This window comes from Pseudomonas sp. KH_017, assembly GCF_057840285.1.
Window position 1 is genome coordinate 5,685,881 of the sequence record NZ_CM174509.1, and the last position, 54,802, is coordinate 5,740,682.

The following is a 54,802-nucleotide window of genomic DNA, read 5'->3' on the forward strand; positions in this document are numbered from 1 at the left end:
ACCGAAACCCTCGGCAAACGCCAGGGTGCCGACATTGCCCGGGACAAACCGACCTACCCGGCCCTGCTCGGCCTCGACGCTGCCAAGGCCTATGCCCTGGAGTTGCGCGACCAGGCCCTGCACGCGCTGCGACCGTTTGACGCAGCGGCCGAGCCGTTGCGCGATCTGGCCCGGTATATCGTCGATCGCCGCAGCTGACGGCGAATCCGCCAAAAAAAACCAACGCGTGGGCAGGGACCGATGCATCAGGTAAACTGCCGCATCTTTTATACCTATAACGATTCGCCTGATGCCCACGACGTTTCATGAGATTCCCCGCAAACGCCCGACCACGCCCCTGCTCGACCGCGCGAACACGCCGGACGGCCTGCGCCGGTTAGGCGAAGCCGAGCTGGAAACCCTGGCCGATGAGTTGCGCCTGGAATTGCTCTACACGGTCGGCCAGACCGGTGGGCATTTCGGTGCCGGCCTGGGCGTGATCGAGCTGACCATTGCGCTGCATTACGTCTTCGACACCCCGGACGACCGGTTGGTGTGGGACGTGGGTCATCAGGCTTATCCACACAAGATCCTCACCGGTCGTCGCGAGCGCATGGGCACCCTGCGCCAGAAGGACGGCGTCGCTGCCTTCCCGCGCCGCTCCGAAAGCGAATACGACACCTTTGGCGTCGGCCACTCCAGCACCTCGATCAGTGCAGCGCTGGGCATGGCGATTGCCGCCCGCCTGCAAAACAGCGAGCGCAAGGCGATCGCGGTGATCGGCGACGGCGCGTTGACCGCGGGCATGGCGTTCGAGGCGCTGAACCATGCGCCGGAAGTGGACGCCAACATGCTGGTGATCCTCAACGACAACGACATGTCGATCTCGCGCAACGTCGGTGGCTTGTCGAACTATCTGGCGAAGATCCTTTCCAGCCGCACCTATGCGAGCATGCGCGAAGGCAGCAAGAAAGTGCTGTCGCGCCTGCCTGGTGCCTGGGAAATCGCCCGTCGTACCGAAGAATATGCCAAAGGCATGCTGGTTCCCGGCACGCTGTTCGAAGAGCTGGGCTGGAACTACATCGGCCCGATCGATGGCCACGACCTGCCGACCCTGATCGCCACCCTGCGCAACATGCGCGATCTGAAAGGCCCGCAGTTCCTGCACGTCGTCACCAAGAAAGGCAAAGGTTTCGCCCCGGCGGAAGTCGACCCGATCGGTTACCACGCCATTACCAAACTCGAACCGCTGGACGCCCCGGCCGCCGCGCCGAAAAAGGCCAGCGGGCCGAAATATTCCGGTGTGTTCGGTGAATGGCTGTGCGACATGGCGGCTGCCGATCCGCACCTGGTCGGGATTACCCCGGCGATGAAGGAAGGCTCGGACCTGGTCGCTTTCAGCGAACGCTTCCCGCTGCGCTACTTCGACGTGGCCATTGCCGAGCAGCACGCCGTCACCCTCGCGGCCGGCATGGCCTGCGAAGGCGCCAAACCCGTGGTGGCCATCTATTCGACCTTCCTGCAGCGCGGCTACGACCAGTTGGTGCATGACGTCGCGGTGCAGAATCTCGACGTGCTGTTCGCCATCGACCGCGCTGGCCTGGTGGGCGAAGACGGTCCGACCCACGCCGGCAGCTACGATTTGTCGTTCCTGCGCTGCATTCCCGGCATGCTGGTGATGACCCCGAGCGATGAAAACGAGCTGCGCAAAATGCTCACCACCGGTTACCTGTACGAAGGCCCGGCGGCGGTGCGTTACCCGCGCGGCAACGGCCCGAACGCGACTATCGAGAAAGACCTCGAGCCTATCGAGATCGGCAAGGGTGTGATTCGCCGCCAGGGCAGCAAAGTCGCCCTGCTGGTGTTCGGCGTGCAACTGGCCGAAGCCCTGAGAGTCGCCGAGACGCTGGACGCAACGGTGGTCGACATGCGTTTCGTCAAGCCGCTGGATGAAGCACTGGTTCGCGAAATCGCCAGCAGCCACGAGCTACTGGTCACTGTCGAAGAAAACGCGGTCATGGGCGGCGCCGGTGGCGCGGTCAGCGAATTCCTCGCCCGCGAAAACATCCTCAAGTCGGTGCTGCACCTGGGCCTGCCGGACATTTACGTCGAACACGCCAAGCCTGCGCAAATGCTGGCTGAGTGTGGCTTGGATGAAGCCGGAATCGAGGCTTCGATCCGCGAGCGCCTGCAACTGCTCAACATCTAAATCCCTGGATACATGCAACACCCCTGTGGGAGCGGGCTTGCTCGCGAAAGCGTCGGATCATTCAACTGAGAAGTTGACTGACACTCCGCCTTCGCGAGCAAGCCCGCTCCCACATTTGATTTGTGTGCGCCACGAAACACCAACGGATTACCCATGAAACTCTCTCCCTTCGCCCTGACGCTGACCCTGTTGCCGGCCGGTCAATTGCTGGCCGACACCTTCGAACGCGACCAGGCCCTGAAGCTGCCCGACGTGTTGATCAGCGCCAACCGCCAGGTCGAAGCGCGCAACGACAGCAGCGCCGCCAACACCGTATTCACCCGCGAAGACATCGATCGCCTGCAACCCGAAAGCGTCACTGATCTGTTGCGTCGGGTGCCGGGCGTGCAAGTCTCGCAGACCGGCGGGCGCGGCAGCCTTCCGGGTGTCTACATCCGCGGCACCCAGTCGGCCCAGAGCCTGGTGCTGGTGGATGGACAACGCATCGGCAGTTCGACCTCCGGCGACAGTAACCTGCAACACATCAATATCGAGCAGGTCGAGCGCGTGGAAGTGCTGCGCGGCTCCCGCTCGGTGATTTATGGCAGTGATGCGATTGGCGGAGTAATCCAGATCTTCACCCGCCGTGGTGGTGAACAAGGCCTGCAGCCGCGGATGCACGTTGGCTTCGGCAGAAACCAGACCTGGGAGCGCAGCCTCGGTTTGTCCGGCGGCGATGAACAGACCCGCTTCAACCTCGGCGCCAGCCTCGACGAAACCGCCGGGATCAATCGCACCCATGAGTCATACCCCAGCGACGGCGACCATGACCAGTACCGAAACCAGTCGTTCAGCCTGAGCTTGAGCCACGCACTCAGCGATGACATCGAAATCGGCGCCAACGCGTTGGATAACCGCGGCAAAAGCGAGTTCGACAACCCGTTCGGGCGCTTCGACATGAATACGTTCGAGTCGGTCCAACAGCAGCCCTACAACGAATTCGATGTGAGCAGTGTCAGCAGTTACATCGACGCGCGCATCAATGATCTGTGGAAAACCCGCATCGAGTTCGGCCACAGCGAAAACCGCGAGAAGACCCTGGACAAGCTCAGCGATGAGCGCAGCGTGTTCAACACCTACCGCGATTCGGTGAACTGGCAGAACGACCTGACGCTCAACGAGCGCAACAGTTTGCTGCTCGGCGGTGACTGGTATGAAGACCGCATCAACAGCAGTACCGCATTCGATGAGGACAGTCGCTGGAACCGTGCGGCGTACATCCAGCACCGCTATCGGGCCGACAGTTTCTCCACAGAGCTGGGTTTGCGTCACGACGACAACCAGCAGTTCGGCAGCCAGAACACCTGGAGCGGCACCTTCAGCCTGCCGCTGAACCCGGACAACGAAGTGCTGCTGACCTACAGCGAAGGCTTCCGCGCGCCGACCTTCAACGATCTGTACTACCCCGACTTCAGCAACCCGGACCTGAAGCCTGAAACCTCGAAAAGCTATGAGCTGCAATGGCGCAGCCAATTGACCGAGAACAGTCGCCTGGAGACGTCGCTGTATCGCACCGACCTTGAAGACGCGATCGTCTTCGGCAGCAACTTGCGCCCCGAGAACGTTGCTTCCGCGCGAATCAACGGCTTCGAAGCCGCACTGAAGCAGGAACTGTTTGGCTGGCAGAGCAACCTTGGCATTGCGATCATCGACCCACGCGACCGTGATACGGGCCGCACCCTGGCCCGGCGTTCGCGGCGCACCTTGAGCTGGGATCTGGACCGACAGTTCGATCGCCTGGGCCTCGGTGCCAGTTGGCAAGCGGTCAGCAGCAGCTATGACGACTTGAACAATCAACAGCCGTTGGGCGGTTATGCCTTGTTGGGACTGCGCAGCAGTTGGGAGCTCAACCGTGAAATCCGGCTGGAGCTGAAGGTCGATAACCTGCTGGACAAGGGTTACAGCCGGGCGCTGTACAGCTACCAAGGTAGCCAGTACGGGTATCGTGAGGAAGGTCGGGCGTGGTTGTTTGGGGTGACGTGGACGCCGGAGATCTGATCCGGGCTTTGTACTGTCTGGGCCGACCTCTTCGCGAGCAAGCCCGCTCCCACAGGTTTAGCGCGATCCTGTGGGAGCGGGCTTGCTCGCGAAACAGTCGACTCGGTCTCAGCGGTCGGGTGCGATCAACTGGCAGAGTTTGGCAGTTGCCTCAATCATCTGCCCACTCGGCCGCTCCAGGCCCTTGTCCGTCACCAAGCGCAACTGTCCCTGTGCCACGGCCGCCACCTGTGGCCAGGCTTTCCACGCATCGAGCTGCGCCTGTTCGCTGGCCAGAATCACCTCGGGATTACGCTGCAGCACGGCTTCCACACTGACTTGCGGTGCCGGCAGTTTCAGGTCACCAAACACGTTTTGCGCACCGCAGACCTCCAGTGCATCGCTGATGATCTGCTCGCCGCCAACCGTATACAGCGGCCGATCCCAGACCTGATAAAACACCCGTAACGGCTTGTCCCGGCGATAGCGTTGGCGCAATTCATCCAGCCGCTGGCGTAAATCGCGGGCCAATGAAATTCCGCGCTCAGGCCGATCGAGCTGAGCGGCAATAGCCTCGATCTGCGCGGCGAGCTGGTTCAGGCTGTGGGGTTCGGCGACGTAGGTGGGAATATTCAGTCGCTTGAGCTGATCACGCTGGGCCGGGCCGACGCTACCGGGCCATAGCAGCAAGAGATCGGGTTTCAGGCTGAGCAAGCGCTCCATGTCCAACTGGCCATAGCGGCCAACGGAGGGCAGGTCCTTGAGTTCGGCAGGTCGTTCACCGGCGTCCAGCACACCGACCAGGAGGTCGGCGGAGCCCAGTTCAACGACGATTTCAGAGAGCGACGGGGCGAGGCTTACAACCCGTTCGACCGCGACTGCCGAGCCGCTGGCGGCCAGCAGCGACACCGCCAGCCAGACCGCGCGCATCAACCGAGTTGACGCGGAATACGGTAAAGGTAGAACAGCACGGCGGTCGACAGTGCCAGCAGCATCAGCGGCACGGCTTCGAGACCGACGAACACCGCCAGGGCACCGATCCAGGCCGGCAGCCCGGCGGCCAGGAATGCCGTGCGCCGCTTGGCCGCCAGACTGATCCAGGCGCCAGGTTCTTCAGGGGTATCGAGGGCTTTCTGGGTGGCAATCAGTGCGTGTTTGTAGGCGCCGAAAAACTTCAGGCTGACAAACATCGAGGCGACTCCGGCGATGAACAACGGCATCGCCAGCACCGGCAGAATGGCTTCACTCTGGCCGAACACCGCATTGATCACAAACAGCGGCAGCAAGGCCAGCGCCAGGTATTGCCACCAGTTGATGGACAGTCGCCGCCGCACCTGACCGCGGGTCACGCCCGGTCTACCTCGCCCTGATGCTCATTGCCCATCATGTGGTCGAGCTTGCTGGCCTTGGTCGCCAGATAGAGTCGGTTATGCGGGTTGTGGCCGGTGTGCAGCGGCACGCGCTCGGCGACCACGATACCCATGTCGGTCAAGGCCTTGACCTTGCGCGGGTTGTTGGTCATCAGCCGCAGGGACTTCACGCCCAGATGCTCCAGCATCGGCAGGCACATGGCGTAGTCACGCTGGTCGGCGGCAAAGCCCAGGCGTTCGTTGGCTTCGACGGTATCGGCGCCACCGTCCTGCAGTTCGTAGGCACGGATCTTGTTCAACAGGCCAATGCCCCGGCCTTCCTGACGCAGGTAGAGCAACACGCCACGACCTTCGCGGGCGATGGCCTGCAAGGCGGCCTCCAGTTGCGAACCGCAGTCGCAACGCTGGCTGAACAAGGCATCGCCCGTCAGGCATTCGGAGTGCAACCGGCCGAGTACCGGGGCACCGTCGGCAATCTCACCCAGGCTCAGCACAACGTGCTCGCGGCCGGTGGCTTCATCGAGAAAGCCATGCATGGTGAATTGCGCAAAAGGCGTTGGCAGCTTGGAAGCGGCGACAAAAACGACAGGCACCGGTGTGCTCCTGATCTAAAAGTCTGAAGATTCGCAGAGCCGGCATTGTAACAGCAGGTTCCGGAGGACGCTTAGGCTGAATTATCGGCGATAACTATCAAAATGTTTGATATACGCCGCACCACAATCAATGTGGGAGCGGGCTTGCTCGCGAAGGCGTCGTGTCAATCGACATCAATGTTGCATGACACACCGCTTTCGCGAGCAAGCCCGCTCCCACAATGGATGCCTTAAGAACCGTGTCAGTTCGAATCACAGCTCTCATGATCAACGCCTGGAAATCCCCGGTCAGGCGAAAAACCACACCAGTCCCTGCATCGCCAACCAGGCGAACACCCCGGCCAGGACATCATCGAGCATGATGCCGACGCCGCCATGTACGTGCCGGTCAATCCAGCGAATCGGCCATGGCTTGAGAATGTCGAAGAAGCGGAACATCAGGAAACCCGCCAGCAACCACTGCCAGCCTTCCGGCACCAGCCACAGGGTTATCCACATCCCGACCATTTCGTCCCAGACGATGCCTTCATGGTCGTGTACCCGCAAATCGTCGGCCACTTTGCCGCACAGCCAGAAGCCGAACAGCATGGTGATGCCCAGCATCAGCCAATAACCCCAGTCGGGTAGCATCTGCCACAACGGAATAAAGGGCAGCGCAACCAACGACCCCCAAGTGCCGGGCGCCTTTGGCAAGGTGCCCGAGCCAAAGCCGAACGCCAGGAAATGCCATGGGTTACGCCAGACCGATGGCGGTACGAACTCCGCCGGGACCTGTTTGGGATGATCTGTCACGGTGACTCCCGAAAATGTTGATAACCCCGGGATTGCGGGGTGATGTCTTTGCCATCGGCATCCAGCAGTGCCACGCCCTGCCCAGTTACCACCCGCCCAATCACATGGATCGGCCAGCCGTCGGCCAGCAATAGCGGCAACTCGACGGACGGTAAGGTGAAGGCCAGGACGTAATCGTCGCCGCCGCTCAGGGCCGCGACCTGTGCGTCCGAATGACCGAGAAAGTCGACCAGGCTCTGCGACAGCGGCAAACGATCCCGCTCGACTTCGATTCCGACCTTCGAAGCCAGCGCGATATGCCCGCAATCAGCGAGCAGGCCGTCAGAGATATCCATTGCCGAAGTGGCCTTGCCCCGTAGCGCCTGACCCAAACCGAGTTGCGGTTGCGGTGACCAGTAATGCGCCAGCAGTGGCTCGGCAATGCTCGCTTCGGCTGTGCGCTGGCCGAGCACCAAGGGTAAGGCACCAGCGGCATTACCCAGGTTGCCGCCGACACACAGCAGATCGCCCGGGTGCGCTCCGCTGCGGGTCAGCGCCAAACCGGCCGGTACGCGCCCGAACACGGTCATGGTCAGGCTCAGCGGCCCACGGCTCGTGTCGCCACCCACCAGTGCCACTCCACAGCTTTGCGCCATCTGGTTCAAACCACGGGCATAGGCTTGCAGCCAATCGGCGGTCACCGTCGGCAAGGTCAGGGCAAGGGTAAAGGCAACCGGGGTGGCGCCCATGGCGGCCAGGTCGCTGACGGCCACGGCCAGCGAGCGCTGACCGAGCAGAAACGGATCGCAGGGATCGGCGAAATGCACGCCGGCCACCAACGTATCGGTAGAGATCGCCATCTGTTCCCCGGAGGGAACAGCCAGCAAGGCACAGTCATCGCCAATCCCGAGGGCAACGCCTTCGCCGCCCTGCGCACAAGGCGCGGCGGCGAAGAAATTGCGGATCAGCTCAAACTCGCCCATAGGGTGTCCTGTCTCACCAATACTGTTCATTTTTTAGCGGCGTCTGGTGTCGCCATACTGCGTTGCCGCTCCTCGCCATAGCACGCTATGACTCGTCGCGGCGCCTTGTCTGGCAACACCAGCCACTCGCTAGAAAACGAACGTATCGGCGAGACAGGACACTAGATCCAAACGCTAATTAGCGCTTGAACGCCTTCACTTCAGCTTCACGCAGACGCGGGGCCAGCTTGTCGAGCACACCGTTGACGAACTTGTGGCCGTCGGTGGAACCGAAGACCTTGGCCAGTTCGATACCCTCGTTGATCACAACGCGGTACGGCACGTCGGCGCGCTTGAGCAGTTCCCAGGTGGACAGGCGCAGAACCGCCAGTTCAACCGGGTCCAGCTCATCGATGGTCAAGTCCAGGCATGGCGTGAGCGCGGTGTCGATTTCGCTCTTGAACTGCGGAACCCCGTGCAGGATCTCGCGGAAGTAGGCGCCATCGACATCGGTGAAATCGTTATCGACCCGAAACTGCGCTTCGATCTCGTTCAGCGATTGCTTGGCCATGTGCCATTGGTACAGCGCCTGGGTCGCGAGCTGACGGGCTTCGCGACGCTTGACGCTTTTCGATGGCTTGCCGGCATCCGCAGGCTTTGGATCGCGCGGGTTGAAACGATCGCTTTCGTCGCTAATCACTTGGCCTCCAACTGCGCCAGCAGGCTGACCATTTCCAGAGCGGACAGGGCAGCTTCAGCACCTTTGTTACCGGCCTTGGTGCCGGAACGTTCAATGGCTTGCTCGATGGAATCAACGGTCAGGACGCCGAAAGCGACCGGAACGCCGAACTCCATGGACACCTGGGCCAGGCCCTTGGTGCACTCGCCCGCCACGTATTCGAAGTGCGGAGTGCCGCCACGAATGACCGCGCCCAGGGCGATGATTGCCGCGAATTCGCCTTTCTGGGCGACTTTCTGCGCAACCAGCGGGATTTCGAAGGCGCCAGGTGCGCGGATGATGGTGATGTCGCTTTCGCTCACGCCGTGGCGAACCAGGGCATCAACTGCACCGCTGACCAGGCTTTCAACGACGAAGCTGTTGAAACGGCCCACTACCAGAGCGTAGCGGCCTTTAGGGGCGATGAAGGTACCTTCGATGGTCTTCAGGGTCATTCGATAGATCTCTTAAAGAGCCGGGACGCGTCTCGTACGCGTCCCTCGGTGATATTTGAACCGCGAATTCAAGGCCGGAAACAACCGGTCATTATTCGGAGGGCACGTATTCTACAACTTCCAGATCGAAACCGGATATCGCATTAAATTTCATGGGTGCCGACATCAGGCGCATTTTGCGTACGCCAAGGTCACGCAGGATCTGCGAACCGGCACCTACAGTGCTGTAGGTGGTCGGTTTTTTCACCACGGCGTGATCGGCGGTTTCGCGGATGTGCGCCAGCAACACGTCGCCATCGAGCGGGTGACCGAGCAACAGCACCACGCCACTACCAGCCTCGGCAACCGTGGCCATGGCGGCACGCAGGCTCCAGCGGCCCGGCTGCTTGACCATTAGCAGGTCACGCAGCGGGTCCATGTTGTGCACGCGAACCAGGGTTGGTTCTTCGGCGCAGATATTGCCCAGGGTCAGTGCCATGTGCACGTCGCCTTCCACCGAATCACGATAGGTCACCAGGTTGAATTGGCCCAGTTCGCTGTCCAGTGGCTGCTCGGCAATCCGCTGAACGGTACGTTCGTGGATCATCCGGTAGTGAATCAGGTCGGCGATGGTGCCGATCTTGATGTCGTGTTCAGCGGCAAAAGCTTCCAGCTCGGCGCGACGGGACATCGTGCCATCGTCGTTCATCACTTCGCAGATCACGCCGCTCGGCTCGAAACCGGCCATGCGCGCCAGGTCGCAGGCAGCTTCAGTGTGGCCAGCGCGGGCCAGGGTACCGCCGGCCTGGGCCATCAGCGGGAAGATGTGGCCCGGGCTGACGATGTCTTCAGCCTTGGCATCACGAGCGGCGGCAGCCTGCACGGTGCGCGCACGGTCGGCAGCGGAAATGCCGGTGGTCACGCCAGTGGCCGCTTCGATCGATACGGTGAACTTGGTGCCGAAACCGGAACCGTTGCGCGGCGCCATCAACGGCAGCTTGAGCAGTTCGCAACGCTCGCGGCTCATCGGCATGCAGATCAGGCCACGGGCGTGCTTGGCCATGAAGTTGATGTGCTCGGGCTTGCAGCACTCGGCGGCCATGATCAGGTCGCCTTCGTTCTCGCGGTCTTCGTCATCCATGAGGATGACCATCTTGCCTTGGCGGATGTCTTCAACCAGTTCTTCGATGCTATTGAGCGCCACAAGGCACCCCCTTGAGTCAGGATTTGAGGTAGCCGTTGGCGGCCAGAAAGCTTTCGGTAATGTTACCGGAGGTTGGCTCTGCGGCCTTGTCGCCCAGCAACAGACGCTCCAGGTAACGGGCCAGCAAGTCCACTTCCAGGTTCACCCGGCGACCCGGCTGATACGACGCCATGATGGTTTCGCTCAGGGTGTGGGGAATGATGGTCAGCAGGAACTCGGCGCCATCGACTGCGTTCACGGTCAGGCTGGTGCCGTCGACGGTGATCGAGCCTTTATGGGCGATGTACTTGGCCAGCTCCTTCGGCGCGCGGATGCGGAATTCCACGGCGCGCGCGTTCTCGGTACGGGCAACCACTTCGCCCACGCCGTCGACGTGACCGCTGACCAGGTGCCCGCCGAGGCGAGTGGTCGGGGTCAGGGCTTTTTCCAGATTGACCGGGCTGCCGCTTTTCAGGTCGTTCATGGCGGTGCAGTCGAGGGTTTCGCGACTGACGTCCGCCGCAAAGCCATTGCCCGGCAATTCAACGGCAGTCAGGCACACGCCGTTGACCGCGATGCTGTCGCCCAGTTTGACGTCGCTCAGATCGAGCTTGCCGGTTTCGACGTGAACCCGCACATCACCGCCCTTTGGGGTCAATGCACGAATACTGCCGATGGATTCGATGATGCCGGTAAACATGAGGTTTTCCTCGAGAACAAAGCCAGCGCTGTAGCGTTGACCGGAAATTATACGCTCGCGGTTGACGTAGGAATGGCAATGACTCGCCAGTCATCGCCCACTGCGCGAATTTCGATGATTTTAAGCTCGGGCGCATCCTTCATTTGCGCGAGCGGCCAGTCCAGCAACGGCCGCGCCGAGGAACCCAGGAACTTGCCGGCAATGAAAATCTGGAACTCGTCGACCAGACCGAGTTGGGCAAAGGCACCTGCCAGGCGCGGACCGGCCTCGACCAACACCTCGTTGACACCACGAGCGGCGAGCTCAACCAGCAACTGGCGCAGATCGACCTGGCCATCGTAGCCGGGCACGATCAGGCATTCCGGACCGTTGGCATATTGCTCTTCCACTGCCACGCAAGTGGCGACCAGCGCCGGGCCGGCCTTGAAGAACGGTGCATCCAGCGGCACCCGCAGGCGCCCGTCGACCAGCACTCGCAGCGGCGGGCGGCTCATGGCCAAGGCCGTTTGCTCAGCGTCCAGACCCAGCTCATCGGCGCGCACGGTTAATCGCGCGTTGTCCGCCAGCACGGTATCGGCGCCGGTCAGTACCACACTGGCTTGCGCGCGCAGACGCTGAACTGCCGAACGCGCCGCCGGGCCGGTGATCCACTGGCTTTCGCCGCTTTCCATGGCCGTGCGACCGTCGAGGCTCATGGCCAACTTGACCCGTACGAACGGCAAGCCGTGTTCCATGCGTTTCAGAAAGCCTTGATTAAGCTTGCGCGCCTCGCCTTCCAGCACGCCGCTTTCGGTGGCGATGCCGGCCTGGGCCAGGCGTTGCAGACCGCGACCGGCGACTTCCGGGTTCGGGTCCTGCATCGCCGCGACCACCCGCGCCACACCGGCATTCACCAGTGCATCGGCGCAAGGCGGCGTGCGGCCGTGGTGGCTGCAAGGTTCAAGCGTCACGTAAGCGGTGGCGCCACGAGCCTGCTCACCGGCCGCGCGCAAGGCGTGGACTTCCGCGTGGGGCTCGCCGGCGCGCTCGTGCCAGCCTTCGCCGACAATCTGCCCGCCCTGCACGATCACGCAACCGACCCGTGGATTGGGGTGCGTCGTGTAATGCCCCTTGCGCGCCAGTTCCAGGGCACGGGCCATGAAATGGGCGTCGAGGATGGCTTGTTCTGCGGGCGTGGTCATTCTTTCACCGGTTCACGGGCCAGGCGATCGATCTCTTCGCGGAACTCGTTGAGGTCCTGGAAGCGGCGATATACCGAAGCGAAGCGGATGTAGGCGACTTCGTCGAGCTTCTGCAGCTCGGCCATCACCAGTTCGCCGACCACGAGGGATTTGACCTCGCGTTCGCCGGTGGCGCGCAGTTTGTGTTTGATGTGCACCAGCGACGATTCGAGGCGCTCGACACTCACCGGGCGCTTCTCCAGCGCGCGCTGCATGCCGGCGCGGAGTTTTTCTTCGTCGAACGGCTGGCGACTGCCGTCGGTTTTGATCAGGCGCGGCAACACCAGTTCAGCCGTCTCGAACGTCGTGAAACGCTCGCCGCAGGCCAGGCATTCACGCCGGCGGCGCACCTGTTCGCCCTCGGCGACCAGACGCGAGTCGATGACCTTGGTGTCGTTGGCACCGCAGAAGGGACAGTGCATGGTGGCAGGCAACAAAAAAAGGGAGGGCCATGGTAGCGCATCCCGGTGGCAAGACAAGCCATAGGGTTTGCGGTATACAGACGGGATGATCACTTGATCCATGGAATTCAGCTTTATGGAGCCACCAATGTCGTTACGTCCGCTCATTTTGCTCAGTGTTTTCAGCCTGCTGGTGGCTTGCAGCAGCGATGCACCCAAGCCCCAGCCGCCAACGCCAGGCTCGGCGCCGCAGCAAGCGCAGAAGAAAGCCCGGGAGGCCGCTGAACTCGGCCCGCTGCCCGCCTATCAGCGTGAACTGAGCGGTACCTTGCAAGGCGTGCCGGCCGGTGCCGAAGTCGAACTGGCGCTGCTGGTGATCGACGATAAAGACCGCCCGCAACAATTGCTCGCCAGTTCCAGCCTGATCGGCAACAACCAGGTACTGCCGTTTCACCTGCGCTTCAATCCGCAATCCTTCCCGGCCGGGGCCCGTGTTGAACTGCGAGGCCGCGCCAGTCAGTCCGGGCAGTTGATCCTGCACTTGCCGTCGCGGCTGATTACCCAGCCGACCACCCAGGCCCTGGGCCAGCTGCAATTCGTCAAAGCCCCATGAGTGCACCGCTCGACCTGCAAAAGGCGTTGGGTGAACTGCTCGGTGATGCGCAATTGGTCGCCTGTGAGTTACCAGGGACCGACCTGAAGTTGTGGCTGATCGACGGCGACAACATGGACCGCGCCTTCAGCCCGGAAGAGACCCGGCGCATCCTGCATGAGCCGCCATACTGGAGTTTCTGCTGGGCCAGCGGCCTGGCCGTGGCCCGTTATCTGGCCGAAAACCCGCATTGGGTCGAAGGCAAGCGCGTGCTGGATTTCGGTGCCGGTTCCGGGGTGGCGGGGATTGCCGCTGCCAAGGCCGGCGCACTCGAAGTGCTGGCCTGCGACCTCGACCCGTTGGCGATTGCCGCGTGTCGGGCCAATGCCGAGCTCAATGATGTACAGCTCAATTACTCGACGGACTTTTTCGCCGAGGCTGATCGCTTCGATCTGATCCTGGTGGCGGATGTGCTGTACGACCGGGCCAACCTGCCGCTGCTCGACCAGTTCCTCAGCCGTGGCCGAGAGGCGCTGGTGGCGGATTCCCGAGTTCGGGACTTTCGCCATCCGTTGTACCGGCGCATAGAGATGCTGGAGGCGATGACCCTGCCGGATCTGGCCGAGCCCCACGAGTTTCGGCATGTGAGCCTGTACCACGCGCAGCGCTAGCTAAAAGCTTCGTCGGATCGCCGCCCGGAGCAAGCCCGCTCCCACAGGGAATTAATGAACGACATAGATCCAGTGTGGGAGCGGGCTTGCTCGCGAAGGCGCCCGGTCAGGCAATGCACCTCTCACAGCCACCCCGCTTCCGGCCGCCCCCCACCAAGCCGTATAGTTGCCCCATTCACGCTTTTACGAGATCCCCCATGAGTCAGGAAACGCCGTACATCTTCGACGCCACGACTGCCGATTTCGACCAGTCGGTGATCGAGAACTCTTTCCACAAGCCGGTGCTGGTGGATTTCTGGGCCGAATGGTGCGCGCCCTGCAAAGTGTTGATGCCGATGTTGCAGAGCATTGCCGAGAGCTATCAGGGTGAGTTGCTGCTGGCCAAGGTTAACTGTGACATCGAGCAAGACATCGTCGCCCGCTTCGGCATCCGCAGCCTGCCGACCGTGGTGCTGTTCAAGGACGGCCAGCCTGTCGACGGCTTTGCCGGTGCCCAGCCCGAATCCGCCGTGCGCGCCCTGCTCGAACCCCATGTACAGATGCCGCCACCGGCCGCTGCCGATCCGTTCGAACAGGCCCAGGCGCTGTTCGATGACAGCCGTTTTGCCGATGCCGAAGCGCTGCTCAAGGTGATCCTGGGTGAAGACAACACCAACGCCAAGGCGCTGATCCTGTACGCCCGCTGCCTGACCGAGCGCGGTGAACTGGGCGAAGCGCAAGCCGTGCTGGATGCGGTCAAGAGCGACGAGCACAAGGCCGCGCTGGCCGGCGCCAAGGCGCAGATCAAGTTTCTCGGTTTGGCCAAGGACCTGCCGGATGCCGCCGACCTGAAGGCCCGACTGGCGAAAGACCCGCTGGACGATGAGGCGGTCTATCAACTGGCGATCCAGCAACTGGCCCGTCAGCAGTACGATGCCGCGCTGGATGCATTGCTCAAGTTGTTCACCCGTAACCGCAGCTACAGCGAAGGCTTGCCGCACAAGACCTTGCTGCAGGTGTTCGAGTTGCTTGGCAACGATCATCCGCTGGTGAGCACGTACCGCCGCAAGTTGTTTGCCGCGCTGTACTAATTACGCCCTTGTAGGAGCGAGCTTGCTCGCGATGGACGCCAACGATAACGATGGCTAGCTGTATAACCGCGGCGCTCTGACATCTCTCGCGAGCAAGCTCGCTCCTACAACCAGCTGTAGATCGGCGTATCCCCGCCGCTCACCACTTTGACTTCCGGGCTGTGGCGCAAGCGAACCAACAAGCGCTTGCCCGCCGCCGCGCTACCGGTCAGCCCTTCGAGTTGATCAAGTAGCTCCGGCCCGCTCAATTGCCCGGCCTTGCGCAACAAATCCTTGGCGATCTGCCACAGCGCATCATCCTGATTCAGCGGTTTTGCCGCTGGCACGCTGACTGCGGATTTTTCCACCTGCAACTGCGCCCCTAGTCGCGCCCAGTCCGCGTCGTCCATCTCCAGGGTCAAATCCACCGGCCAGTCGCCGATGCTTCCGCGAATTCGCAACATAGGTCTGCTCCCGCACATTTCGTCCCTGCATGCTCCCATGGGACTTGTGCAACGCCAAGCAGGCAGTCAAACTCTGCGCACTTACGTTATAAGATTACATAACATTTTCTTCATTTTACTTCCGGAGACTCGCTATGCGTCGTCTGCTTCTCGCTCTGCCGTTTGCCATGTTGCCGCTGGCTGTCGCCCATGCCGCCGACGAACACGATCATGAGCATGGCAGCCTGGCCGCCCACGAACATGGCGTGGGACGCCTGAACGCTGCGCTGGACGGCAAGACCCTGGAGCTGGAGCTGGAAAGCCCGGCCATGAACCTGGTGGGTTTCGAGCACGTCGCCACCAGCGACGCAGACAAAGCCAAAGTCGCCGCCGCCCGCGCGCAACTTGAGCAACCACTGGCCCTGTTCAACCTGCCGAAAGCCGCCGGTTGCGTGGTGGAGAACCAGGAACTGGAAAGCCCATTGTTCGGCGACAATCCCGATGCCGACGATGATCACGATGAAGACGCCAAGGACGAAGACGGCCACGAACATCACCATGATCACAGCGAAATCCACGCTCGCTATCAGTTCACCTGCGCCACGCCGGCGGCCCTGAAGTCGCTGGACCTGGCGACTCTCTTCAATAGCTTCCCGGCGACCCAGAAAATTCAGGTACAACTGATCGGCCCGAGCGGGCAGCAAGGGGTTGATGTGACGGCCAAGGCTGCTGCCCTTAAATTCTGATCCGCCGCAAATCGAATGTGGGAGCGGGCTTGCTCGCGAAAGCGGCAGTCCATGCAACATCAATGTGACTGTAAAACCGCCTTCGCGAGCAAGCCCGCTCCCACAGGGTTCACCACCAACCAGACCGGTTTCACATGACCCAAGCACTCATCGAACTGTCCGACCTGGGCTTCAGCTGGCCCGGTCACCCGCCGCTGCTGGACATCCCGGCGTTTCGCCTGGAGCGCGGGGAAACCCTGTTCCTCAAAGGCCCCAGCGGCAGCGGCAAGACCACCCTGCTCGGCTTGCTCGGCGGCGTGCAAAAGCCTGATCGCGGCAGCATCCGCCTGCTCGGCCAGGAACTGACGCAACTTTCGGCCGGCGCCCGCGACCACTTCCGCGTCGATCACACCGGCTACATCTTTCAGCAGTTCAACCTGCTGCCGTTTCTGTCGGTGCGTGAAAACGTCGAACTGCCCTGCCACTTCTCCAGACTGCGCGCCGAACGGGCGAAACAACGCCACGGCAGCGTCGACAAAGCCGCCGCCACGCTCCTCGCCCACCTGGGATTGAAGGATGAAAACATCCTCGGTCGCCGTGCCGATTCGTTGTCCATCGGCCAGCAGCAACGAGTCGCCGCAGCCCGCGCGCTGATCGGTCAACCGGAACTGGTGATCGCCGACGAACCGACCTCGGCCCTCGATTACGACGCCCGCGAGAACTTCATTCGCCTGCTGTTCGCCGAGTGCCGCGAAGCCGGGTCGAGCCTGTTGTTCGTCAGCCACGACCAGAGCCTGGCGCCGCTATTCGACCACAACCTGTCGCTGGCCGAACTCAATCGCGCCGCCACCCCGTCCGAGGTCTGAGATGTATCTGTTTCGTCTAGCCATGGCCAGCCTGGCTAACCGCCGCTTCACCGCGATCCTCACCGCGTTCGCCATTGCCCTGTCGGTGTGCCTGTTGCTGGCGGTGGAGCGCGTGCGCACCGAAGCCAAGGCCAGTTTCGCCAGCACCATCAGCGGCACCGACCTGATCGTCGGCGCCCGCTCAGGCTCGGTGAACCTGTTGCTGTACTCGGTGTTCCGCATCGGCAACGCCACCAACAACATCCGCTGGGACAGCTTCGAACACTTCGCCAGCAACCCGAAAGTGAAGTGGGCGATCCCGATGTCCCTCGGCGATTCCCATCGCGGCTACCGGGTGATGGGCACCACCGAGGCCTACTTCGAGCATTATCAGTACGGTCGCCAGCAACACCTGCAACTGAGCGATGGCCGCGCCTTCGAATCCGACCCGTTCGAAGTGGTGCTCGGTGCCGAAGTGGCCGATGCGCTGCACTACAAACTCGGCGACAAACTGGTGCTGGCCCACGGCGTGGCGGCGATCAGCCTGGTCAAGCACGACGACAAACCGTTCACCGTGGTCGGCATTCTCAAGCGCACCGGCACGCCGGTGGACCGCACGCTGCACATCAGCCTCGGTGGCATGGAAGCGATTCACATCGACTGGCATAACGGTGTGCCGGCCCGGGGCGAGGGGCGCATCACGGCCGATCAGGCGCGCAACATGGACCTCACGCCGCAAGCGATCACCGCGTTCATGCTCGGCCTCAACAACAAGATTTCGACCTTTGCCCTGCAACGGGAAATCAACGAATTCCGTGGTGAGCCGATGCTGGCGATCCTGCCGGGCGTGGCGTTGCAAGAGTTGTGGAGCCTGATGGGTACTGCGGAAAAAGCCTTGTTCGTGGTCTCGCTGTTTGTGGTGCTGACCGGATTGATCGGCATGCTCACGGCGATTCTCACCAGCCTCAACGAACGCCGCCGGGAGATGGCGATCCTGCGTTCGGTGGGCGCACGCCCCTGGCACATCGCGACGCTGTTGGTGCTCGAGGCCTTTGCCCTGGCGCTATCGGGTGTGATCGCCGGCGTGGCGTTGCTGTATGTGTGCATCGCCGCGGCCCAGGGTTATGTGCAAGCCAACTACGGCCTGTTCCTGCCGCTGTCCTGGCCGAGCGAGTATGAATGGACGCTGCTCGGTGGCATCCTGATCGCCGCGCTGCTGATGGGCAGCGTGCCGGCCTGGCGCGCCTATCGCCAATCCCTGGCCGATGGCCTGTCGATCCGTTTATGAGGACGTTGAAAATGCCCCGCGCTGTACTTGCGCTGTTGATGCTGGTCGCCCTGCCCCTGTGGGCGGCCCAGCCAAAGGACCTGACCTGGTCGGAGATGATCCCGCCCGACGCGCCGAAAGAAGTGCCGAACATGACGCCGCTGCACGATCTGTCGCAGATGAGCAGCACGCTCTCGGCAGAGTCGGCACCAGCAGCCAGACAGGACATGCCCAACGCACCGGTGGTCAAGACCCTCGACGGCCAGAACATTCGCCTGCCGGGCTACATCGTGCCGCTGGAAGTGAGCGAGGAAGGACGCACCACCGAGTTTCTGCTGGTGCCGTATTTCGGCGCCTGCATCCATGTACCGCCACCGCCGTCGAACCAGATCGTGCACGTCAAAAGCGAAGTCGGCGTGAAGCTCGACGAGTTGTATCAGCCTTACTGGATCGAAGGCGCATTGCAGGTCAAGGCGTCCACCAGCGAGTTGGCGGATGCCGGGTATCAGATGGAGGCGGACAAGATTTATCTGTATGAGTTGCCGGAGTGAATCCGGCAGACTTGTGTTGTCAGATCTATCGCCTTCGCGAGCAAGCCCGCTCCCACAGGGGAAACGCATTCCAATGTGGGAGCGGGCTTGCTCGCGAAGGGGCCATCAAAAACACCACAAAAATCACTCCCGTCCCACTTTCATTGAGCTGCATCAAAAGACCGAATAGTTAGCCGGCTTACCATTGGACATCGAACATTTTTAACGTCCTTTGGAGCCCCCATGAACAAGTCCATGCTCAGCGCTTCGCTGGTTGCCCTCGCGCTCGCAGCCCCGCTCGCCCACGCCTTTGAGGCCGGCGACATCCTCATTCGCGCTGGTGCAATCACCGTCAACCCGAAAGCCGACAGCTCCAGCGTCAAGGTTGATCAAGGCCCGCTGGCCGGTGCCGACCTGGGTGGCAAGGCGACCATGAGCAGCGACACGCAACTGGGCTTGAACTTCGCCTACATGCTCACCAACCACCTGGGTATCGAGCTGCTGGCGGCCACACCGTTCGAGCATGACGTGAAACTCAAAGGCACGGCCCTGAGCGCGGCCAACGGCAAACTCGGCACCCTCAAGCACCTGCCGCCGACCTTGAGCCTGGTGTACTACCCGCTGGATCCGAAGTCGGCCTTCCAGCCGTACGTCGGCGGCGGCATCAACTACACCTATATCTACGACGAACACGTTGGCAGCCAGGCGCAGTCCGCCGGTTTCAGCAACTTCAAGGCGGAAAACTCCTGGGGCCTGGCGTGGCAGGTCGGTGCTGACTACATGCTGACCGACAACGTCTTGATCAACGCCCAGGTGCGCTACATCGACATCGATACCCGCGCCACCGTCGAGAACAACTCGATTGCCCCAGGTACCCGGGCACGTGTGGATGTAGATGTAGACCCGTTCATCTACATGGTGGGCCTGGGTTACAAGTTCTAAAGAACGTTCACGTGGTGGTGAATGAGGCTTGGTGGCGAACAGACTAAATACTGACGGCGACTGCTTCGCAGTCGAACGGGGTGGGGCGGCGATCCGACAAGCCCCCTCGCCACAGGGAATCTACCTGCATCAGGTAAATTCCGGCCGTGAAAAAGGCGCCTGTAAAAAGGCGCCTTTTTCATGTCCGCAGGGCAGCGATCTATCGCCCCAGCAACCGCGCCAGCCCCTCGCGCATCGGGGTCTGCTCAGTGGTACTGAAGCGTTCCAACAGACGCCGGTTGTTCGCCCGGGAATGACGAATGTCACCGGAACGCGCCGGGCCGTAGCTCACCGGTGGCAGCTTGCCGACCACGGCTTCGAGCGCTTCGAGCATTTGCTTGAGGGTCGTCGCCTGGTTCCAGCCAACGTTGACCGCACCGTCTTCGACCCTGGGCTTCTCGATGGCCTGCACCAGCAAGTCGACCAGGTCTTCGACGTAGACAAAATCCCGGGTCTGCTCGCCATCGCCGAACACCGTGATCGGTAAACCCTTCAGTGCGCGCTCGCTGAATATGCTGATCACCCCGGAGTATGGCGAGGACGGATCCTGGCGCGGGCCGAAGATGTTGAAGAAGCGAAAAATCACCGGCTCCAGCGCATGCTGGCGGCGGTAGAAGTCGAAGTAATGCTCGCTGGCCAGTTTGTCCACCGCATAAGGCGTCAGGGGCGCCTTGGGCGTGTCTTCGTCGATCGACTCACCTTCGCCATTGTTGCCATACACCGCCGCACTGGAGGCAAACAGCACGCGTTTGACCCCGCTCTGGCGCATGGCCTCGCAGACGTTCAGCGTGCCGATGAAGTTGCTCTGGTGCGTGCGCACCGGATCGTCCACCGAGGCCTGCACCGAAGCCACAGCGGCCAGGTGTGCCACAGCACTGCATCCGGCCATCGCCTGGGCGACCAAAGCCACATCGGCCACGTCGCCTACGATCAGTTCGACCCTGGGATTGTCCAGCGGCAGATTGCTGCGCTTGCCGGTGGACAGGTCATCTAGAATCCGCACCGCATGGCCCTTGGCAAGCAGGGCGTCAGTCAGGTGTGAACCAATGAAACCGGCACCACCGGTGATCAAAACGGGGCCGTCAGCCATGGCGATAGAACCTGTCCAGTAGACCGGGAAGCGCCGCACGCCAGGCGCGCGGCTTGATCCCGAAGGTGTGCAGAATTTTCTTGCACGCCAGTACCGCGTGTTGCGGTTCTTCGGCGGCATCCGGACGCGCGGCGTGGGCCTGGGCGGTCGGGGCTTCGATGGCCAGCGGATGCAGGCTGCGGGCTTCGGTCAGAATAGCCTGCCCCAGCGCCAGCGGCGTAGTCGCCTCATGCCCGGCGTAGTGGTAGGTACCCCACAGCGGCGCGGCGCAATCGAGTTGCTTGAGCACTGAAATGATCACGCGGGCGGCATCGTCGACCGGCGTCGGATTACCGCGCCGGTCGTCGGCCATCAGCAGTTCTTCGGGTTGTTCGGCACGGGCAAGGAAGCGGCCAAGGGTGCCATCCGGGCTATCGTCCAACAGCCAGCCGAAACGCAGCAGCACGTGTTGCGGGCAGGTGGCGCGCACGCTTTGCTCGATCCGCCACAAGGCCTGACCACGCAAGCCCAATGGCACCGGTTCGTCTTTTTCGCTGTAGGCCGTGGCGCGGGAGCCGTCGAACACGCGATAGCTGGAAGGTTGCAGCAGGACGATGTTGTGGTGCTGGCACAGTTCCGCCAGTCGCTCGATCGCGCGCTCCTGGCCGGCCAGGCGCGATTCGCTCACCGCCTCTGCCTGAAACCAGTCGAAGTAGTAGGCAAGGTTGATCAATGCATCGGGACGGGTGTCGTCGAGCAGTTGTGTCAGGCTCGCGGCATCCCAGCCGTCTTCGGGCGGGCGGGGAGCGAGGAAACCGATGTCTTCCTCCGCACCGAGGCGAATCAGCGCCTGCCCAAGGGCATTTCCGCCGCCCAGTAACATAAGGCGCATTCGCATAGAGTCAGCAGGCCCAGTCTGATTGAAACGATGGCTTTATCGACACCGCGCCCTGGCGATGTCGTTGATAATTGCCGGAATCGTTGCATTTTGCGGGTTTAGTGCGCAACCGTCACCCGTAAAGTGTAGATGTCCGGGATTTGTGGTGCTGCCTCTGGCCTCTTCGCGGGCAAGCCCGCTCCCACAATGGTTTTGTGTAAAGCGCCCCCTGTGGGAGCGAGCTTGCTCGCGATGGGGTCCTGAAAGGCGGTGAAGATCTTGAGTGGTACTTGCATCTTCGGCCCCTCACCCGCATAAATTGCTGCATGAACCTGCCCATCCCCGCAGACAGTGCCCTGAGCGGCTTCCACCCTGCCGTCAGCGCCTGGTTCGGCCACACGTTCCCGTCGGTCACCGCCGCCCAGGCCCGGGCGTGGCCGTTGATCCGCCAGCGTCGCTCGACCCTGGTCGCCGCGCCCACCGGTTCCGGCAAGACCCTCACCGCCTTTCTCGCCGTCATCGACGACCTGGTGCACCGTGGCCTGGAAAGCCCCGAAGGCTTGCCCGACGCCACCCTGGTGGTCTACGTCTCGCCGCTCAAGGCGCTGTCCAACGATATCCAGATCAACCTGCAAAACCCGCTGGCCGGCATTACCGAGCAATTGCGCGTGATGGGCCTGCCCGAATTGCAGATCAGCACCGCCGTGCGCACCGGCGATACACCGCAAAAAGACCGATCGGCAATGCGCAAAACGGCGCCGCACATTCTGGTGACCACGCCGGAATCCCTGTATGTGCTGCTCGGTTCCGACTCGGGCCGGCAGATGCTCGGTACCGCACAAACGGTGATCGTCGACGAGATCCACGCCATGGCCGCCAGCAAACGCGGCAGCCACCTGGCACTGAGTCTTGAACGCCTGCAAGCACTCTGCCCGGAGCCGCTGCTGCGCATCGGTCTGTCTGCCACGCAAAAACCCATCGAGGCAGTCTCGCGTTTTCTGGTGGGCCGCGATCGCCCGTGCGAGATCGTCGACATCGGCCACGCCCGTCCCCGCGACCTGGGCATCGAAGTGCCGTCCGTGCCGCTATCGGCCGTGATGGCCAACGATGTCTGGGAGCTGGTGTACGACCGCCTCGCCGCCCTCGCCCGCGAGCACCGGACCACGCTGATTTTCGTCAACACCCGGCGCCTGGCCGAACGCCTGAGCCGGCACCTGAGCGAGCGCCTGGGCAAGGATGCCGTGGCGGCCCACCACGGCAGCCTGGCCAAGGAATTTCGCCTGGATGCCGAACAGCGACTCAAGCGCGGCGACCTGCAAGTGCTGATCGCCACCGCGTCGCTGGAACTGGGGATCGACATCGGCGACGTCGACCTGGTGTGCCAGATCGCCTCGCCACGCTCGATTGCCGGGTTTCTGCAACGGGTCGGCCGCTCCGGGCACCAGGTCGGCGGCACGCCCAAGGGCCGTTTGTTCGCCACCACCCGCGACGACCTGATCGAATGCGCCGCGCTGCTCGACTGTGTGCGCCGGGGCGAACTCGATACCTTGCTGATCCCGCAAGCGCCGCTGGACGTGCTGGCGCAGCAGATCATCGCCGAGGTCAGTTGTCAGGAATGGCCGGAGCAAGCGCTGCTGGAGATGCTGCGCCGCGCCTCGCCCTACGCCGCACTCGACGACAAACACTATCAGGCGCTGCTGCACATGCTCGCCGAGGGTTACAACGGCCGTCAGGGCATCCGTAGCGCCTACCTGCACCGCGACGCCGTGAGCCGCACCCTGCGCGGCCGCCGGGGCGCGAAACTGACGGCGGTCACCAGTGGCGGGACCATTCCGGACAACGCCGACTACAGCGTGCTGCTGGAGCCTCAAGGGCTGAACATCGGTACCATCAACGAAGACTTCGCGGTGGAAAGCATTGCCGGGGATGTCTTCCAGTTGGGCAACACGTCCTATCGGATCCTGCGGGTGGAAACCGGCAAAGTCCGGGTCGAGGATGCCCAGGGCCAGCCGCCGACCATTCCATTCTGGCTCGGTGAAGCGCCGGGGCGCAGTGCCGAATTGTCCTCGGCGGTGGCGCGCTTGCAGGCACAACTCGACGACCTGCTGGGGGCTGCGCCAGGCAACTTGCAACCAGCGCTCGACTGGCTGACCGGAACCCTGGGCCTGAACCTCGCCAGTGCCGAACAACTGGTGGACTACCTGGCCCGCGCGCGGCAAACGCTGGGAGCCCTGCCATCGCAAGACACGCTGCTGATGGAACGCTTTTTCGACGAGTCCGGCGGCACCCAACTGGTCATTCACACGCCGTTCGGCAGCCGCATCAACCGCGCTTGGGGCCTGGCCCTGCGCAAGCGTTTCTGCCGCACCTTCAACTTTGAATTGCAGGCCGCCGCCAGCGAAGACGCCATCGTGCTGTCGCTGTCCACCAGCCACAGTTTTGAACTGGACGACGTCTGGCGCTACCTGCACAGCAACAGTGCCGAACACATCCTGATTCAAGCCGTGCTCGACGCGCCGCTGTTCGGCGTGCGCTGGCGCTGGAATGCCGGCGTGGCCCTTGCCCTACCGCGCTACAGCGGCGGGCGCAAAGTCCCGCCGCAGATCCAGCGGATGAAAAGCGAAGACCTGATCGCCAGCGTGTTTCCCGATCAGATCGCCTGCGTGGAAAACCTCGCCGGCGAACGGGAGATTCCCGACCATCCGCTGGTGGAACAGACCCTCAACGATTGCCTGCACGAAGCCATGGACACCGAAGGCTGGCTGGCCTTGTTACGGCGCATGGAGCGTGGCGACATTCGCCTGATCAGCCGCGACTTGCCGGCGCCTTCGCCGCTGGCGGCGGAAATACTCAGCGCCCGGCCCTATACCTTTCTCGACGATGCACCGCTGGAGGAACGTAGAACCCAGGCAGTGCTCAACCGCCGCTGGAGCGACCCGCAATCCACCGACGATCTCGGTGCGCTGGACGCCGAGGCGATTGCCGCCGTGCGCGACGAAGCCTGGCCGGCGCCCTCCGGTGTCGATGAAATGCACGAGGCCTTGATGAGCCTGGCGTGCATCACCGATGCCGAGGCCGGCGCCAATCTGCAGTGGCTCGACTGGCTCACGACCCTGGCCGACAGTGGACGCGCGAGCCGTTTGCGGATCAACGCCGGGCAATCGCTGTGGCTGGCACTGGAACGCCTGACCTGCCTGCGGGCGATCTATCCACAGGCCGAATTGACGCCACCGCTACAAGTGCTGCCGGATTTCGACGAGGTCTGGGAACCCGACGACGCCATCCTCGAACTGATCCGCGCGCGGCTCAGCGCCTTCGGGCCGCTGGCGCTCGATCGTATTGCCGAACCGCTCGGCTTGCCCGCTGTACAGGTCAACCAGGCCCTTGCGCAACTGGAACGCGAAGGCTACGTGCTGCGCGGTCGCTTCACCCCGGGCACCATTCAGGAAGAATGGTGCGAGCGGCATTTGCTGGCGCGGATTCACCGCTATACGGTCAAGCGCCTGCGCCGGGAAATCGAACCGGTGGCGTTGCAGGATTTCATGCGATTCCTGTTCGACTGGCAGCATGTGTCGAGCGCAAGCCAGGGTCAGGGTGCGGCGGTTTTGCCGGCCGTTATTGCGCAATTCGAAGGCTACCCCGCCGCCGCTTCAGCCTGGGACAGCGACATTCTGCCAGCGCGGATCAAGGACTACTCGGCGACCTGGCTCGATGAACTGTGCCGCAGCGGCAGACTGGTGTGGACGCGTCTGACTGCGCACAACAAAAGCGCCAGCACCGCGCTGCGCAGCACGCCGATTGTGTTGCTGCCGCGCAACCGGGTCGGCCTCTGGAGTGGCTTGACCGAACAGACGCCGGTCAGCGAACTCTCGCCGAAAACGCAAAAGGTCCACGCCGCCCTCAGCCAGCATGGCGCGCTGTTTTTCGATGAGCTGATCCATGAGGCCCACCTGCTGCGTTCGGAGCTGGAAATCGCCCTGCAGGAACTGGTGGGCGCGGGGTTGGTGAACGCCGACAGCTTCGCCGGATTGCGCGCACTGATCACCCCGGCCAGCAAGCGCCAGCCACGCAACAGTCGGCGTGGACGTGGGGCATTCATCGGTGGCATGGACGACGCCGGGCGCTGGGCCCTGTTGCGACGCGCACCGGCCGCGCCGGTGGTGCAAAACCAGCGGACGCCTGCCGAAACCCTTGAACACATCGCCATGACCTTGCTGCGCCGCTACGGCGTGGTGTTCTGGCGCTTGCTGGAGCGTGAGGCGGACTGGTTGCCGAACTGGCGCGAACTGCTGCGCACTTTCCATCGCCTGGAGGCACGCGGCGAGATTCGCGGCGGGCGGTTTGTCAGTGGCCTGGCGGGCGAGCAATTCGCCCTGCCCGAGGCGATTCCATTGCTGCGGGAGGTGCGACGTCGGCCCCATGACGGCAGCCTGGTCGCGGTGTGCGGGGTTGATCCGCTGAACCTCGCCGGCACGCTATTGCCCGGCACGAAAGTCCCGGCACTGGCGAGCAATCGCTTGGTGTATCGCGATGGATTGCCGGTGGCTGCCGAGATTGCTGGCAAGCAGCAGTTCTGGGGGGAGTTGGATCAGCAACTCCGTGCCGAAGTGCACAACAAACTGATCCGGCACTGAAGGTGTCTTGTCTGGCGCCTTCGCGAGCAAGCCCGCTCCCACATTGGATCTATGTCCGGACACAGATTGGTGTTCCAACACAAAACCCTGTGGGAGCGGGCTTGCTCGCGATGGGGCCATTACAGCCACCAAAAATCTCTCAGACTTACTGAGACCGCGGCCGATCCGGCATCAGCACCGCCGAATGGTCCGGCTCATGCCCTGTCTCGGCTGGCGCTTCGACCGGATGCCTCGGCACCAGCGCCTGCTGTGGATAAGTCTGCGCGAAGTTCACCCACGGGCAGTTATCCACAAGCTTTTTCAAACGCTGGTTGAAAGCCCGGCTCACCGCGTATTGACCACCGGACACCGTGCGGAATTGCGCGGTCAGCACCACACCGTTGAGATCCATCTTGTCGACGCCAAACACATCCAGCGGTCCTTGCAGGTTGTAACGCAGGAACGGGTCGTTGCTGATGGAATGCCCGGCCTCGCGGATCAGTTCGATGGCCTTGTCGACATCGGTGTCGTAGGTGAATTGCACCGAGAAAAACGCATAGGCGAATTGCCGCGATTGGTTGGTCACGGCCTTGATCTGCCCGAACGGCACCGAGTGCACGAAGCCCTTGCCGTCGCGCAGGCGCAAGGTGCGGATGGTCAGGCCTTCGACCGTGCCGGCATGCCCGGAATCGAGCACCACCCAGTCACCGATGGACAGGGTGTCTTCGATGATGATGAACAGCCCGGTGATCACGTCCTGCACCAGTTGCTGGGAGCCGAAACCGATCGCCAGGCCGATGACCCCGGCACCGGCCAGGAACGGCGCGACGTTGATCCCCAGATTGGCCATGGTGGTGATCGCACAAATCACCACCAGGATGATTTTGATCGCGTTGCGCAGCAGCGGCAGGATGGTTTTCACCCGCGTACTCGGCTGGCGCGCCGAGCGCTTGTTGGTCGGCGGTTTCAGGGCTTCCTGAATCGCCGTGTCGAGCACCACCCAGACCATCCAGGTCACCAGCAGGATCAAACCGATGTGGCCCAGGGAATCACTGATCGCCCGGCCCACGGCATTGGTCACTGCGAATTCGAACAGCGACACGCCCCAGATCCGCCCGAGGATATCGATGAACACGATGGCCATGCCGATACGCAGCAAGGCGTGGGACAAATTGAGAAAGCGTTCCTTGTAGGCGCTGCTGCGGCGCAGGTCCGCTTCGCTGCGGGCCTTGAACAAATGGTGCAGCGTGGTGCTGAGAAACACCGTGGCAATCAGCAACACCGTGGTGAACAAGGCGCTGCGCAGCACTCTCTGGTTGTCCGCCCCGGCGCCGATCAGGTTGATGATCGAAACCAGTACCATCAACAGAATCGGCCAATACCAGAGCCCGGAAAATATCCGCAGGGTTTCACGCAGCGCCGGCTGCCTGAGGCGCTGGGCCAGCGGCAGGATGCGGATCACCTGGGCGACCGGGCGGCGCATGCGGATCACCAGCAAGCCGAAGGACATCGACGCTGCCAACCCGGTGAACACGGCGATGCTGCTGGTGAGATTGTTGCCCAGTTGATGGGCGATCTGCGGGCTGGTCAGGGCGTCGCTCAAGGCCACCAGAAAGCCGATAACGAACAACGGTCGGGGACTCTTCTCACGGATGATCTGCACCGCCCGCCGCTTGTGCCCGGTATTGAACACCACCACCAGCGACAGCACCAATGACGCGGCAAAGATCCCCGCGCTGGCGGCATATGCCAGACACAGCGCCAGCGCCCGTCCCGCCGATATCGGCAAAAACTGGCTGGCATAAATCGTCAACGGCAGACTGATCACCGCCGCAAGGGTGTAGGGCAGCACGTAACCGAGCAACGCCTGGCCTCGTTCACGACTGAGCAGCAGACGATGCTCGCACAGGCGCCTGGCGGCCATCCGCCCGAGCAGCCAAAGGCAGGCAAACACCACCGACCACACACAGGTCAGCAGCAGGAAATCGCCGGCGACGCTCCAGGGCGAGCGGGCCGATGGCTGATTGACCAACTGATCCACTTCATCGGCCGCACGGTCGGCACGCAGGCGCCAGACGTCGACGAGGTTTTCGTTGAGATCGAGTTTGGTCTGGACCTCGTCGATGCTCGAACTGATGGCCCCCAATAATCCGCCTTGCACCAGCGGTTCGGGGTGGGCCAGCGGCGTCGCAGCATTCGCGGTGGCCGGCAGCCCCGGTATCGCGGCGGCTTCCAGTTGCTCGCTGCCCACAAACAGCAACGCTCCCAGCAGTATCGCGGTCTTGAGCCTGATCAAAGCACCCGCTCCTTTGGTTGTGTCTGTATGGAACTGATCGAGAAATGCCGGGCAAGTTCGGATATTGCCCCTCGCCACAGACTAACACCCGCGCTCGCGATCTTTGCGCTCAAGGCAAATATCAAATGTCCATCCCTGTATTTTTCTGAACGAGACAAATCCCGACACTGCGCTCCATCACATCATTGCACCGGAGTTGCAGCCATGCCCATTGCCTTGCTCGCGCTGACCCTCAGCGCCTTTGCCATCGGGACGACCGAGTTCGTCATCGTTGGCCTGTTACCCACCATTGGCACCGACCTCGGCGTCAGTCTGCCATCCGCCGGCCTGCTGGTCAGCCTGTATGCCCTTGGCGTTGCCGTGGGTGCCCCGGTGCTGACCGCCCTCACCGGCAAGGTTCCGCGCAAATTGCTGCTGTTGTCACTGATGGTGCTGTTCACCCTCGGCAATCTGCTGGCGTGGCAAGCACCGAGCTACGAGTCGTTGATCCTCGCACGGATCGTCACCGGCCTGGCCCACGGGGTGTTTTTCTCGATCGGCTCGACCATCGCCACCAGTCTAGTGCCGAAGGAAAAAGCCGCCAGCGCGATTGCCATCATGTTCACCGGCCTGACCGTGGCGTTGGTCACCGGCGTGCCGCTGGGGACATTCATCGGCCAGCATTTCGGCTGGCGTGAAACCTTCCTCGCCGTTTCCGCACTGGGCGTGATCGCCTTCATCGGCAGCCTGCTCTACGTGCCGAAAAATATCGCCCACAGCAAACCCGCCTCGTTGTTGCAGCAACTGCAGGTGCTCAAGCAACCGCGCCTGTTGCTGGTGTATGCCATGACGGCCGTCGGCTACGGAGGCTCGTTCATTGCCTTTACCTTCCTCGCACCGATTCTTCAGGACCTCTCCGGCTTCAGCGCCGGCACCGTTAGCCTGGTGTTGCTGGTCTACGGCATCTCCGTGGCCGTCGGCAACATCTGGGGCGGCAAACTGGCGGACAAGCGCGGCCCGATCAGCGCCCTGAAAATCATCTTTGCCCTGCTCGCCGTTGTGTTGTTCGTGCTGACTTTCACCGCCGGTAATCCTTGGCTGGCGCTGGCCACCGTGCTGGTCTGGGGTGCGGTGGCGTTCGGCAATGTGCCGGGGCTGCAGGTGTATGTGGTGCGCCAGGCCGAGAATCACACCCCGCAGGCCGTGGACGTGGCGTCCGGCCTGAACATCGCGGCGTTCAACCTCGGCATTGCCGGTGGCGCGTGGGGCGGTGGCCTGATCGTCGCCCACATGGGCTTGATTCACACCGCGTGGATCGGTGGTCTGGTGGTGTTGGTGGCGCTGGCACTGACCGCCTGGAGTGGGCGTCTTGATCGCCTCGGCCCGGTCTATGCCGAACACGCTGAGGGTTCTGCCCGCATTATCACAGGCCACTGATACCCACTGTGGGAGCGGCGGTGTTCTGTAGAAAGGTACCGTCCGCCGCCCCATCGAAACTTTCGCCGCCGCCCCAGGGTCATCCAAAGACAGGAGCCGTCAGGCGGGAGACGACATGACAGCGAATCACACCGATATTCCCGCACACTCAAACGCAACCGAAATGCGGGTACAGGGTTCGTCCGTCACTTGTCGTTTCACGGTGCTGACGGTCAACACCCATAAAGGTTTCACCGCGCTCAACCGGCGCTTCATCCTGCCGGAACTGCGTGAAGCGGTGCGCAGTGTGTCTGCCGATGTGGTGTTTTTGCAGGAAGTCCACGGTACCCACGAGCAGCATCCCAGGCGCTACACCAACTGGCCGGCGATGCCGCAATACGAATTCCTCGCCGACAGCCTGTGGCCGCAGTTCGCCTATGGCCGCAATGCGGTGTATCCGGCGGGCGATCACGGCAATGCGCTGTTGTCGAAGTTCCAGATCATCCGCCACGACAACCTCGACGTGTCCATCAGCGGCCACGAGAACCGCGGAATTCTGCATTGCGTGTTGCGCATGCCCGGTGATGGCCAGGAAGTGCATGCGATTTGCGTGCACCTGGGGCTGCGCGAAACCCACCGCACAGCGCAACTGAAGTTGCTCGCCCAACGCCTGGACGCCCTGCCGGGCGATGCCCCGGTGATTGTCGCCGGGGACTTCAACGATTGGCGCCAGCGCGCCGATGCATTGCTCAAGCCCTGCGGTTTGCGCGAAGTCTTCGCCGCGCACCATGGCAAACCGGCGCGCAGTTTCCCCGCGCGCTTGCCGGCTTTGCGCCTGGACCGCATCTACGTACGCAACCTCAAGGCCAGCCATCCGCAAGTGCTGACCTCCCGGCCCTGGTCACACCTTTCCGACCACGTCCCGCTGTCGGTGGAGATCGAGCTATGAGCAGCCACTCGATGGAAAAAACCACGCTGGAACACATCCCCGCTCCGCCCTCCCGCGAGCCGACTGCGGTCGATGTCGAATACGGCTGGCAAGGCAGCAATCGGGTCGAGTTGCTGGAAAACGGCGAGGCGTACTTTCCCCGGGTGTTTGAAGCCCTGCGCCGGGCGCAAAGTGAAATCCTGCTGGAAACCTTCATTCTGTTCGAGGACAAGGTCGGAAACGAGCTGCAACAGATCCTGATCGAAGCCGCTCAACGCGGCGTGCGCACCACCGTCAGCCTCGACGGCTTTGGCTGCGGCGAACTGAGTACCGGGTTCCTCACCGCCCTGACCGCCGCCGGCGTGCACCTGCAAATATTCGACCCGGCTCCGAAACGCCTGGGCATCCGCACCAACTGGTTCCGGCGCCTGCACCGCAAGATTGTGGTAGTGGATGGCACCGTGGCGTTCGTCGGCGGGATCAACTTTTCCGCCGATCATCTGGCCGACTTCGGCCCCGAGGCCAAACAGGATTATTCCGTAGAAGTTCAGGGTCCGGCCGTTGCCGATATCCATCACTTTGCCCTGCTGCAATGCGGTCGCCCGGCGCACGCCAAATACTGGTGGCGCCGCCGTCGACAGCGGCGTTCGGAACTGGCCTTCAGCGATCACGATGGCCAGGTGCGGCTGGTGTACCGCGACAACGGGGAACACCAGACCGACATCGAGGAGGTTTACCGCCAGGTATTGCGCCAGGCGCAGCGCCGGGTGGTGATCGCCAACGCCTACTTCTTTCCCGGTTTCCGTTTGCTGCGCGAGATCCGCAACGCGGCCCGCCGAGGCGTGGATGTGCGGTTGATCCTGCAGGGCCAGCCAGACATGCGAGTGGCCAGGCTCGCGGCGCGCATGACCTACGATTACTTGCTCAAGTCCGGGGTGAAGATCTACGAATATTGCGACCGCCCGCTGCACGGCAAGGTCGCGCTGGTGGATGAAGACTGGAGCACCGTTGGCTCGAGCAACCTCGACCCGTTGAGCCTGTCGATGAATCTGGAAGCCAACGTGCTGATCCGTGACCGAGGCTTCAATCGTCATCTGTTCGATCGCCTGGAAGACCTCAGCGACAACCATTGCAAGGTCATGTCTCCCGACATCGCGCCACGCGGACGTGTCTGGCACATGACCATCGGTTTTCTGGTGTTTCACTTCCTGCGGCATTTCCCGGCGTGGGCCGGTTGGTTGCCGGCGCATAAACCTCGCCTGAAACCCTTCCCCCCTCCGACCGGGAGCGCTGACCATGAACCGCGCTGAGCCCGACACGGCAACTCACGCCAAAAGCCCCGGCAAGTCGCACTGGAGCCGCTGGAAACGACCGCTGACGATGCTGTTTTTCCTGATGCTGATCGTGCTGTTCACGATGCTCGCCCAGCGCCTCGAATGGAGCGAAGTGTTCGATAACCTGACCGATTTCAAGGTGCGCACACTGATCATTGCGTCGGGGCTGACCCTGGTGAGTTTTCTGGTGTACGCCTGCTTCGACCTGATCGGCCGCACCTACATCCGCCAGAACCTGACCTGGAAGCAGATCCTGCCTGTAGGGATCATCAGCTACGCCTTCAACCTGAATCTGAGCGCCTGGGTCGGCGGTATCGCCATGCGTTACCGGTTGTATTCGCGGCTCGGGGTCAGCAAGAGCAATATCGCGAAAATCCTCGGCCTGAGCCTGGCGACCAACTGGTTTGGGTACATGGTGATTGCCGGCGCCGTTTTCAGCAGCGGGCTGGTGCGCATGCCGCCGGGCTGGAAACTCAACAGTAGCGCGCTGCAGGGCGTGGGGGTTTTGTTGTTGCTGCTGAGCGCCGGATACCTGGCGGCGTGCCGGTTTGCCAAACGTCGGGAGTGGGTGATTCGCGGCGTCGAGATTGACTTGCCGTCGCTGCGCATGGCGGTGCTGCAACTGGCGCTCGGTGCCCTGAATTGGTCGCTGATGGCGGCGGTGATTTTCACCTTGCTGCCGAGCAAACTGGATTATCCACTGGTATTGGGCGTGCTGTTGATCAGTGCCATCGCCGGGGTCATCACTCACATCCCGGCCGGGCTCGGGGTACTGGAAGCCGTGTTTGTGGCGCTGCTGCAACACGAGGCTTCGCGGGGCAGCCTGGTGGCGGGACTGCTGGCCTATCGGGCGATTTATTTCATCCTGCCGTTGTTGATTGCCCTGGTGATGTATTTGCTGGTGGAGGCCAAGGCCAAGGCGTTGCGGATAGAGAAAAAACCCAAGTGATTTTGTGCTGGCTGTGAAGACGCCTTCGCGAGCAAGCCCGCTCCCACAGGGTCTGTTGGTGGATGCAGACTCTATGTACACCCTCGATCCATGTGGGAGCGGCGGTGCGGCGATCCGACTTACCCGCGAAGGCGTCCGCAAGCACAGCGCAAATCACTGGGATTGAATAATGCTCAACCGTTCCCCCACCACCATCTCGGTAATCCAGCCGACAAGGATCGAGGTGTAGGCCTGCTGCGAAACCGGGTCGCTCAGCGCGTGGTCGGCACCATCGATGATTCGATGGGTCAGCGAGTGAGTCTGCTGGCACGCCGCGCGGTAACTCATGATCGTCGAATGGGGCACGTAGTCGTCGGTCTCCGACTGCACCAGCAGGACATCCCCGGTGAATTGCGAGCAGGCATGCAAGGCACGATTGCTGTCGGCACGCACCAGGGTGCTTCGGTAATCACGCAGATCCAGCTTGTCCAGGTCGCGTTTCGGCGCGTGCCATTGCTCGTCGCGATACAGCGCCGGCACCCGCAGTGCCAGCCAGCGCACTGGCCTGAGCGAGGTCAGGATCGAGGCCAGATAGCCCCCGTAGCTAGTGCCAACCACGGCAATCGCCGAGGTATCGAGGGCCGGGTGCGCGAGCAAGCGGTCATAGGCCGCCAGCAAGTCGCGCAAATTGTCTTCCCGGGTTACCCGGGTCAATGGGATGCCAGTGCCACCGGTGTGCCCGCGCAGGTCGAAGGTCAGGCACACACAACCCAACCCGGCGATGCCCTTGGCGCGTTCCAGGTCCCGCTCCTGGCTGCCGCCCCAACCGTGCACGAAGAGCACGCCGGGGACTTTCGATTTGGGGCTCAGAAAAGTCCCGCTCATCTGTTCGTCGTCGATGTCGATCTGAATGGATTCGCTTCTAGCCGTCATAGGATTTAACCGTCACGTACTTGAGGAGAAAGTCACTGGACTGCGCCGGCCCGCGGTACACCTCGATGGCGTCCGCCGGCAGCGGCTGATCGATGTAGGTTTCCACCGAAGACACACGAATCGCGCACATCCCCGGATCGTTGACGAAACTCTGCAAGGCCGCCACCTCGGCGCTGCTGGCTCCGCCCATGCGCCAGGACTGTTCGAGCACACCGCTGCGTGGCCGGCCGTCGCTGCCGACGCCCTGGGCGATGTCGTAGTTGCGCCGCGAGGCAAAGAAACCTGGGTAGGCTTCATCCGCCGCGCTGTCGAACACCTGTGCCTGGTGGATCGCCAGGCGCACGTCTTCCGGCAGATCCAGTTTCAACAATTCGTCATAGCCGCCTGGCACCACCAGTAGGTTGGATCCGCCATACACCTGTTCACCCTGAACGTCCTCGGTCAAATATTGATCACCGCAGTAACTGAGTACCTTGCCGCCGATAAAACTCTGACCGACGCTGTGGGTGATCACCTGGTCCAGGTCCTGTTCGAGCACCACGCCTTCGGTGAACATCGCCTCAGCCTCGGGCTGGGCAAGCAGTTCATCGAACTCGTCGAGGCTCTTGATCACTTCCTGACCACGTCCGGCACAGGCATGAATCGGTTTCAGGCGGATCGGCCCGGTGTACAACAGATGTTCCGCCGCCGGGCGCGCATCCTTCAGGGAGAACACGCTGAGACCGTCGAGCACCACGCCGCGCACCCGCTCGGAAAACAACGGCGCCCAGCCTGGCGGCGCATGGGCGTGGCGGTTGAGCAATCCGTGACTGATGGCTTTGGTGCAGATGAAGTCGTGGTCGACATAACCGCCCCACAAATCCTCCGGCCCCTTGACCCCCAATTGCCGGGCAGCCGCAGCGCCCACCAGGGTCTGGGTCGGCAACAGGTAGAGGTCTCGCCCGCCATGCAACTGCGGGTCGTAGCTGCCGCCGTACTTGAGCCCCAAAATCTGCGCCAGCCAGCGGGCCAGTGCACGGTTGGTTTCAACTTCGTGCACTGGCGCGTCGGCGAGCACTGAATGGGCGACCACCAGTTTCCTGCGGTTTGCTGGGGTCATGCATCCCCCTTCAATCGACGCTTGATGAATGTAGCTGAAGGGGTGCAGAGATCAGGCCAAGGCCCGTTGAGGGAAAAGGGGTTTTAAATCAGCCCGTTGCACAGATGGTGATGGCATGGGGCCTGTTTTATTCTGCACGACGCCCTTCGGGATTCCGGCATTTTGCACGACTCCTGCCCACACAATCGACCCTGTGGGAGCGAGCTTGCTCGCGATAGCGGTGTTCCAGACACATCAATGTTGAATGTCATGCCCTCATCGCGAGCAAGCTCGCTCCCACAGGGAATCGAGGTGATGCGACTACCGTGCAACCGATCCAGGGCTCACCCCGAACCGCGTCCGATAATCACTCGGCGCCAACCCGGTGATTTTCCTGAACGTTGCACGAAACGCCCCGGGATCCTGATACCCCACGGTCCAGGCGATGTGATCGATGGTGCCGTTGGTGAACTCAAGCATTTCCCGGGCCTTGCCGACTCGCAGATGCTGGCAGTATTCGGTGGGTTTGAGCCCGGTGGCCGCACGGAAGCGTCGCAGGAAGGTGCGTTCTTCCAGCCCTGCCTTTTCGGCCATCGCCGCCAACGACACATCGGTCGCCCCGGTGCTTTGCAGCCAGTGCTGCACCTTGAGGATCGCCGCATCGCCATGACTGAGGATCGGCGCAAAGTTGCTGCCGCACTCACTGGCGCTGTCGCTGTGTTCCACCACAAGAAAACGTGCGGTGTTAGTGGCGATGCTCGGACCCAGTAGCCGGTTGACCAGGCGCAGACCCAGTTCCGACCAGGCCATCAGCCCGGCGGTAGTAATCAGGTCGCCGTCATCGACAATCGGCGTATCGGCCTTGAGCCGGATCGCCGGATAACGTTCGGCGAAGGCTTTGGCCGAGGTCCAATGGGTGGTGGCGCTGCGACCGTCGAGCAGACCACTTTCGGCCAACAGGATAGAACCCACGCAAACCCCGCCCAGTGTCGCGCCGCTGGCATGCTGCTCACGCAACCAGCGGATCAATCCCTGTGACGCCTGGCCCTCGGAAAAACCGCCGATCGATGGCGGAATCAACACGGCCACCAGGGCGCGCTCCGGGCCAGGATGGCTGTCGAAGACCCGAACCGGCGGCTGATCGCCTTCGACCTGCCAATGGCTGACCCGCAACAGCGGCAACTGCGCAGACTGATGTTCGGCGGCAATCCGGTTCGCCACCCCGAACAAATCCGTCAAGCCATGCACCGCCGCCATCTGCGCACCGGGATAGATCAGCACACCCAGTTCGGCGATTGCCCTTTCTGCGTCCATTGTCAGTTTTCCCCCTTCTATTGTCGGTGCGGCCAATCCTCGGATCGCCTGCCAGAGCCAATACTTCATTCCACACCAACACACACTTCGAGGAAACAGTCATGGCCAAGCAAGCGCTCATCGTAGTCGATATCCAGAATGACTACTTCCCCCAAGGCAAGTGGCCGCTGGTCGGTGCCGACGCCGCCGCCGACAACGCCGTCCGCCTGATCAAGGCCTTCCGCGACGCAGGGGATTCGGTGGTGCACATCCGCCACGAATTCACCTCCGAAGAGGCACCGTTTTTCACCCCGAACTCCGAAGGCGCCAAGCTGCACCCGAAAGTGCTCAACCGCGCCGACGAACCGGTGGTGCTCAAGCACTTCGTCAACTCGTTCCGCGAAACCGAGCTGAAATCGATTCTCGACGAACAAGGCATCAAGGAACTGGTGGTCGTGGGCAGCATGAGCCACATGTGCGTCGACGGCATCACGCGGGCGGCGGCGGATTTTGGCTTTACGGTCACCGTGATCCACGACGCCTGCGCCACCCGTGACCTGGAGTTCAATGGCGTGACGGTTCCGGCGGCGCAGGTTCATGCGGCGTTCATGGCGGCCCTGGCGTTTGCGTATGCCAGCGTAGTGTCGACCAACGAGTTCCTGACAAGAAACCAGAAGGTGTAAACCTTATTCAGGACGAGACAGCAAAAATGAAAAAGCCCATGGCCTCAAATGCCATGGGCTTTTTATTGCCAGTGAGTCTGGACGATCTGCATCGAACGCAATACCGCCAGAACCCCGGAAAGTCATGCCAAAGCCAACAATCACTCCACTCCCTACGCCTACGCCTACGCCTACGCGGGGGATGTTGCTTTCACCCATGCCACTTTCTGGATAACTCACTGGAAGCCTGAACAATGAACAGCATGAACATCAGCACTGACAGCCTGTCGAAAAAAACATCCCTCGGACTCACCACCATGGCGATCGGGACCTACGGCATTTACTTCGCCCTCGCCGTTATCTACTTCTGGTTTGGTGGAATGAAATTTACCCACTATGAAGCAGAGGGGCTGGTGCCACTGGTGAGCAACAGCCCTTTCCTGGGTTGGGTCTATGACCTTTTCAGCGTCGACCTGTTTTCCAGTTTGCTCGGTGTCCTGGAGATTTCCATCGGCGTACTGATTGCAGGCCGCCTGCTGTCGCCAAAGCTTTCCTTGATCGGAGGTGCCTTGTCGGCCGGGTTATTTTTCACCACCTTGAGTTTTATGTTCTCGACACCCGGCGTGATTGAGCCCGGCCTTGGTTTCCCGGCCATTACGGTCGCGCCAGGCCAGTTCCTGCTCAAGGACATCGGCTTGCTTGCCGCCTCCCTGTTCGTGGCGGGCCATTCGCTGACCCGACTGGAAACCCCTTGAGCTGACAACTTCACCCGCCGTTGACCTGAATCAGCTCGATGCATTCAGGTCATCGCCATCACCGGCAAGTACGCGGCCCTCAAAGGCCAAGGATTTCATCCAGTCCCGTGGGCTGCAGCCGGTCTTGCGGCGAAACGCACGGGCAAGGGCCGACGGACTTTCATAGCCCACCTCATCGGCGATCAGCGTAATCGGCCGCCCCTCCCGCAAGCGCTTCTGCGCCAGACTGATGCGCCAGCTCAGAAGATAATCCAGCGGTGTTTGTCCCAGGACCGCGCGAAAATGCACCGCATAAGCGGCGCGGGACATGTTCGACTCATTCGCCAGCTCGGCCACTGACCAGGCCCGCTGAGGTTGGTTGTGCATCTGAATCAAGGAGCGCGACAGCCGCACGTCGGCCAACCCGGCCATCATTCCAGTGCTCAACTGCTGGTGGTCGAGCAAATGCCGGAACAGCAGGATGATCAACAGTTCGAACAAACGATCAAGCACCGCCTCCCGGCCACAATGCCCGGCGCCAGCTTCATCGAACAGCCATCTCAGGGTGTCGGCCAGCAACGGCAGCTCATCCAGGGACAAAACCAGAAGATCGGGGAGCGAAGCAGATATCGGATTACTGGCGCCACCATCGAACAGCATCGACGCACATAACAGCTGAGCACCTTCAGATTCACTGGCGATCAGCTGATGTCGGCTGGGCCGCGGCAAGAAAATCAGGCTGGGGCGAGTGAGCAACAACTCACTCCTTCCGGGGCCTTTCAAGGTGACAGAGCCGGCCTGCAACAGGTGAATATGACCGCGCTGGTCGGCGCCATCGTAGGACGCCACGCCGCAAAGCATGCCGCTGTAAAACAGGTTCGCGCGCACGCCGAACTGTGACAACAACGTAGACAGGCGATCCATAGGGCAACTCTGCACAAGGTCTGGACCAGTAGCAGAGTATCACCGCGCGCTGGCGACTGGACGGTCCTCGATCCCGGCGAGGAAAGCCCTGGTAAAAATGCAAAAAGCCCGGCATCCATAGGGAGGCCGGGCTTTTTCAGGTTCTATTCTTTGGTGAAAGAATCAGAACGGGATATCGTCATCAAAGCTGTCGAAATCCGGAGCCGGCTGAGGAGCTGCCTGCTGTGGAGCCGGGCGCGACTGTTGCGGTGCCGACTGCTGTGGACGCGGAGCCTGCTGGCGCGGCGCGGACTGCTGGTAGTTGTTACCACCACCCTGGCCCTGCTGGTCGCCCTGTGGACGGCCGCCCAGCAGTTGCATGGTGCCTTGCATGTCGACCACGATTTCAGTGGTGTAACGCTTGATACCGTCTTTTTCCCACTCGCGGGTCTGCAGCTTGCCTTCGATGTAGACCTGCGAACCTTTACGCAGGTATTCGCCAGCGATTTCTGCAACCTTGCCGAACATCGACACACGGTGCCATTCGGTCTTTTCGACTTTCTGACCGGTTTGCTTGTCGGTCCACTGTTCGCTGGTCGCCAGACTCAGGTTGGTCACGGCGTTACCGTTAGGCAAGTAGCGAACTTCGGGATCCTGGCCGCAAGTGCCGACCAATATGACTTTGTTAACCCCACGGGCCATAACGTTCTCCTAGGCTACGCACGCTGCCCCGGCCGGGTTGTTCACCAGGCGCTCAAGGGTGGTGCGATCCAATAGTTCGGTGTCCAGTTTGATGTAAATCGCCGCCTCTTCTGCGACGATGACTGCATCTGTTATCCCTACGACCGCCTTCAGGCGCTCGACCAGACCCGCTTCGCGGATCGCCTCGGGCGACAACGGCAAGCGCAGGCTCGTGACGTAGGGAGGTTCGCGCATGGTAACAGCAAAGGCCAGCCAGAGGGCAGCCAGACCGGCGCATCCGAGGAACACAACCGACAGACCGCCATGCTGGAACAGCCAGCCGCCAAGAATGCCGCCCAATGCCGACCCGAGGAACTGGCTGGTGGAATAAACCCCCATCGCCGTGCCCTTGCCGCCTGCCGGTGAAACCTTGCTGATCAGCGACGGCAACGAAGCTTCCAGCAGATTGAACGCGGTGAAGAACACCACGGTACCGATCACCAGAGCCCGCAAGCTGTCGCCGAACTGCCAGAAGAATAGCTCAGTGAGCATCAGCGTCACGACGGCACCGAGTAAAACTCGTTTCATTTTGCGTTTCTTCTCGCCGTAGATAATGAACGGGATCATGGCGAAGAAAGAAATCAGCAGTGCGGTCAGGTATACCCACCAGTGCTGCTCCTTGGGCAGGCCGGCTTTTTCCACCAAGGCCAGCGGCAAGGCAACGAAGCTCGACATCAACATGGCGTGCAAGACAAAAATGCCCAGGTCCAGGCGCAGCAGGTCTGGGTGCTTGAGCGTCGGCATCAGCGCCTGACGCGCCACGCCGGACTCACGATGCTGCAACGGCCCGTTGGACCGCGGCACCATGAACATCACGATCAAGATGCCGAGCAGCGCCATGCCGCCCGTGGCGAAAAACAACCCGGACAGGCCGAAAGCACGGGTCAGCAACGGTCCTACGACCATGGCGACAGCGAACGACAGACCAATCGTCATGCCGATCATGGCCATCGCCTTGGTCCGGTGCTGCTCGCGCGTGAGGTCTGACAGCAACGCCATGACCGCTGCGGAAATCGCCCCGGCGCCTTGCAGGATCCGCCCGGCGATCACGCCCCAGATCGAATCGGCATTGGCCGCCAGCACGCTGCCGAGGGCAAAGACAATCAGCCCCAGGTAAATCACCGGACGGCGACCGATGCGGTCGGAAATGAAACCGAACGGAATCTGGAAAACAGCCTGGGTCAGGCCGTATGCGCCAATCGCCAGACCAATCAGGGCCGGGGTCGCACCCGCCAGATCCATCCCATAGGTCGCCAGTACCGGCAACACCATGAACATGCCAAGCATACGGAAGGCGAACACCAGGGCCAGACCGCTTGCCGCGCGGGTCTCGCTGCCACTCATGCGCTCGCTGTGGGGATCGTGCATGGAAAAACCTCATGTGAACCGGCGGCGATTCTACCAGTCCCATCGATTGGCAGGGTATATCGCGACGCTTTGACGCGCATTGCTGACACACTCTTCATGTAAGACAGTAGCCCACTCGTTTGATAGTGTGCATCCATCCAGTATTTGGCCGTATACTCCTACGTTTTCGACGCCCGCCAAGCGAGGCCACTTTGGACAAGATCCTGATTCGTGGGGCTCGAACCCACAACCTGAAGAACATCGACCTGACCCTGCCACGGGACAAGCTGATCGTCATCACCGGCCTGTCCGGCTCCGGCAAGTCGTCTCTGGCTTTCGACACCCTGTACGCCGAAGGTCAGCGCCGCTACGTCGAATCGCTGTCGGCCTACGCCCGGCAGTTCCTGTCGATGATGGAAAAGCCCGACGTCGACACCATCGAAGGCCTGTCGCCGGCGATCTCCATCGAGCAGAAGTCGACCTCGCACAACCCGCGCTCGACGGTCGGCACGATCACCGAAATCTACGACTACCTGCGCCTGCTGTATGCGCGCGTGGGTATTCCCCGTTGCCCGGATCACGACATCCCGCTGGAAGCGCAGACCGTCAGCCAGATGGTCGACCTGGTCCTCGCCGAACCGGAGGGCAGCAAGCTGATGCTGTTGGCGCCGGTCATCCGCGAGCGCAAAGGCGAGCACCTGTCGGTTTTCGAAGAGCTGCGCGCACAGGGCTTCGTCCGCGCCCGGATCAACGGCAAGCTCTATGAGCTGGACGAAGCACCCAAGCTCGACAAGCAGAAAAAACACACCATCGATGTCGTGGTCGACCGCTTCAAGGTTCGCGCCGACCTGCAACAACGCCTGGCCGAATCCTTCGAGACCGCGCTGAAACTGGCGGACGGCATCGCCCTGGTGGCGCCGATGGACGACGAGCCGGGTGAAGAGATGATCTTCTCCGCGCGCTTCGCCTGCCCGATCTGCGGCCACGCGATCAGCGAACTGGAACCCAAGCTGTTCTCCTTCAACAACCCGGCCGGCGCTTGTCCGACCTGTGATGGTTTGGGGGTGAAGCAGTTCTTCGACATCAAGCGCCTGGTCAATGGCGAACTGACCCTGGCCGAAGGGGCGATTCGTGGCTGGGACCGGCGCAACGTCTATTACTTCCAGATGCTTGGCTCGCTGGCCTCGCACTACAAGTTCAGCCTGGAAGTACCGTTCAACGAACTGCCGGCTGATCAGCAGAAATTCATCCTGCACGGCAGCGGCGCGCAAAACGTCGACTTCAAATACCTGAACGACCGTGGCGATATCGTCAAACGCTCGCACCCGTTCGAAGGCATCGTGCCGAACCTGGAACGCCGTTACCGCGAAACCGAATCGGCATCGGTGCGCGAGGAACTGGCCAAGTTCCTCAGCACCCAGTCGTGCCCGGATTGCCGTGGCACCCGTCTGCGGCGTGAAGCGCGGCACGTGTGGGTCGGCGAGAAAACCCTGCCGGCAGTGACCAACCTGCCGATCGGCGATGCGTCCGAATATTTTGGCGGGCTCAAGCTCACCGGCCGGCGTGGCGAAATTGCCGACAAGATCCTCAAGGAAATCCGCGAGCGCCTGCAGTTCCTGGTCAACGTCGGCCTCGACTATCTGTCGCTGGATCGCAGCGCGGACACCCTGTCCGGTGGCGAGGCCCAGCGTATTCGCCTGGCCAGCCAGATTGGCGCCGGCCTGGTGGGTGTCCTGTACATCCTCGACGAACCCTCCATCGGCCTGCATCAGCGCGATAACGACCGGCTGCTGGGCACTCTCAAGCATCTGCGCGATATCGGCAACACGGTGATCGTGGTCGAGCACGACGAAGACGCGATCCGTCTGGCCGACTACGTGGTGGACATCGGCCCGGGCGCTGGCGTGCACGGCGGGCATATCGTCGCCGAAGGCACACCGGCCGAGGTCATGGCGCACCCGGACTCGCTGACCGGCAAGTACCTGTCCGGGCGGGTGAAGATCGAAGTTCCGGCTAAACGCACACCGCGCAACAAGAAGCTGTCGCTGTCGCTCAAGGGCGCGCGCGGCAACAACCTGCGCAATGTCGACCTGGAGATTCCGATCGGCCTGCTGACCTGTGTCACCGGCGTGTCCGGCTCCGGCAAGTCGACACTGATCAACAACACCCTGTTCCCATTGAGCGCCACGGCGCTGAATGGCGCCACTACCCTTGAAGCGGCCGTCCACGACAGCATCAAGGGCCTGGAGCACCTGGACAAGGTCGTCGACATCGACCAGAGCCCGATTGGCCGTACACCGCGTTCCAACCCGGCTACCTACACCGGATTGTTCACACCGATCCGCGAGTTGTTCGCCGGCGTACCGGAGTCCCGCTCCCGGGGCTACGGGCCGGGGCGCTTCTCCTTCAACGTCAAGGGCGGCCGCTGCGAGGCCTGCCAGGGCGACGGCCTGATCAAAGTCGAGATGCACTTCCTGCCGGACATCTACGTGCCGTGCGACGTGTGCAAGAGCAAGCGTTACAACCGCGAGACCCTGGAGATCAAGTACAAGGGCAAGAGCATCCACGAAACCCTCGAGATGACCATCGAGGAAGCACGGGTGTTCTTCGATGCCGTACCGGCCCTGGCGCGCAAGCTGCAAACGTTGATGGACGTCGGCCTGTCGTACATCAAGCTGGGGCAATCGGCGACCACGCTGTCCGGCGGTGAAGCCCAGCGGGTGAAACTGTCCCGCGAGCTGTCCAAGCGTGATACCGGCAAGACCCTGTACATCCTCGATGAACCCACCACCGGGCTGCACTTCGCGGATATCCAGCAACTGCTGGACGTGTTGCATCGCCTGCGCGACCACGGCAACACAGTGGTAGTGATCGAACACAACCTGGACGTGATCAAGACCGCTGACTGGCTGGTGGACCTGGGTCCGGAGGGTGGTTCCAAGGGCGGGCAGATCATTGCCGTCGGCACACCGGAAGAAGTGTCAGAGATGAAGCAATCCCATACCGGTTACTACCTCAAGCCGCTGCTGGAACGCGATCGGGCTTAACCGCGCCCCATGAAAAAGCCCCTGTCACTTCATCAGTGACAGGGGCTTTTTTTGTATCTGTAGGAGCGAGCTTGCTCCGGGCGGCGTTCCGACGAAGGTCGTAAACGATAACGCAGCGTCTTCAGATTTTTCGCGAGCAAGCTCGCTCCTACAAAAGACGTTGGGGCTTCCCCTATGCAATCAGGTGTGGGATTGCAGGTAGTTCTCAAGCCCGATCAACTTGATCAGACCCAACTGCTTCTCCAGCCAGTAGGTGTGATCTTCTTCGGTGTCATGCAATTGAACCCGCAGCATTTCGCGGCTGACGTAGTCCTTGTGCTGCTCGCAGAGCTTGATGCCCTTGCACAGCGCAGCCCGCACCTTGTACTCCAGGCGCAAATCCGCTTCGAGCATCTCGGTCACCGTGGTGCCGACATCGAGATCGTCCGGACGCATGCGCGGCGTGCCTTCGAGCATCAGAATCCGGCGCATCAAGGCATCAGCGTGCCCTGCTTCTTCTTCCATTTCGTGGTTGATTCGTTCGTAGAGCTTGGTGAAACCCCAGTCCTCATACATCCGCGAGTGGACGAAATATTGATCACGCGCGGCCAGTTCGCCGGTCAGCAACGTGTTGAGGTAATCGATCACATCTGGGTGGCCTTGCATCGCCCTACATCTCCCTGCTTGAAAGTTGTAGTTTGAACCAACATGCCCTTATCGTCACTCGCAAGACGCAATAAAAGCGAAGATATTCTGAGAAAACAGGTTGAAATAACGCAAAAACCGCCCAAACAAGGGCGGTTCTGCTTCTCATTTAGACTTCGTTAAGCTGTACGTTGAGCAGCTTTGCGATTGCTTCTCCATACGCCGGGTCAGCCTTGTAGAAATGTTGCAGCTGGCGATCGACCACATCACTCGACACACCCGCCATCGCACCGGCGATGTTGCTGACCAGCAACGATTTCTGCTCTTCAGACATCAAGCGAAACAACGCGCCGGCGTGACTGTAGTAATCAGTATCTTCACGGTGGTCGTAACGATCGGCAGCACCACTGAGGGCCAATGCCGGCTCTGCGTAACGAGGCGCCTGCTTCGGCGACTCGACGTAGCTGTTCGGCTCGTAGTTCGGCGTCGCACCGCCATTGCTGCCAAAAGCCATCGAACCATCGCGCTGGTAACTGTTGACCGGACTCCGCGGAGCGTTAACGGGCAACTGCTGGTGATTGGTGCCGACACGGTAGCGATGAGCGTCCGCGTAGGCGAAGACCCGGCCTTGCAGCATACGATCCGGCGACAGCCCAACGCCTGGAACCATGTTGCTGGGACCGAACGCCGCTTGTTCGACTTCCGCGAAGTAGTTCTGCGGATTGCGATTGAGCTCCAGTTCTCCGACTTCAATCAGTGGAAACTCTTTCTGCGACCAGGTTTTGGTGACATCAAAGGGGTTCTCGTAGTGCGCCGCCGCCTGAGCCTCGCTCATGATCTGAATGCACACACGCCATTTCGGGAAATCACCCTGTTCGATGGCATTGAACAAGTCGCGCTGGGCGTAATCCGCATCAGTACCCGCCAGGCGCGCAGCCTCTGCAGGTGCAAGGTTCTTGATCCCTTGTTTGGTCTTGTAGTGCCACTTCACCCAGTGACGCTCACCTTGAGCGTTGATGAGGCTGTAAGTGTGGCTGCCGAAGCCATGCATGTGGCGATATCCGTCAGGAATACCCCGGTCGGAGAACAGGATGGTGACCTGGTGCAGCGCCTCGGGCGAATGCGACCAGAAGTCCCACATCGCCTGGGCACTCTTCAGGTTGCTTTGCGGCAAACGCTTCTGGGTGTGGATAAAGTCCGGAAACTTCAGCGGATCGCGAATGAAGAACACAGGGGTGTTGTTGCCAACGATGTCCCAGTTGCCTTCCTCGGTGTAAAACTTCAGGGCAAAGCCGCGCGGATCACGCTCGGTATCGGCCGAACCACGCTCACCGCCCACGGTGGAAAACCGCAGCAAAGTCGGGGTTTGCTTGCCGACTGCCTCAAACAGCTTCGCGCTGGTGTATTGAGTGATATCGCGCGTCACGGTGAACGTACCGTAGGCACCCGAGCCTTTGGCGTGTACACGGCGCTCAGGGATGTTTTCACGGTTGAAGTGGGCAAGCTTCTCGATCAGGTGAAAGTCGTCGAGCAGCAGTGGGCCACGAGGGCCGGCGGAACGGGAATTCTGGTTATCGGCAACAGGAGCGCCACTGGCGGTGGTAAGCGTTTTGTTTTGGCTCATGCGATCTTCCTTCCTCTGTCGGTCTTGAACTGCCGGCTATCGGCTGAGAAGGAGTATTGATCATCAATATGACAGCTACAAATTCATTAACTTGCAGACATCGATAGAGTAAAACTAATGATCATCCCCATCACATCATGACGGCGTGGACGAAGGAGACGCTTGTACAAACGGCGCGTTTCTTACAGGCACAAAAAACCGGGCACTAGGCCCGGTTCTTTGTTTCAGACTGACGTCTTACTCGGCAGATACAGCTTCGCCGGCAGTAGCACGATCAACCAACTCGACGTACGCCATAGGCGCGTTGTCGCCAGCGCGGAAACCGCACTTGAGGATGCGCAGGTAGCCACCCTCACGGGTAGCGTAACGCTTGCCCAGGTCGTTGAAGAGCTTACCAACGATAGCTTTCGAACGAGTACGGTCGAAAGCCAGACGGCGGTTAGCAACGCTATCTATCTTGGCCAAAGTGATCAGCGGCTCGGCAACGCGGCGCAGTTCTTTAGCTTTTGGCAGAGTAGTTTTGATCAGCTCGTGCTCGAACAGCGACACCGCCATGTTTTGGAACATGGCCTTGCGGTGCGAGCTGGTGCGGCTCAGGTGACGACCACTTTTACGATGACGCATGGTTCATTCCTTACCAAACACTACGTTCGGTGATTACGACGATCAGGCAGTCGCCTTGTCGTCCTTCTTAAGACTTGCAGGCGGCCAGTTGTCGAGGCGCATGCCGAGGGACAGACCGCGGGAGGCCAGAACGTCCTTGATTTCAGTCAAGGATTTCTTGCCCAGGTTCGGAGTCTTCAACAGCTCTACTTCGGTACGCTGAATCAGGTCGCCGATGTAGTAGATGTTTTCCGCCTTAAGGCAGTTAGCCGAACGTACAGTCAGTTCCAGATCGTCAACCGGGCGAAGCAGGATCGGATCGATCTCGTCTTCCTGCTCGACAACCACTGGCTCACTGTCACCCTTGAGGTCGACGAACGCAGCCAACTGCTGTTGCAGGATGGTTGCAGCGCGGCGAATTGCCTCTTCAGGATCCAGAGTACCGTTGGTTTCCAGATCAATAACCAGCTTGTCCAGGTTAGTACGCTGCTCGACACGGGCGTTTTCCACCACGTATGCGATACGGCGAACCGGGCTGAACGAAGAGTCAAGCTGCAAGCGACCGATGCTGCGGCTTTCGTCTTCATCGCTCTGACGCGAATCTGCCGGTTCATAACCACGACCACGAGCTACTACGAGCTTCATGTTCAGGGCGCCGTTAGACGCCAGGTTAGCGATTACGTGATCGGGATTAACGATCTCGACATCATGATCCAGCTGAATATCGGCAGCGGTAACCACCCCCGAACCCTTCTTCGACAAGGTCAGCGTAACTTCGTCACGACCGTGCAGCTTGATAGCCAGACCTTTAAGGTTCAACAGGATTTCAATTACGTCTTCCTGTACACCTTCGATGGCGCTGTACTCGTGGAGCACACCGTCAATCTCGGCCTCGACTACTGCACAGCCGGGCATTGAGGACAACAGGATGCGGCGCAGCGCGTTGCCCAGGGTATGGCCAAAGCCACGCTCGAGAGGCTCGAGAGTGATCTTGGCGCGGGTTGGACTGACAACCTGCACATCAATGTGGCGGGGTGTCAGGAACTCATTTACCGAAATCTGCATGGATGCACCTATTTTCTAGCCCTTACTTGGAGTAGAGCTCGACAATCAGGCTTTCGTTGATGTCGGCGGACAGATCACTGCGAGCTGGAACGTTCTTGAAAACGCCCGACTTCTTCTCAGTGTCTACTTCTACCCATTCTACGCGGCCACGTTGGGCACACAGATCGAGAGCTTGGACAATGCGAAGTTGATTTTTTGCTTTCTCGCGAACAGCGACCACGTCACCAGCACGAACCTGGTAGGACGGAACGTTAACGGTCTGACCGTTTACGCTGATCGACTTGTGCGATACCAGCTGACGGGATTCGGCACGAGTCGAACCAAAGCCCATACGGTATACAACGTTGTCCAGACGGCATTCGAGCAGTTGCAGCAGGTTTTCACCGGTTGCACCTTTCTTGCCAGCAGCTTCTTTGTAGTAGCCGCTGAATTGACGCTCGAGAACGCCGTAGATACGACGGACCTTCTGCTTTTCACGCAGTTGGGTGCCGTAGTCGGACTGGCGACCGCGGCGTTGGCCGTGGATACCAGGTGCTGCTTCAATGTTGCACTTCGATTCGATCGCGCGCACGCCGCTCTTCAGGAAGAGATCGGTGCCTTCGCGACGAGCGAGTTTGCATTTTGGACCAATGTAACGAGCCATTCTTTACAATCTCCTGGATTACACGCGGCGCTTCTTCGGCGGACGGCACCCGTTGTGCGGGATTGGCGTCACGTCGGTGATGCTGGCGATCTTGTAGCCACAGCCGTTCAAAGCGCGGACTGCGGATTCACGACCTGGACCTGGACCTTTGACGTTGACGTCGAGGTTTTTCAGGCCGTATTCCAGCGCAGCTTGACCAGCACGTTCAGCAGCTACTTGAGCAGCGAACGGGGTGGACTTGCGGGAACCGCGGAAACCCGAACCACCGGAGGTAGCCCAGGAAAGAGCGTTACCTTGACGGTCGGTGATGGTCACGATGGTGTTGTTAAAAGATGCATGGATGTGGGCGATGCCATCAACCACTGTCTTTTTAACTTTTTTACGAGGACGAGCAGCAGGTTTTGCCATGATTAAATTCCTGTCGATTCGCTGGGGCGATTACTTGCGGATCGGCTTACGCGGACCTTTACGGGTACGCGCGTTGGTCTTGGTACGCTGACCGCGTACTGGAAGACCGCGACGATGACGCAGACCGCGATAGCAACCGAGGTCCATCAAGCGCTTGATTTTCATGTTGATTTCGCGACGCAGGTCACCTTCAGTGGTGAACTTCGCCACTTCGCCACGCAGCTGTTCAATTTGCTCGTCGCTCAGATCTTTGATCTTTGCTGCTGGGTTTACCCCAGTCTCTGCACAAATTTTCTGTGCAGTAGTGCGACCGACACCATAGATGTAGGTCAGCGAGATAACAGTATGCTTGTTATCTGGAATGTTAACGCCTGCAATACGGGCCATTCAGTGGGACTCCAATTGACAGCTACCTACGCCCCGGAAGCCAAGAAATAGGGCGCGAGATAATATCGCTGTAATAACAAATAATCAACCCGGCAGCGCACTAGCTGCCGGGCTTGAAGCACAATCACACTCAGCCTTGGCGCTGTTTGTGACGCGGTTCCGCGCTGCAAATTACTCGAACAACACCTTCGCGGCGAATAATCTTGCAGTTACGGCACAGCTTTTTCACCGATGCACGAACTTTCATCACCAACTCCTCGAACCTTATGGGTCAGCGCAGCATGCCGCTGCCGTAACCCTTCAGGTTGGCTTTCTTCATCAGGGATTCGTACTGGTGCGAAACGAGGTGCGATTGTACTTGGGACATGAAGTCCATCACAACCACGACGACGATCAGCAACGAGGTCCCGCCAAGGTAGAACGGTACGTTGGCTGCAACCACCAGGAACTGGGGCAACAGGCAGACGGCCGTCATGTAAAGAGCACCGAACATGGTCAAGCGAGTCAGAACGCCATCAATGTAGCGCGCAGACTGCTCACCTGGACGGATGCCCGGAATAAAGGCACCGGACTTCTTCAGGTTTTCCGCTACGTCTTTCGGATTGAACATCAACGCCGTATAGAAGAAGCAGAAGAAAATAATCCCTGCACTAAACAGCAGAATATTCAACGGCTGACCAGGAGCGATCGACTGCGAGATGTCCTGCAACCAGCCCATACCTTCAGACTGACCGAACCAGGCACCCAACGAAGCCGGGAACAGCAAAATGCTGCTCGCGAAAATAGCCGGAATAACACCGGCCATGTTCACCTTCAGCGGCAAGTGGCTGGTCTGCGCAGCGAAGACCTTGCGGCCCTGCTGACGCTTGGCGTAGTGAACAGCAATACGACGCTGACCACGCTCAATGAACACCACGAAACCGATAATCGCTACTGCCAGCAAACCGATGGCAACCAGGGCGAAGATGTTGATATCACCCTGACGTGCAGACTCGAAAGACTGCCCGATCGCTCTCGGAAGACCGGCGACGATACCCGAAAAAATCAACATCGAGATACCGTTGCCAACACCACGCTCAGTAATCTGCTCACCCAGCCACATCATGAACATCGCACCAGCCACAAACGTGGATACCGCGACGAAATGGAAGCCAAAGTCACCAGTGAACGCAACGCCCTGCCCCGCCAGACCAATGGACATGCCAATGGCCTGGACGAGAGCGAGGACGACAGTGCCGTAGCGGGTGTACTGGCTGATCTTGCGACGGCCAGCTTCACCTTCCTTCTTCAACTGCTCCAGCTGCGGGCTGACGGCGGTCATCAGTTGCATGATGATCGATGCCGAGATGTACGGCATGATCCCCAGTGCAAAGATGCTCATCCGCTCCAGCGCGCCGCCGGAAAACATGTTGAACAAGCTAAGAATGGTCCCCTCATTCTGTCGAAACAGGTCCGCGAGTCGGTCCGGGTTGATACCTGGAACCGGGATGTGTGCGCCTATTCGGTAGACGATAATCGCCAGGAACAGAAAACGCAGACGAGCCCAGAGTTCAGACATACCGCCTTTGCCGAGCGCAGAGAGAGCACCTTGCTTAGCCATTTATTCCTCGAACTTGCCGCCAGCTGCTTCGATAGCCGCACGCGCACCTTTGGTGGCGCCGATTCCCTTGCCGATAGTGACAGCGCGAGTCACTTCACCGGACAGCATGATTTTCACACGCTGTACGTTGACGTTGATCACGTTGGCATCTTTCAGGGACTGCACGGTGACGATGTCGCCTTCCACTTTAGCCAGCTCGGACAGACGCACTTCTGCGCGGTCCATGGCCTTCAGGGAAACGAAACCGAACTTCGGCAGGCGACGATGCAGCGGCTGTTGACCGCCTTCAAAGCCTGGAGCAATGGTGCCACCGGAGCGGGAGGTCTGACCTTTGTGACCACGGCCACCAGTCTTACCCAAACCGCTACCGATACCACGGCCCGGACGATGCTTTTCGCGACGGGAACCCGGCGCTGGACTCAGATCATTGAGTTTCATCGATTAACCCTCGACACGCAGCATGTAGTAAGCCTTGTTGATCATCCCGCGATTCTCGGGAGTATCCTGGACTTCTACAGTGTGACCGATGCGACGCAGACCCAGACCCTTAACGCACAGTTTGTGGTTAGGGATGCGGCCGGTCATGCTTTTGATCAGCGTTACTTTTACGGTAGCCATGATCAGAAGATCTCCTTGACGCTTTTGCCACGCTTGGCGGCAATGGATTCAGGAGACTGCATTGCTTTCAAACCCTTGAAAGTGGCGTGAACCACGTTTACCGGGTTAGTCGAGCCGTAGCACTTGGCCAGAACGTTCTGAACGCCAGCAACTTCGAGGACAGCACGCATAGCGCCGCCAGCGATGATACCGGTACCCTCAGAAGCAGGCTGCATGTACACCTTCGAAGCGCCGTGAGCGGACTTCATTGCGTACTGCAGAGTGGTGCCGTTCAGATCAACCTGGATCATGTTGCGGCGAGCAGCTTCCATTGCCTTCTGGATCGCAGCAGGCACTTCACGCGACTTGCCACGGCCGAAGCCAACACGGCCCTTACCATCACCAACCACGGTCAACGCGGTGAAAGTGAAGATACGGCCGCCTTTAACGGTTTTGGCTACGCGGTTAACTTGAACCAGCTTCTCGATGTAGCCTTCGTCGCGCTTTTGGTCGTTATTTGACATAACTTAGAACTCCAGCCCAGCTTCACGAGCAGCATCAGCCAGCGCTTTAACGCGGCCGTGGTACTTGAAGCCAGAGCGGTCGAAAGCCACTTGCGAGACGCCAGCGGCCTTAGCACGCGTAGCGACCAGCTGGCCAACCTTAGTGGCCGCGTCGATGTTGCCGGTGGCACCATCACGCAGTTCTTTATCCAAAGTCGAGGCGCTTGCCAGGACTTTGTTGCCGTCGGCCGAAATGACCTGGGCGTAGATGTGCTGCGAAGAGCGGAACACGCAGAGACGCACGACTTCGAGTTCGTGCATTTTCAGGCGTGCTTTGCGAGCGCGACGCAGTCGAGTAACTTTTTTGTCGGTCATTTGCTATGCCCTACTTCTTCTTGGCTTCTTTACGACGGACGACTTCGTCCGCGTAGCGCACACCTTTGCCTTTGTACGGCTCTGGTGGACGGAAGTCGCGGATCTCGGCGGCCACTTGACCTACCAGCTGCTTGTCGATGCCCTTGATCAGGATATCGGTCTGGCTAGGAGTCTCAGCGGTGATGCCTTCCGGCAGTTCGTAATCCACTGGGTGCGAGAAGCCAAGAGCCAGGTTCAGCACTGTGCCTTTTGCTTGCGCTTTGTAACCAACACCGACCAGCTGGAGCTTTCGCTCGAAGCCTTGGCTTACGCCTTGGACCATGTTGTTTACCAACGCACGAGTGGTACCAGCCATTGCGCGAGTTTGTTGATCACCATTGCGAGCAGCGAAACGCAGCTCACCAGCTTCTTCAACGATCTCAACGGACGAATGGATGTTCAGTTCGAGAGTGCCCTTGGCACCCTTCACCGAAAGCTGTTGGCCTGCGAATTTTACTTCGACACCGGCTGGCAGCTTAACGGGGTTCTTAGCGACGCGAGACATGCTTATCCCCCCTTAGAACACAGTGCAAAGAACTTCGCCGCCGACACCGGCAGCGCGCGCAGCACGATCAGTCATCACACCCTTGTTGGTGGAGACGATAGACACACCGAGACCGCCACGAACTTTTGGCAGATCATCGACGGACTTGTACTGACGCAGGCCTGGACGGCTAACGCGCTTCACTTCTTCGATAACCGGACGGCCTTCGAAGTACTTCAGCTCGATGGACAGCAGTGGTTTGATTTCGCTGCTGATCTGATAACCCGCAATGTAACCTTCGTCCTTCAGGACTTTGGCAACAGCTACCTTCAACGTGGAAGATGGCATGCTTACGACGGACTTTTCAGCCATCTGGGCATTACGGATACGAGTTAGCATGTCCGCTAACGGGTCCTGCATACTCATGGGCTAGACGCTCCTAATACAAAAAAATTAGCCTTGCGGCTATTACGTGTCGCCGAGAATCTCCGAGCATGAAAAACACGGGCTCAGGCGAGCCGGGTATTCTAGACACACCCCAGAAATGAATCAAGCCCCAAAAGGGGCTTGATTCAGATTCAAGGCCACCGGTGGTCAGGATCTTGCGATCCTGGACACCGAGACTTTGACAGTACTTACCAGCTGGCTTTAACCAGACCCGGTACGTCACCACGCATGGCAGCTTCACGCAGCTTGTTACGGCCGAGGCCGAACTTGCGGTAAACGCCGTGTGGACGACCGGTCAGGCGGCAGCGGTTACGCATGCGCGAAGCGCTTGCGTCACGTGGCTGCTTCTGCAGGGCTACTGTAGCTTCCCAACGCGCTTCTGGACTTGCGTTCAGATCAACGATGATAGCTTTCAGTGCTGCACGCTTCTTGGCGTACTTGGCAACCGTGAGCTGACGCTTCAGCTCGCGGTTTTTCATGCTCATCTTGGCCATGGTCCTACTCCAATCAGTTGCGGAACGGGAATTTGAACGCACGCAGCAGAGCGCGGCCTTCATCATCGTTCTTGGCAGTGGTGGTCAGGGTGATGTCCAGACCGCGGAGAGCATCGATCTTGTCGTAGTCGATTTCCGGGAAGATGATCTGCTCTTTCACGCCCATGCTGTAGTTGCCACGACCATCGAAGGACTTGGCATTCAGGCCGCGGAAGTCGCGAACCCGAGGCAGGGAGATCGACAGCAGACGATCCAGGAACTCGTACATACGCTCACGGCGCAGGGTCACTTTGACGCCGATCGGCCAACCTTCACGGACTTTAAAGCCAGCGATGGATTTGCGAGCGTAGGTCACAACGACTTTCTGGCCGGTGATCTTTTCCAGGTCAGCAACAGCGTGCTCGATGACTTTTTTGTCGCCGATCGCTTCGCCCAGACCCATGTTCAGGGTGATTTTGGTAACGCGCGGAACTTCCATCACGTTCGAAAGCTTAAGTTCTTCCTTAAGTTTCGGAGCAATTTCCTTCCGGTAAATCTCTTTTAGTCGTGCCATGGTCTCATCTACCTAGCAGTGTTCAAGCATCAACCGCTTTTTGGGTCGACTTGAAGACACGAATTTTCTTGCCGTCTTCTACTTTGAAACCAACGCGGTCAGCCTTGTTGGTTTCGCCGTTGAAAATGGCGACGTTAGAAGCATCCAGTGGAGCTTCTTTTTCGACGATACCGCCCTGCACGCCCGACATCGGGTTAGGCTTGGTATGACGCTTGACCAGGTTCAGACCACCAATAACCAAACGGTTGTTAGCGAGAACCTTAAGCACCTTACCGCGCTTACCTTTGTCTTTGCCGGCGATCACGATGATCTCGTCGTCACGACGAATCTTTTGCATGTCGGATCTCCTTACAGCACTTCTGGGGCGAGCGAGACGATCTTCATGAACTTCTCAGTACGAAGTTCACGGGTCACTGGCCCAAAGATACGGGTGCCGATCGGCTCTTGCTTGTTGTTCAACAGAACAGCAGCGTTGCCATCAAAGCGGATAATGGAGCCATCAGCACGACGTACGCCGTG

59 protein-coding genes (2 of these 59 cut by a window edge) are annotated in these 54,802 nt (G+C 60.6%); 19 read left to right on the plus strand and 40 right to left on the minus strand.

Annotated elements, in window-relative coordinates:
- From AC3IT6_RS25900 to AC3IT6_RS25910, 3 genes are all read left to right on the plus strand, one after another.
- Positions 1–198, plus strand: partial view of a polyprenyl synthetase family protein gene (locus AC3IT6_RS25900; protein ID WP_489353554.1) — the final stretch only. The gene continues 690 nt to the left of window position 1, outside the view; only the last 198 of its 888 coding nucleotides appear in the window; its start codon lies beyond the left edge, outside the window; the stop codon is at positions 196–198.
- 91 nt (positions 199–289) lie between these two features.
- A complete protein-coding gene (dxs, locus tag AC3IT6_RS25905) occupies positions 290–2,188 on the plus strand; it encodes a 1-deoxy-D-xylulose-5-phosphate synthase (protein WP_489353555.1) in 1,899 nt (632 codons plus the stop codon).
- A gap of 153 nt (positions 2,189–2,341) precedes the next feature.
- A complete protein-coding gene (locus tag AC3IT6_RS25910) occupies positions 2,342–4,225 on the plus strand; it encodes a TonB-dependent receptor domain-containing protein (RefSeq protein WP_489353556.1) in 1,884 nt (627 codons plus the stop codon).
- Between the two features lie 108 nt (positions 4,226–4,333).
- On the opposite strand, the gene AC3IT6_RS25915 is transcribed toward AC3IT6_RS25910, so the two are convergent.
- From AC3IT6_RS25915 to nrdR, 11 genes are all read right to left on the minus strand, one after another.
- Positions 4,334–5,134: a cobalamin-binding protein gene (locus AC3IT6_RS25915; protein ID WP_489353557.1), complete on the minus strand. Its 801-nt coding sequence runs from the start codon at positions 5,132–5,134 to the stop codon at positions 4,334–4,336.
- A complete protein-coding gene (locus AC3IT6_RS25920; RefSeq protein ID WP_223449103.1) occupies positions 5,134–5,553 on the minus strand; it encodes an MFS transporter in 420 nt (139 codons plus the stop codon). The genes AC3IT6_RS25915 and AC3IT6_RS25920 overlap by 1 nt, the downstream gene beginning before the upstream one ends.
- Positions 5,550–6,167, minus strand: a complete 618-nt coding sequence (gene ribA, locus AC3IT6_RS25925; RefSeq protein WP_056728926.1) for a GTP cyclohydrolase II — start codon at positions 6,165–6,167, stop codon at positions 5,550–5,552. Before ribA ends, AC3IT6_RS25920 begins: the two co-directional genes overlap by 4 nt.
- A 288-nt stretch (positions 6,168–6,455) precedes the next feature.
- Positions 6,456–6,959: a phosphatidylglycerophosphatase A family protein gene (locus AC3IT6_RS25930; protein ID WP_007970166.1), complete on the minus strand. Its 504-nt coding sequence runs from the start codon at positions 6,957–6,959 to the stop codon at positions 6,456–6,458.
- Positions 6,956–7,921, minus strand: coding sequence for a thiamine-phosphate kinase (thiL, locus tag AC3IT6_RS25935; protein WP_489353558.1), 966 nt, complete (start codon positions 7,919–7,921; stop codon positions 6,956–6,958). The genes AC3IT6_RS25930 and thiL overlap by 4 nt, the downstream gene beginning before the upstream one ends.
- 178 nt (positions 7,922–8,099) lie before the next feature.
- On the minus strand, positions 8,100–8,600 hold the full coding sequence (gene nusB / locus AC3IT6_RS25940) for a transcription antitermination factor NusB (protein ID WP_489353559.1): 501 nt from the start codon (positions 8,598–8,600) through the stop codon (positions 8,100–8,102).
- Positions 8,597–9,073 (minus strand): 6,7-dimethyl-8-ribityllumazine synthase, encoded by a 477-nt coding sequence (gene ribH / locus AC3IT6_RS25945; RefSeq protein WP_003228649.1) that lies wholly within the window; start codon positions 9,071–9,073, stop codon positions 8,597–8,599. The genes nusB and ribH overlap by 4 nt, the downstream gene beginning before the upstream one ends.
- Before the next feature lie 91 nt (positions 9,074–9,164).
- Positions 9,165–10,256 carry a bifunctional 3,4-dihydroxy-2-butanone-4-phosphate synthase/GTP cyclohydrolase II gene (ribBA, locus tag AC3IT6_RS25950; protein WP_489353560.1) on the minus strand — a complete coding sequence of 364 codons (1,092 nt, stop codon included), beginning with the start codon at positions 10,254–10,256 and terminating at the stop codon, positions 9,165–9,167.
- Positions 10,257–10,272: 16 nt separating this feature from the next.
- Positions 10,273–10,935: a riboflavin synthase gene (locus tag AC3IT6_RS25955; RefSeq protein ID WP_134423297.1), complete on the minus strand. Its 663-nt coding sequence runs from the start codon at positions 10,933–10,935 to the stop codon at positions 10,273–10,275.
- Positions 10,936–10,982: 47 nt separating this feature from the next.
- Positions 10,983–12,116, minus strand: a complete 1,134-nt coding sequence (ribD, locus tag AC3IT6_RS25960; RefSeq protein ID WP_489353561.1) for a bifunctional diaminohydroxyphosphoribosylaminopyrimidine deaminase/5-amino-6-(5-phosphoribosylamino)uracil reductase RibD — start codon at positions 12,114–12,116, stop codon at positions 10,983–10,985.
- The gene (gene nrdR, locus AC3IT6_RS25965; RefSeq protein WP_003228656.1) at positions 12,113–12,577 is read right to left on the minus strand and encodes a transcriptional regulator NrdR; all 465 of its coding nucleotides are present in this window, start codon (positions 12,575–12,577) and stop codon (positions 12,113–12,115) included. Before nrdR ends, ribD begins: the two co-directional genes overlap by 4 nt.
- A 127-nt stretch (positions 12,578–12,704) precedes the next feature.
- On the opposite strand from nrdR, the gene AC3IT6_RS25970 reads away from it, so the two are divergent.
- The 3 genes from AC3IT6_RS25970 to trxA all read left to right on the plus strand — a co-directional run bounded on the left by AC3IT6_RS25970 (position 12,705) and on the right by trxA (position 14,889).
- Positions 12,705–13,169, plus strand: coding sequence for a YbaY family lipoprotein (locus AC3IT6_RS25970; RefSeq protein ID WP_489353562.1), 465 nt, complete (start codon positions 12,705–12,707; stop codon positions 13,167–13,169).
- Positions 13,166–13,819 carry a class I SAM-dependent methyltransferase gene (locus tag AC3IT6_RS25975; protein ID WP_489353563.1) on the plus strand — a complete coding sequence of 218 codons (654 nt, stop codon included), beginning with the start codon at positions 13,166–13,168 and terminating at the stop codon, positions 13,817–13,819. Before AC3IT6_RS25970 ends, AC3IT6_RS25975 begins: the two co-directional genes overlap by 4 nt.
- 197 nt (positions 13,820–14,016) lie before the next feature.
- A complete protein-coding gene (gene trxA / locus AC3IT6_RS25980) occupies positions 14,017–14,889 on the plus strand; it encodes a thioredoxin (protein WP_489353564.1) in 873 nt (290 codons plus the stop codon).
- Between the two features lie 104 nt (positions 14,890–14,993).
- Here trxA and AC3IT6_RS25985 read toward each other — a convergent pair whose 3' ends face one another.
- On the minus strand, positions 14,994–15,332 hold the full coding sequence (locus AC3IT6_RS25985; RefSeq protein ID WP_489353565.1) for a hypothetical protein: 339 nt from the start codon (positions 15,330–15,332) through the stop codon (positions 14,994–14,996).
- A gap of 134 nt (positions 15,333–15,466) precedes the next feature.
- Here AC3IT6_RS25985 and AC3IT6_RS25990 point away from each other — a divergent pair, with 134 nt between their 5' ends.
- The 5 genes from AC3IT6_RS25990 to AC3IT6_RS26010 all read left to right on the plus strand — a co-directional run bounded on the left by AC3IT6_RS25990 (position 15,467) and on the right by AC3IT6_RS26010 (position 19,620).
- Positions 15,467–16,057: a DUF2796 domain-containing protein gene (locus AC3IT6_RS25990; RefSeq protein ID WP_489353566.1), complete on the plus strand. Its 591-nt coding sequence runs from the start codon at positions 15,467–15,469 to the stop codon at positions 16,055–16,057.
- A 134-nt stretch (positions 16,058–16,191) separates the two neighbouring features.
- On the plus strand, positions 16,192–16,902 hold the full coding sequence (locus tag AC3IT6_RS25995) for an ABC transporter ATP-binding protein (RefSeq protein WP_223457679.1): 711 nt from the start codon (positions 16,192–16,194) through the stop codon (positions 16,900–16,902).
- A gap of 1 nt (position 16,903) precedes the next feature.
- Positions 16,904–18,169, plus strand: a complete 1,266-nt coding sequence (locus AC3IT6_RS26000) for an ABC transporter permease (RefSeq protein WP_489353567.1) — start codon at positions 16,904–16,906, stop codon at positions 18,167–18,169.
- A gap of 11 nt (positions 18,170–18,180) precedes the next feature.
- Positions 18,181–18,699 carry a DUF3299 domain-containing protein gene (locus AC3IT6_RS26005; protein WP_150755399.1) on the plus strand — a complete coding sequence of 173 codons (519 nt, stop codon included), beginning with the start codon at positions 18,181–18,183 and terminating at the stop codon, positions 18,697–18,699.
- 222 nt (positions 18,700–18,921) lie between these two features.
- Positions 18,922–19,620: an OmpW/AlkL family protein gene (locus AC3IT6_RS26010; RefSeq protein WP_489353568.1), complete on the plus strand. Its 699-nt coding sequence runs from the start codon at positions 18,922–18,924 to the stop codon at positions 19,618–19,620.
- A 199-nt stretch (positions 19,621–19,819) separates the two neighbouring features.
- On the opposite strand, the gene AC3IT6_RS26015 is transcribed toward AC3IT6_RS26010, so the two are convergent.
- Both AC3IT6_RS26015 and AC3IT6_RS26020 read right to left on the minus strand, forming a co-directional pair.
- Positions 19,820–20,749 (minus strand): NAD-dependent epimerase/dehydratase family protein, encoded by a 930-nt coding sequence (locus AC3IT6_RS26015; RefSeq protein WP_489353569.1) that lies wholly within the window; start codon positions 20,747–20,749, stop codon positions 19,820–19,822.
- Positions 20,742–21,626 carry a sugar nucleotide-binding protein gene (locus AC3IT6_RS26020; protein WP_489353570.1) on the minus strand — a complete coding sequence of 295 codons (885 nt, stop codon included), beginning with the start codon at positions 21,624–21,626 and terminating at the stop codon, positions 20,742–20,744. Before AC3IT6_RS26020 ends, AC3IT6_RS26015 begins: the two co-directional genes overlap by 8 nt.
- Positions 21,627–21,931: 305 nt before the next feature.
- Here AC3IT6_RS26020 and AC3IT6_RS26025 point away from each other — a divergent pair, with 305 nt between their 5' ends.
- Complete coding sequence (locus tag AC3IT6_RS26025) at positions 21,932–26,239, plus strand: DNA glycosylase AlkZ-like family protein (RefSeq protein ID WP_489353571.1); 4,308 nt, start codon at positions 21,932–21,934, stop codon at positions 26,237–26,239.
- Between the two features lie 145 nt (positions 26,240–26,384).
- Here AC3IT6_RS26025 and AC3IT6_RS26030 read toward each other — a convergent pair whose 3' ends face one another.
- Complete coding sequence (locus tag AC3IT6_RS26030) at positions 26,385–28,514, minus strand: mechanosensitive ion channel family protein (protein WP_489353572.1); 2,130 nt, start codon at positions 28,512–28,514, stop codon at positions 26,385–26,387.
- Positions 28,515–28,718: 204 nt separating this feature from the next.
- Between AC3IT6_RS26030 and AC3IT6_RS26035 the strand changes: the two genes are divergently transcribed.
- From AC3IT6_RS26035 to AC3IT6_RS26050, 4 genes are all read left to right on the plus strand, one after another.
- Positions 28,719–29,930, plus strand: coding sequence for an MFS transporter (locus tag AC3IT6_RS26035; RefSeq protein WP_489353573.1), 1,212 nt, complete (start codon positions 28,719–28,721; stop codon positions 29,928–29,930).
- Positions 29,931–30,093: 163 nt separating this feature from the next.
- Entirely contained in the window at positions 30,094–30,858 is a 765-nt protein-coding gene (locus tag AC3IT6_RS26040; RefSeq protein WP_223445022.1) for an endonuclease/exonuclease/phosphatase family protein, read from the plus strand.
- Positions 30,855–32,147: a cardiolipin synthase ClsB gene (gene clsB / locus AC3IT6_RS26045; protein ID WP_223444978.1), complete on the plus strand. Its 1,293-nt coding sequence runs from the start codon at positions 30,855–30,857 to the stop codon at positions 32,145–32,147. The genes AC3IT6_RS26040 and clsB overlap by 4 nt, the downstream gene beginning before the upstream one ends.
- Positions 32,134–33,120: a lysylphosphatidylglycerol synthase domain-containing protein gene (locus AC3IT6_RS26050; protein WP_223444986.1), complete on the plus strand. Its 987-nt coding sequence runs from the start codon at positions 32,134–32,136 to the stop codon at positions 33,118–33,120. The genes clsB and AC3IT6_RS26050 overlap by 14 nt, the downstream gene beginning before the upstream one ends.
- Positions 33,121–33,273: 153 nt before the next feature.
- On the opposite strand, the gene AC3IT6_RS26055 is transcribed toward AC3IT6_RS26050, so the two are convergent.
- From AC3IT6_RS26055 to AC3IT6_RS26065, 3 genes are all read right to left on the minus strand, one after another.
- Positions 33,274–34,032 (minus strand): alpha/beta hydrolase family protein, encoded by a 759-nt coding sequence (locus tag AC3IT6_RS26055; protein WP_223444989.1) that lies wholly within the window; start codon positions 34,030–34,032, stop codon positions 33,274–33,276.
- Entirely contained in the window at positions 34,022–35,131 is a 1,110-nt protein-coding gene (locus AC3IT6_RS26060) for a DUF3182 family protein (protein WP_489353574.1), read from the minus strand. The genes AC3IT6_RS26055 and AC3IT6_RS26060 overlap by 11 nt, the downstream gene beginning before the upstream one ends.
- 300 nt (positions 35,132–35,431) lie before the next feature.
- On the minus strand, positions 35,432–36,424 hold the full coding sequence (locus AC3IT6_RS26065; protein WP_489353575.1) for a GlxA family transcriptional regulator: 993 nt from the start codon (positions 36,422–36,424) through the stop codon (positions 35,432–35,434).
- Between the two features lie 101 nt (positions 36,425–36,525).
- Between AC3IT6_RS26065 and AC3IT6_RS26070 the strand changes: the two genes are divergently transcribed.
- Together AC3IT6_RS26070 and AC3IT6_RS26075 are read left to right on the plus strand one after the other, a co-directional pair.
- Positions 36,526–37,086: a cysteine hydrolase family protein gene (locus tag AC3IT6_RS26070; protein WP_489353576.1), complete on the plus strand. Its 561-nt coding sequence runs from the start codon at positions 36,526–36,528 to the stop codon at positions 37,084–37,086.
- 233 nt (positions 37,087–37,319) lie between these two features.
- Positions 37,320–37,820: a YkgB family protein gene (locus tag AC3IT6_RS26075; protein WP_218431042.1), complete on the plus strand. Its 501-nt coding sequence runs from the start codon at positions 37,320–37,322 to the stop codon at positions 37,818–37,820.
- A 30-nt stretch (positions 37,821–37,850) separates the two neighbouring features.
- On the opposite strand, the gene AC3IT6_RS26080 is transcribed toward AC3IT6_RS26075, so the two are convergent.
- The 3 genes from AC3IT6_RS26080 to AC3IT6_RS26090 all read right to left on the minus strand — a co-directional run bounded on the left by AC3IT6_RS26080 (position 37,851) and on the right by AC3IT6_RS26090 (position 40,811).
- Positions 37,851–38,723 (minus strand): helix-turn-helix transcriptional regulator, encoded by an 873-nt coding sequence (locus AC3IT6_RS26080; RefSeq protein ID WP_489353577.1) that lies wholly within the window; start codon positions 38,721–38,723, stop codon positions 37,851–37,853.
- Between the two features lie 162 nt (positions 38,724–38,885).
- Complete coding sequence (locus tag AC3IT6_RS26085; protein ID WP_007984430.1) at positions 38,886–39,404, minus strand: single-stranded DNA-binding protein; 519 nt, start codon at positions 39,402–39,404, stop codon at positions 38,886–38,888.
- A gap of 9 nt (positions 39,405–39,413) precedes the next feature.
- Complete coding sequence (locus AC3IT6_RS26090; RefSeq protein WP_489353578.1) at positions 39,414–40,811, minus strand: MFS transporter; 1,398 nt, start codon at positions 40,809–40,811, stop codon at positions 39,414–39,416.
- Positions 40,812–41,002: 191 nt separating this feature from the next.
- Between AC3IT6_RS26090 and uvrA the strand changes: the two genes are divergently transcribed.
- Positions 41,003–43,837 (plus strand): excinuclease ABC subunit UvrA, encoded by a 2,835-nt coding sequence (uvrA, locus tag AC3IT6_RS26095; protein ID WP_489353579.1) that lies wholly within the window; start codon positions 41,003–41,005, stop codon positions 43,835–43,837.
- Positions 43,838–44,017: 180 nt separating this feature from the next.
- Here the strand turns inward: uvrA and bfr are convergent, their stop codons facing one another.
- The 19 genes from bfr to rplN all read right to left on the minus strand — a co-directional run.
- Positions 44,018–44,482, minus strand: coding sequence for a bacterioferritin (gene bfr, locus AC3IT6_RS26100; RefSeq protein ID WP_008053867.1), 465 nt, complete (start codon positions 44,480–44,482; stop codon positions 44,018–44,020).
- 148 nt (positions 44,483–44,630) lie between these two features.
- The gene (locus tag AC3IT6_RS26105) at positions 44,631–46,085 is read right to left on the minus strand and encodes a catalase (protein ID WP_489353580.1); all 1,455 of its coding nucleotides are present in this window, start codon (positions 46,083–46,085) and stop codon (positions 44,631–44,633) included.
- Between the two features lie 237 nt (positions 46,086–46,322).
- Positions 46,323–46,709, minus strand: coding sequence for a 50S ribosomal protein L17 (gene rplQ / locus AC3IT6_RS26110; RefSeq protein ID WP_046041617.1), 387 nt, complete (start codon positions 46,707–46,709; stop codon positions 46,323–46,325).
- A 42-nt stretch (positions 46,710–46,751) separates the two neighbouring features.
- Positions 46,752–47,753 carry a DNA-directed RNA polymerase subunit alpha gene (locus AC3IT6_RS26115; RefSeq protein WP_007970428.1) on the minus strand — a complete coding sequence of 334 codons (1,002 nt, stop codon included), beginning with the start codon at positions 47,751–47,753 and terminating at the stop codon, positions 46,752–46,754.
- A 22-nt stretch (positions 47,754–47,775) separates the two neighbouring features.
- Positions 47,776–48,396, minus strand: a complete 621-nt coding sequence (gene rpsD / locus AC3IT6_RS26120; protein ID WP_003176404.1) for a 30S ribosomal protein S4 — start codon at positions 48,394–48,396, stop codon at positions 47,776–47,778.
- A gap of 18 nt (positions 48,397–48,414) precedes the next feature.
- On the minus strand, positions 48,415–48,804 hold the full coding sequence (gene rpsK, locus AC3IT6_RS26125; protein WP_002555466.1) for a 30S ribosomal protein S11: 390 nt from the start codon (positions 48,802–48,804) through the stop codon (positions 48,415–48,417).
- 30 nt (positions 48,805–48,834) lie between these two features.
- On the minus strand, positions 48,835–49,191 hold the full coding sequence (gene rpsM, locus AC3IT6_RS26130) for a 30S ribosomal protein S13 (RefSeq protein WP_009045849.1): 357 nt from the start codon (positions 49,189–49,191) through the stop codon (positions 48,835–48,837).
- A gap of 130 nt (positions 49,192–49,321) precedes the next feature.
- The gene (rpmJ, locus tag AC3IT6_RS26135) at positions 49,322–49,438 is read right to left on the minus strand and encodes a 50S ribosomal protein L36 (protein ID WP_002555468.1); all 117 of its coding nucleotides are present in this window, start codon (positions 49,436–49,438) and stop codon (positions 49,322–49,324) included.
- A 24-nt stretch (positions 49,439–49,462) separates the two neighbouring features.
- Positions 49,463–50,791: a preprotein translocase subunit SecY gene (gene secY, locus AC3IT6_RS26140; protein ID WP_003228718.1), complete on the minus strand. Its 1,329-nt coding sequence runs from the start codon at positions 50,789–50,791 to the stop codon at positions 49,463–49,465.
- Positions 50,792–51,229, minus strand: a complete 438-nt coding sequence (rplO, locus tag AC3IT6_RS26145; protein ID WP_003228720.1) for a 50S ribosomal protein L15 — start codon at positions 51,227–51,229, stop codon at positions 50,792–50,794.
- 3 nt (positions 51,230–51,232) lie between these two features.
- A complete protein-coding gene (gene rpmD / locus AC3IT6_RS26150) occupies positions 51,233–51,409 on the minus strand; it encodes a 50S ribosomal protein L30 (protein WP_003176408.1) in 177 nt (58 codons plus the stop codon).
- Positions 51,410–51,411: 2 nt separating this feature from the next.
- Positions 51,412–51,912, minus strand: coding sequence for a 30S ribosomal protein S5 (gene rpsE / locus AC3IT6_RS26155; protein WP_003186035.1), 501 nt, complete (start codon positions 51,910–51,912; stop codon positions 51,412–51,414).
- A 3-nt stretch (positions 51,913–51,915) separates the two neighbouring features.
- A complete protein-coding gene (gene rplR / locus AC3IT6_RS26160) occupies positions 51,916–52,266 on the minus strand; it encodes a 50S ribosomal protein L18 (RefSeq protein WP_003186037.1) in 351 nt (116 codons plus the stop codon).
- A gap of 10 nt (positions 52,267–52,276) precedes the next feature.
- A complete protein-coding gene (gene rplF / locus AC3IT6_RS26165; RefSeq protein ID WP_003176412.1) occupies positions 52,277–52,810 on the minus strand; it encodes a 50S ribosomal protein L6 in 534 nt (177 codons plus the stop codon).
- A gap of 12 nt (positions 52,811–52,822) precedes the next feature.
- On the minus strand, positions 52,823–53,215 hold the full coding sequence (gene rpsH / locus AC3IT6_RS26170; protein ID WP_003186040.1) for a 30S ribosomal protein S8: 393 nt from the start codon (positions 53,213–53,215) through the stop codon (positions 52,823–52,825).
- A 209-nt stretch (positions 53,216–53,424) separates the two neighbouring features.
- Entirely contained in the window at positions 53,425–53,730 is a 306-nt protein-coding gene (rpsN, locus tag AC3IT6_RS26175; RefSeq protein WP_003176414.1) for a 30S ribosomal protein S14, read from the minus strand.
- 13 nt (positions 53,731–53,743) lie between these two features.
- A complete protein-coding gene (gene rplE / locus AC3IT6_RS26180; protein ID WP_003210069.1) occupies positions 53,744–54,283 on the minus strand; it encodes a 50S ribosomal protein L5 in 540 nt (179 codons plus the stop codon).
- A 22-nt stretch (positions 54,284–54,305) separates the two neighbouring features.
- The gene (gene rplX / locus AC3IT6_RS26185) at positions 54,306–54,620 is read right to left on the minus strand and encodes a 50S ribosomal protein L24 (RefSeq protein WP_003176416.1); all 315 of its coding nucleotides are present in this window, start codon (positions 54,618–54,620) and stop codon (positions 54,306–54,308) included.
- Positions 54,621–54,631: 11 nt separating this feature from the next.
- Positions 54,632–54,802: the end of a 50S ribosomal protein L14 gene (gene rplN / locus AC3IT6_RS26190; protein ID WP_002555479.1), read on the minus strand. It continues 198 nt past the right edge of the window; only the last 171 of its 369 coding nucleotides appear in the window; its start codon lies beyond the right edge, outside the window — the gene reads right to left on this strand; it ends in the stop codon at positions 54,632–54,634.

Excerpts from the sequence above, each read along its gene's own strand:
- dxs (WP_489353555.1), top strand. The coding sequence starts at position 290 with ATGCCCACGACGTTTCATGAGATTCCCCGCAAACGCCCGACCACGCCC.
- AC3IT6_RS25910 (WP_489353556.1), top strand. The coding sequence starts at position 2,342 with ATGAAACTCTCTCCCTTCGCCCTGACGCTGACCCTGTTGCCGGCCGGT.
- AC3IT6_RS25915 (WP_489353557.1), bottom strand. The coding sequence starts at position 5,134 with ATGCGCGCGGTCTGGCTGGCGGTGTCGCTGCTGGCCGCCAGCGGCTCG.
- thiL (WP_489353558.1), bottom strand. The coding sequence starts at position 7,921 with ATGGGCGAGTTTGAGCTGATCCGCAATTTCTTCGCCGCCGCGCCTTGT.
- ribH (WP_003228649.1), bottom strand. The coding sequence starts at position 9,073 with ATGACCCTGAAGACCATCGAAGGTACCTTCATCGCCCCTAAAGGCCGC.
- AC3IT6_RS25955 (WP_134423297.1), bottom strand. The coding sequence starts at position 10,935 with ATGTTTACCGGCATCATCGAATCCATCGGCAGTATTCGTGCATTGACC.
- ribD (WP_489353561.1), bottom strand. The coding sequence starts at position 12,116 with ATGACCACGCCCGCAGAACAAGCCATCCTCGACGCCCATTTCATGGCC.
- nrdR (WP_003228656.1), bottom strand. The coding sequence starts at position 12,577 with ATGCACTGTCCCTTCTGCGGTGCCAACGACACCAAGGTCATCGACTCG.
- AC3IT6_RS25970 (WP_489353562.1), top strand. The coding sequence starts at position 12,705 with ATGTCGTTACGTCCGCTCATTTTGCTCAGTGTTTTCAGCCTGCTGGTG.
- AC3IT6_RS25975 (WP_489353563.1), top strand. The coding sequence starts at position 13,166 with ATGAGTGCACCGCTCGACCTGCAAAAGGCGTTGGGTGAACTGCTCGGT.
- trxA (WP_489353564.1), top strand. The coding sequence starts at position 14,017 with ATGAGTCAGGAAACGCCGTACATCTTCGACGCCACGACTGCCGATTTC.
- AC3IT6_RS25985 (WP_489353565.1), bottom strand. The coding sequence starts at position 15,332 with ATGTTGCGAATTCGCGGAAGCATCGGCGACTGGCCGGTGGATTTGACC.
- AC3IT6_RS25990 (WP_489353566.1), top strand. The coding sequence starts at position 15,467 with ATGCGTCGTCTGCTTCTCGCTCTGCCGTTTGCCATGTTGCCGCTGGCT.
- AC3IT6_RS25995 (WP_223457679.1), top strand. The coding sequence starts at position 16,192 with ATGACCCAAGCACTCATCGAACTGTCCGACCTGGGCTTCAGCTGGCCC.
- AC3IT6_RS26000 (WP_489353567.1), top strand. The coding sequence starts at position 16,904 with ATGTATCTGTTTCGTCTAGCCATGGCCAGCCTGGCTAACCGCCGCTTC.
- AC3IT6_RS26005 (WP_150755399.1), top strand. The coding sequence starts at position 18,181 with ATGCCCCGCGCTGTACTTGCGCTGTTGATGCTGGTCGCCCTGCCCCTG.
- AC3IT6_RS26010 (WP_489353568.1), top strand. The coding sequence starts at position 18,922 with ATGAACAAGTCCATGCTCAGCGCTTCGCTGGTTGCCCTCGCGCTCGCA.
- AC3IT6_RS26015 (WP_489353569.1), bottom strand. The coding sequence starts at position 20,749 with ATGGCTGACGGCCCCGTTTTGATCACCGGTGGTGCCGGTTTCATTGGT.
- AC3IT6_RS26020 (WP_489353570.1), bottom strand. The coding sequence starts at position 21,626 with ATGCGAATGCGCCTTATGTTACTGGGCGGCGGAAATGCCCTTGGGCAG.
- AC3IT6_RS26025 (WP_489353571.1), top strand. The coding sequence starts at position 21,932 with ATGAACCTGCCCATCCCCGCAGACAGTGCCCTGAGCGGCTTCCACCCT.
- AC3IT6_RS26035 (WP_489353573.1), top strand. The coding sequence starts at position 28,719 with ATGCCCATTGCCTTGCTCGCGCTGACCCTCAGCGCCTTTGCCATCGGG.
- AC3IT6_RS26040 (WP_223445022.1), top strand. The coding sequence starts at position 30,094 with ATGCGGGTACAGGGTTCGTCCGTCACTTGTCGTTTCACGGTGCTGACG.
- clsB (WP_223444978.1), top strand. The coding sequence starts at position 30,855 with ATGAGCAGCCACTCGATGGAAAAAACCACGCTGGAACACATCCCCGCT.
- AC3IT6_RS26050 (WP_223444986.1), top strand. The coding sequence starts at position 32,134 with ATGAACCGCGCTGAGCCCGACACGGCAACTCACGCCAAAAGCCCCGGC.
- AC3IT6_RS26055 (WP_223444989.1), bottom strand. The coding sequence starts at position 34,032 with ATGACGGCTAGAAGCGAATCCATTCAGATCGACATCGACGACGAACAG.
- AC3IT6_RS26060 (WP_489353574.1), bottom strand. The coding sequence starts at position 35,131 with ATGACCCCAGCAAACCGCAGGAAACTGGTGGTCGCCCATTCAGTGCTC.
- AC3IT6_RS26065 (WP_489353575.1), bottom strand. The coding sequence starts at position 36,424 with ATGGACGCAGAAAGGGCAATCGCCGAACTGGGTGTGCTGATCTATCCC.
- AC3IT6_RS26070 (WP_489353576.1), top strand. The coding sequence starts at position 36,526 with ATGGCCAAGCAAGCGCTCATCGTAGTCGATATCCAGAATGACTACTTC.
- AC3IT6_RS26075 (WP_218431042.1), top strand. The coding sequence starts at position 37,320 with ATGAACAGCATGAACATCAGCACTGACAGCCTGTCGAAAAAAACATCC.
- AC3IT6_RS26080 (WP_489353577.1), bottom strand. The coding sequence starts at position 38,723 with ATGGATCGCCTGTCTACGTTGTTGTCACAGTTCGGCGTGCGCGCGAAC.
- AC3IT6_RS26085 (WP_007984430.1), bottom strand. The coding sequence starts at position 39,404 with ATGGCCCGTGGGGTTAACAAAGTCATATTGGTCGGCACTTGCGGCCAG.
- AC3IT6_RS26090 (WP_489353578.1), bottom strand. The coding sequence starts at position 40,811 with ATGCACGATCCCCACAGCGAGCGCATGAGTGGCAGCGAGACCCGCGCG.
- bfr (WP_008053867.1), bottom strand. The coding sequence starts at position 44,482 with ATGCAAGGCCACCCAGATGTGATCGATTACCTCAACACGTTGCTGACC.
- AC3IT6_RS26105 (WP_489353580.1), bottom strand. The coding sequence starts at position 46,085 with ATGAGCCAAAACAAAACGCTTACCACCGCCAGTGGCGCTCCTGTTGCC.
- rplQ (WP_046041617.1), bottom strand. The coding sequence starts at position 46,709 with ATGCGTCATCGTAAAAGTGGTCGTCACCTGAGCCGCACCAGCTCGCAC.
- AC3IT6_RS26115 (WP_007970428.1), bottom strand. The coding sequence starts at position 47,753 with ATGCAGATTTCGGTAAATGAGTTCCTGACACCCCGCCACATTGATGTG.
- rpsD (WP_003176404.1), bottom strand. The coding sequence starts at position 48,396 with ATGGCTCGTTACATTGGTCCAAAATGCAAACTCGCTCGTCGCGAAGGC.
- rpsK (WP_002555466.1), bottom strand. The coding sequence starts at position 48,804 with ATGGCAAAACCTGCTGCTCGTCCTCGTAAAAAAGTTAAAAAGACAGTG.
- rpsM (WP_009045849.1), bottom strand. The coding sequence starts at position 49,191 with ATGGCCCGTATTGCAGGCGTTAACATTCCAGATAACAAGCATACTGTT.
- rpmJ (WP_002555468.1), bottom strand. The coding sequence starts at position 49,438 with ATGAAAGTTCGTGCATCGGTGAAAAAGCTGTGCCGTAACTGCAAGATT.
- secY (WP_003228718.1), bottom strand. The coding sequence starts at position 50,791 with ATGGCTAAGCAAGGTGCTCTCTCTGCGCTCGGCAAAGGCGGTATGTCT.
- rplO (WP_003228720.1), bottom strand. The coding sequence starts at position 51,229 with ATGAAACTCAATGATCTGAGTCCAGCGCCGGGTTCCCGTCGCGAAAAG.
- rpmD (WP_003176408.1), bottom strand. The coding sequence starts at position 51,409 with ATGGCTACCGTAAAAGTAACGCTGATCAAAAGCATGACCGGCCGCATC.
- rpsE (WP_003186035.1), bottom strand. The coding sequence starts at position 51,912 with ATGTCAAATAACGACCAAAAGCGCGACGAAGGCTACATCGAGAAGCTG.
- rplR (WP_003186037.1), bottom strand. The coding sequence starts at position 52,266 with ATGACCGACAAAAAAGTTACTCGACTGCGTCGCGCTCGCAAAGCACGC.
- rplF (WP_003176412.1), bottom strand. The coding sequence starts at position 52,810 with ATGTCTCGCGTCGCTAAGAACCCCGTTAAGCTGCCAGCCGGTGTCGAA.
- rpsH (WP_003186040.1), bottom strand. The coding sequence starts at position 53,215 with ATGAGTATGCAGGACCCGTTAGCGGACATGCTAACTCGTATCCGTAAT.
- rpsN (WP_003176414.1), bottom strand. The coding sequence starts at position 53,730 with ATGGCCAAGATGAGCATGAAAAACCGCGAGCTGAAGCGTCAGCTCACG.
- rplE (WP_003210069.1), bottom strand. The coding sequence starts at position 54,283 with ATGGCACGACTAAAAGAGATTTACCGGAAGGAAATTGCTCCGAAACTT.
- rplX (WP_003176416.1), bottom strand. The coding sequence starts at position 54,620 with ATGCAAAAGATTCGTCGTGACGACGAGATCATCGTGATCGCCGGCAAA.